The organism is Achromobacter sp. Root83, assembly GCF_001428845.1.
GTDB lineage: Bacteria > Pseudomonadota > Gammaproteobacteria > Burkholderiales > Burkholderiaceae_B > Achromobacter.
Window position 1 is genome coordinate 170,718 of the sequence record NZ_LMIU01000026.1, and the last position, 52,051, is coordinate 222,768.

Annotated in this window: 41 protein-coding genes and 2 pseudogenes (1 of these 43 running past the window's edge); 16 read left to right on the top strand and 27 right to left on the bottom strand. The window is 62.7% G+C overall.

What is annotated here, in order from left to right:
- Positions 1-1,827: the 5' portion of a hypothetical protein gene (locus ASE30_RS29695; RefSeq protein ID WP_235515357.1), read on the bottom strand. 54 nt of this gene lie to the left of the window's left edge; the window shows 1,827 of its 1,881 coding nt (coding positions 1-1,827); it begins with the start codon at positions 1,825-1,827; the stop codon falls past the left edge of the window.
- A 309-nt stretch (positions 1,828-2,136) separates the two neighbouring features.
- Here ASE30_RS29695 and ASE30_RS29700 point away from each other — a divergent pair.
- A pseudogene (locus ASE30_RS29700) lies at positions 2,137-2,375 on the top strand (integrase core domain-containing protein); the annotation flags it as partial.
- A 239-nt stretch (positions 2,376-2,614) separates the two neighbouring features.
- Here ASE30_RS29700 and ASE30_RS26190 read toward each other — a convergent pair.
- Positions 2,615-3,845 (bottom strand): annotated as a pseudogene (locus tag ASE30_RS26190) (transposase).
- Between the two features lie 587 nt (positions 3,846-4,432).
- Between ASE30_RS26190 and ASE30_RS26195 the strand changes: the two are divergent.
- Genes ASE30_RS26195 through ASE30_RS26210 form a run of 4 tightly spaced genes read left to right on the top strand, consistent with a single transcriptional unit; the run spans position 4,433 to position 10,485 of the window.
- Positions 4,433-5,500: a ComEC/Rec2 family competence protein gene (locus ASE30_RS26195; protein WP_057287198.1), complete on the top strand. Its 1,068-nt coding sequence runs from the start codon at positions 4,433-4,435 to the stop codon at positions 5,498-5,500.
- A complete protein-coding gene (locus tag ASE30_RS26200) occupies positions 5,497-6,804 on the top strand; it encodes an ABC-three component system protein (RefSeq protein WP_156407780.1) in 1,308 nt (435 codons plus the stop codon). Before ASE30_RS26195 ends, ASE30_RS26200 begins: the two co-directional genes overlap by 4 nt.
- A complete protein-coding gene (locus tag ASE30_RS26205; protein WP_156407781.1) occupies positions 6,785-7,348 on the top strand; it encodes an ABC-three component system middle component 1 in 564 nt (187 codons plus the stop codon). Before ASE30_RS26200 ends, ASE30_RS26205 begins: the two co-directional genes overlap by 20 nt.
- Positions 7,345-10,485, top strand: a complete 3,141-nt coding sequence (locus ASE30_RS26210; RefSeq protein ID WP_156407782.1) for an AAA family ATPase — start codon at positions 7,345-7,347, stop codon at positions 10,483-10,485. Before ASE30_RS26205 ends, ASE30_RS26210 begins: the two co-directional genes overlap by 4 nt.
- Before the next feature lie 275 nt (positions 10,486-10,760).
- Here the strand turns inward: ASE30_RS26210 and ASE30_RS26215 are convergent, their stop codons facing one another.
- The 5 genes from ASE30_RS26215 to ASE30_RS26225 all read right to left on the bottom strand — a co-directional run bounded on the left by ASE30_RS26215 (position 10,761) and on the right by ASE30_RS26225 (position 18,355).
- On the bottom strand, positions 10,761-13,982 hold the full coding sequence (locus ASE30_RS26215) for a type I restriction endonuclease subunit R (RefSeq protein WP_057287202.1): 3,222 nt from the start codon (positions 13,980-13,982) through the stop codon (positions 10,761-10,763).
- A complete protein-coding gene (locus tag ASE30_RS28750; RefSeq protein ID WP_082601748.1) occupies positions 13,979-15,298 on the bottom strand; it encodes a restriction endonuclease subunit S in 1,320 nt (439 codons plus the stop codon). The genes ASE30_RS26215 and ASE30_RS28750 overlap by 4 nt, the downstream gene beginning before the upstream one ends.
- Positions 15,288-16,850 carry a class I SAM-dependent DNA methyltransferase gene (locus ASE30_RS26220; RefSeq protein WP_057287203.1) on the bottom strand — a complete coding sequence of 521 codons (1,563 nt, stop codon included), beginning with the start codon at positions 16,848-16,850 and terminating at the stop codon, positions 15,288-15,290. Before ASE30_RS26220 ends, ASE30_RS28750 begins: the two co-directional genes overlap by 11 nt.
- Before the next feature lie 245 nt (positions 16,851-17,095).
- Positions 17,096-17,509 (bottom strand): helix-turn-helix transcriptional regulator, encoded by a 414-nt coding sequence (locus ASE30_RS30010; protein WP_369819381.1) that lies wholly within the window; start codon positions 17,507-17,509, stop codon positions 17,096-17,098.
- A gap of 363 nt (positions 17,510-17,872) precedes the next feature.
- Entirely contained in the window at positions 17,873-18,355 is a 483-nt protein-coding gene (locus tag ASE30_RS26225) for a hypothetical protein (RefSeq protein ID WP_156407783.1), read from the bottom strand.
- On the opposite strand from ASE30_RS26225, the gene ASE30_RS26230 reads away from it, so the two are divergent.
- The gene (locus ASE30_RS26230) at positions 18,354-19,001 is read left to right on the top strand and encodes an OmpA family protein (RefSeq protein ID WP_057287205.1); all 648 of its coding nucleotides are present in this window, start codon (positions 18,354-18,356) and stop codon (positions 18,999-19,001) included. The genes ASE30_RS26225 and ASE30_RS26230 overlap by 2 nt on opposite strands.
- Before the next feature lie 83 nt (positions 19,002-19,084).
- On the top strand, positions 19,085-19,411 hold the full coding sequence (locus tag ASE30_RS26235) for a 4a-hydroxytetrahydrobiopterin dehydratase (RefSeq protein ID WP_057287206.1): 327 nt from the start codon (positions 19,085-19,087) through the stop codon (positions 19,409-19,411).
- 10 nt (positions 19,412-19,421) lie between these two features.
- Here the strand turns inward: ASE30_RS26235 and ASE30_RS26240 are convergent, their stop codons facing one another.
- The 6 genes from ASE30_RS26240 to ASE30_RS26265 all read right to left on the bottom strand — a co-directional run bounded on the left by ASE30_RS26240 (position 19,422) and on the right by ASE30_RS26265 (position 24,414).
- A complete protein-coding gene (locus tag ASE30_RS26240; protein ID WP_057287207.1) occupies positions 19,422-19,877 on the bottom strand; it encodes a MarR family winged helix-turn-helix transcriptional regulator in 456 nt (151 codons plus the stop codon).
- Positions 19,874-20,101, bottom strand: coding sequence for a hypothetical protein (locus ASE30_RS26245; protein ID WP_057287208.1), 228 nt, complete (start codon positions 20,099-20,101; stop codon positions 19,874-19,876). The genes ASE30_RS26240 and ASE30_RS26245 overlap by 4 nt, the downstream gene beginning before the upstream one ends.
- On the bottom strand, positions 20,098-21,723 hold the full coding sequence (locus ASE30_RS26250) for an FAD-dependent monooxygenase (protein WP_057287209.1): 1,626 nt from the start codon (positions 21,721-21,723) through the stop codon (positions 20,098-20,100). The genes ASE30_RS26245 and ASE30_RS26250 overlap by 4 nt, the downstream gene beginning before the upstream one ends.
- 118 nt (positions 21,724-21,841) lie before the next feature.
- Positions 21,842-22,540: a DUF6776 family protein gene (locus tag ASE30_RS26255; RefSeq protein WP_057287210.1), complete on the bottom strand. Its 699-nt coding sequence runs from the start codon at positions 22,538-22,540 to the stop codon at positions 21,842-21,844.
- Between the two features lie 147 nt (positions 22,541-22,687).
- The gene (gene murU, locus ASE30_RS26260; protein ID WP_057287211.1) at positions 22,688-23,374 is read right to left on the bottom strand and encodes an N-acetylmuramate alpha-1-phosphate uridylyltransferase MurU; all 687 of its coding nucleotides are present in this window, start codon (positions 23,372-23,374) and stop codon (positions 22,688-22,690) included.
- On the bottom strand, positions 23,374-24,414 hold the full coding sequence (locus ASE30_RS26265) for an aminoglycoside phosphotransferase family protein (protein ID WP_057287212.1): 1,041 nt from the start codon (positions 24,412-24,414) through the stop codon (positions 23,374-23,376). Before ASE30_RS26265 ends, murU begins: the two co-directional genes overlap by 1 nt.
- Positions 24,415-24,582: 168 nt before the next feature.
- On the opposite strand from ASE30_RS26265, the gene ASE30_RS26270 reads away from it, so the two are divergent.
- From ASE30_RS26270 to rsmA, 3 genes are read left to right on the top strand one after another with little or no spacing between them, the layout of a single operon-like run.
- Positions 24,583-26,964 (top strand): LPS-assembly protein LptD, encoded by a 2,382-nt coding sequence (locus ASE30_RS26270; protein WP_057287213.1) that lies wholly within the window; start codon positions 24,583-24,585, stop codon positions 26,962-26,964.
- Positions 26,961-28,556, top strand: coding sequence for a peptidylprolyl isomerase (locus tag ASE30_RS26275; protein WP_057287214.1), 1,596 nt, complete (start codon positions 26,961-26,963; stop codon positions 28,554-28,556). Before ASE30_RS26270 ends, ASE30_RS26275 begins: the two co-directional genes overlap by 4 nt.
- An 18-nt stretch (positions 28,557-28,574) precedes the next feature.
- Entirely contained in the window at positions 28,575-29,366 is a 792-nt protein-coding gene (gene rsmA / locus ASE30_RS26280; protein WP_057287215.1) for a 16S rRNA (adenine(1518)-N(6)/adenine(1519)-N(6))-dimethyltransferase RsmA, read from the top strand.
- 78 nt (positions 29,367-29,444) lie between these two features.
- Here rsmA and ASE30_RS26285 read toward each other — a convergent pair whose 3' ends face one another.
- Positions 29,445-30,587 carry a glycerate kinase gene (locus ASE30_RS26285; RefSeq protein ID WP_057287216.1) on the bottom strand — a complete coding sequence of 381 codons (1,143 nt, stop codon included), beginning with the start codon at positions 30,585-30,587 and terminating at the stop codon, positions 29,445-29,447.
- 105 nt (positions 30,588-30,692) lie between these two features.
- Here ASE30_RS26285 and pyk point away from each other — a divergent pair, with 105 nt between their 5' ends.
- A complete protein-coding gene (pyk, locus tag ASE30_RS26290; RefSeq protein ID WP_057287217.1) occupies positions 30,693-32,135 on the top strand; it encodes a pyruvate kinase in 1,443 nt (480 codons plus the stop codon).
- Between the two features lie 56 nt (positions 32,136-32,191).
- On the opposite strand, the gene ASE30_RS26295 is transcribed toward pyk, so the two are convergent.
- Positions 32,192-33,421, bottom strand: coding sequence for a nucleoside recognition domain-containing protein (locus ASE30_RS26295; RefSeq protein ID WP_057287245.1), 1,230 nt, complete (start codon positions 33,419-33,421; stop codon positions 32,192-32,194).
- A gap of 142 nt (positions 33,422-33,563) precedes the next feature.
- Between ASE30_RS26295 and ASE30_RS26300 the strand changes: the two genes are divergently transcribed.
- Complete coding sequence (locus ASE30_RS26300) at positions 33,564-35,828, top strand: acyl-CoA dehydrogenase (RefSeq protein WP_057287218.1); 2,265 nt, start codon at positions 33,564-33,566, stop codon at positions 35,826-35,828.
- Here the strand turns inward: ASE30_RS26300 and def are convergent.
- Genes def through glyQ form a run of 8 tightly spaced genes read right to left on the bottom strand, consistent with a single transcriptional unit; the run spans position 35,825 to position 43,287 of the window.
- Positions 35,825-36,358, bottom strand: coding sequence for a peptide deformylase (gene def, locus ASE30_RS26305; protein WP_057287219.1), 534 nt, complete (start codon positions 36,356-36,358; stop codon positions 35,825-35,827). The genes ASE30_RS26300 and def overlap by 4 nt on opposite strands.
- Positions 36,359-36,386: 28 nt before the next feature.
- The gene (gene gloA / locus ASE30_RS26310; protein WP_057287220.1) at positions 36,387-36,782 is read right to left on the bottom strand and encodes a lactoylglutathione lyase; all 396 of its coding nucleotides are present in this window, start codon (positions 36,780-36,782) and stop codon (positions 36,387-36,389) included.
- An 11-nt stretch (positions 36,783-36,793) separates the two neighbouring features.
- Positions 36,794-37,936 (bottom strand): 2-aminoethylphosphonate--pyruvate transaminase, encoded by a 1,143-nt coding sequence (locus ASE30_RS26315; RefSeq protein ID WP_057287221.1) that lies wholly within the window; start codon positions 37,934-37,936, stop codon positions 36,794-36,796.
- Between the two features lie 19 nt (positions 37,937-37,955).
- Entirely contained in the window at positions 37,956-38,981 is a 1,026-nt protein-coding gene (locus ASE30_RS26320; protein WP_235515358.1) for a M48 family metallopeptidase, read from the bottom strand.
- A complete protein-coding gene (locus tag ASE30_RS26325; protein ID WP_057287222.1) occupies positions 38,974-39,696 on the bottom strand; it encodes a 1-acyl-sn-glycerol-3-phosphate acyltransferase in 723 nt (240 codons plus the stop codon). Before ASE30_RS26325 ends, ASE30_RS26320 begins: the two co-directional genes overlap by 8 nt.
- Positions 39,697-39,700: 4 nt before the next feature.
- A complete protein-coding gene (gene gmhB / locus ASE30_RS26330) occupies positions 39,701-40,240 on the bottom strand; it encodes a D-glycero-beta-D-manno-heptose 1,7-bisphosphate 7-phosphatase (protein WP_057287223.1) in 540 nt (179 codons plus the stop codon).
- Positions 40,237-42,375 carry a glycine--tRNA ligase subunit beta gene (gene glyS / locus ASE30_RS26335; RefSeq protein ID WP_057287224.1) on the bottom strand — a complete coding sequence of 713 codons (2,139 nt, stop codon included), beginning with the start codon at positions 42,373-42,375 and terminating at the stop codon, positions 40,237-40,239. The genes gmhB and glyS overlap by 4 nt, the downstream gene beginning before the upstream one ends.
- Positions 42,376-43,287 carry a glycine--tRNA ligase subunit alpha gene (glyQ, locus tag ASE30_RS26340; RefSeq protein ID WP_057287225.1) on the bottom strand — a complete coding sequence of 304 codons (912 nt, stop codon included), beginning with the start codon at positions 43,285-43,287 and terminating at the stop codon, positions 42,376-42,378.
- Between the two features lie 268 nt (positions 43,288-43,555).
- Here glyQ and ASE30_RS26345 point away from each other — a divergent pair, with 268 nt between their 5' ends.
- Positions 43,556-44,323: a crotonase/enoyl-CoA hydratase family protein gene (locus ASE30_RS26345; RefSeq protein WP_057287226.1), complete on the top strand. Its 768-nt coding sequence runs from the start codon at positions 43,556-43,558 to the stop codon at positions 44,321-44,323.
- Positions 44,324-44,480: 157 nt separating this feature from the next.
- On the top strand, positions 44,481-46,004 hold the full coding sequence (locus ASE30_RS26350) for a fumarate hydratase (protein ID WP_057287227.1): 1,524 nt from the start codon (positions 44,481-44,483) through the stop codon (positions 46,002-46,004).
- Between the two features lie 69 nt (positions 46,005-46,073).
- On the opposite strand, the gene ASE30_RS26355 is transcribed toward ASE30_RS26350, so the two are convergent.
- From ASE30_RS26355 to ASE30_RS26365, 3 genes are read right to left on the bottom strand one after another with little or no spacing between them, the layout of a single operon-like run.
- The gene (locus tag ASE30_RS26355; RefSeq protein WP_057287228.1) at positions 46,074-47,309 is read right to left on the bottom strand and encodes a CaiB/BaiF CoA-transferase family protein; all 1,236 of its coding nucleotides are present in this window, start codon (positions 47,307-47,309) and stop codon (positions 46,074-46,076) included.
- On the bottom strand, positions 47,306-48,166 hold the full coding sequence (locus ASE30_RS26360; RefSeq protein WP_057287229.1) for a MaoC/PaaZ C-terminal domain-containing protein: 861 nt from the start codon (positions 48,164-48,166) through the stop codon (positions 47,306-47,308). Before ASE30_RS26360 ends, ASE30_RS26355 begins: the two co-directional genes overlap by 4 nt.
- Before the next feature lie 8 nt (positions 48,167-48,174).
- Entirely contained in the window at positions 48,175-49,089 is a 915-nt protein-coding gene (locus tag ASE30_RS26365; RefSeq protein WP_057287230.1) for an SDR family NAD(P)-dependent oxidoreductase, read from the bottom strand.
- 149 nt (positions 49,090-49,238) lie between these two features.
- Here ASE30_RS26365 and ASE30_RS26370 point away from each other — a divergent pair, with 149 nt between their 5' ends.
- Both ASE30_RS26370 and ASE30_RS26375 read left to right on the top strand, forming a co-directional pair.
- Positions 49,239-50,138 carry a LysR substrate-binding domain-containing protein gene (locus ASE30_RS26370; protein WP_057287231.1) on the top strand — a complete coding sequence of 300 codons (900 nt, stop codon included), beginning with the start codon at positions 49,239-49,241 and terminating at the stop codon, positions 50,136-50,138.
- A 274-nt stretch (positions 50,139-50,412) separates the two neighbouring features.
- Positions 50,413-51,396, top strand: a complete 984-nt coding sequence (locus tag ASE30_RS26375) for a tripartite tricarboxylate transporter substrate binding protein (protein WP_057287232.1) — start codon at positions 50,413-50,415, stop codon at positions 51,394-51,396.
- A gap of 505 nt (positions 51,397-51,901) precedes the next feature.
- Here ASE30_RS26375 and ASE30_RS29125 read toward each other — a convergent pair.
- The coding region (locus tag ASE30_RS29125) for an IS3 family transposase (protein ID WP_156407785.1) at positions 51,902-52,051 on the bottom strand (150 nt) is incomplete at its 5' end.

Consider the following 52,051-nt stretch of genomic DNA (forward strand, 5'->3'; position numbering starts at 1 on the left):
GCCGCTGCGCAAGAAGGCATAGTGCTTCTCGACGGTGCCAACGCGATCGTTGAGTACAAGTGCGGCTGTTTTGAAATCGCCGCCGTCGGCTTTCAAGATGGATGTCGCAGCAAGATGACGAAACGCATGGGCGCCGAAGCCGTGGCAACTAGGCAGATAGTTGGCGGTCAATGTCTTGACTGTTGCGCCCATGTCGACCCAGGGCGTGTGCTTGGCGCCAGGCTTTTTCGATTTGCGCGTCAGAAACACCAGGTCAGTCGGTGCCACCATCAGGATAGGGCGGAGAGTGAACAGGTACTTCTCGATGTCGATCCAGGCTGACGCGTGCACAGGGCTGTCGTAAGGCACATCCTGAGCCGCGCCGTACCAGTTCTTGAACTTGTGCTTCGGGATTCTGATCCACCAGGATTTGTCGCTCTTCTGGTAAAGCTCACCTGTGTTGTCTGCTCGCCAAGTGAGATGAGCGAGGTTTCGGCGACGTAGCGGGTTGGATGCAAGGATCTTGATCAGCACCAAATCGCGAGCCCAGATGGCCTCTTTGCTAGGTGCCGCACCGACAGGCCGAGCTGCACGCATTCGTTGGATCATGTCTGCTATTGAATCCATGGGATTCTTCTGATCGATGAGGTGGCGGAGCGGCTCGAACGAGTCGCGTGAGACCTCGATTTCGTTGTAGTACGACGAGGCAAGCTGTTCGAGCAGATCGAACTGACGATCACACATGGCCTCCCACTTCTCCTTTCGATACCGCTTAGGCAGCGTGGCTTGCCATTCCGGATGCTGCCGCAGAAAGCCGAATCGCGGACGGACCAAGGCCGTCAGGAAGGCTAGCGCCTGGTTAGCCCCTTGATTACGTCGTCCTGAGCGTGCCTTGCGCCAGTCCAGATAGGGCTCGATGTAGTCAGGCACAGCAAGCCATGCCATGGATTGCGTCTCCGACGGATTCAGGCCCGCGCCACCTGCTTCGATGCTCATCTTGAGCCACCCCAGGTACATCGCAGTGTTTCCCCATCCGTAGCGGGCTGATGCCACCTCGCGTCCATCCAGGAACGCCCACCAGTTCGCATCCGTCGTTGCCGTCAGCGGGCACGGCGAGAACCGCCACCTTCCCCGCTTCGTGCGCTGAAGCCCGGCAGGCAATGCTGCCGCCGTCTTGTAGCGCATGAATTCGGTCCATTGGCGACGCAGGAGAGATCCAGGCGCCGGCTTCTCACCGTAGATCTGGCGCGTCAGGTCCCCCAGGATCGTGCGGTAGACGATTGGGGCTGGCGCCTTCCCTACGCGCGCCTGGCGCTGGCCGATCAGCCGCATGCCTGACAGCTGCACCAAGCTGTGCCTCTCAAGGCCGAAGAACGCTTCCAGCCGCAAAAGGTGATTCACGTTGTTCCCGCGGGGAATCTTTCCCTTGATCCAGCCGTACATCATGTCCCGAGGGATGCCGACTCGCTTGGCGACAGTGGCTGCGGCTCGGTTTTCCAGCAGTGTGGCCAGCGTCGACTGAAAGGGCGTGGCCTTGCCTTCATGCGCCGCTTGAATGGTGTCATGGGCGATCACCGCGTCCTTCCAGTGGCGGAATGCCGACTTGGTGTTAGACACGGCTCGGGCAGACTGCCCCAGCTCTTGCAAGCCCAGAAGGAATCGTTCGAGAGCGGCGCTGTGACCGGCTCGCATCTCGTCACCGACCACGTCGTCAATGTGGATGCCGTTCGCCTTGAGGAAGCCGCGCAACGCCGTCGCGCGGTTCGATGCCGTCTGTTCGTTGAGGCTCTCGCCGATCACTTGGCGTTGCTGATTGTCGAGGAGGGTTTGGTAAGTAAGTTGAGCCACGGCTCGTCTCCGAGCCCGCGCCTCCGTTGGTTTGGCCGCCTGCGAGTCAAGTAAAGGCGACGGGACGAAGTACCGGACGGTTCTGTAACCATCTGATAATTTGGAGTTTTTCCTGTTCACTGTTTCCCACCCTTGAAATTGGTGGGCGGTTGCAGAGCAGGTTGGTTCCAGTCCGAGGAAGGGCGGGCAGCAATGCCTCGCCGTGTGTATAGCGCGAGACACGGCAGATAGCAGTGCAAGAAGTGGAATTCGCTACTCTCTCTGCGAACATGACCTCCTGGAGGGCGATACCAACCCACTTCGACCGACATTGAGGTCGACTTTTCGCTGCCCTCCGAGCGCGTGATTCGCACGTTCTTGCAAATCATCGGCGGGCGAGGCAAGCCCTCAGCTATTCGATGCGATAACGGTCCCGAGCATTTAAGCTCGGCAATCTGGCAGTGGGCTGCTGCTTGGGGGGCAAGCTCGATTACATCCAGCTTGGGAAGCCGCAGCAGAACGCCTTTGCCGAGCAGTTCAACAGGACTGCTCGTTACGAATGGCTGTCCCTCCATCACTGGGATGGGGGTTAGAGTGACTTACGAGGGACCGACTCAAGCATATGGGCGCAGTAACTGCTGACGACCGAGCCTGTGTGGAAACGCTTTTCGCCCTGACAGCCACGGCGCAATCGCCTGGACCGCATCAACTCGGGCGGTCTTTACTTCGATTCTTTGAAGTGGGACTCACTCAAGGCCGTTTGGGCGGCCCGGATGTGGCCTGAGGTGCGTTATTGGTTATGAACGGCTCAGTCGCCCATCGCTAGCACCGCTTTTGTCGTCTGCTGGTAGCCCAGGACGTGCGTCAACCGCTTGAGGTTATAAACCAGTACATTCAAGCTCATTTCCGTGTTCACATTTCCCAGGCGACGCGTTAGGAAGTGCGTATAGTCCATCCAACGCTTGAACATGCGGAACACCTGTTCCACCCTGCGGCGCCGCACCTTCATCGCTTCTGGCGTTCAGTCTAGACGGCGCTGCACCGCCTCAAGCACGGCATCATGCTCTCATAGACTGATGCGCCGATACGCTAGGTGTGCATCGTTCGTTCATAGCGCATTGTGGGCGGGCACTAGTCCAGTAGAGCCGCAGTTCAGGACCAATCTCCTCTCGCGTAAACCGGTGGATGGCGCGCTGGCCCAACGGGCACTGGTATTCATCGTCCTTCGCGATGTATGCGAAGTCCGGACGGTCGAAGCGGCCTTCGGCGATGGTGCTTCGTTTCGACAACCATCTGAACCATCCCCGAGCCTCTGCCCACTGGTAGCCATCGAGCGGGCATCTGAGTCAGTAACCGACGGTTGATCGTCTGGACTGTCTTTGAGCCATTCCTTGACGTCATCCAACACGCGCATTTGCTTGCGTAGGCGCTCGATCTCGTCGTTGAGCCGATTGGTCCGGGTCTCGATCTCGACAGGTTGCATTCGGCTCGCGGTGTCGAGCGCCGCCAGATAGCATCGGATGCTCTCCTCAATCTGCTGCTGACGGTTGCCTATCTTGGCGGCTGTGAAGTTCTTGTCGCGCGTGTTGACTGGCTTGAACTTGCTTCCATCAACGGCAACCAGGGCTTGGCTGAATAGCTTGAGATCTCGGCATACGGCAACAAACCGTCGGCAAACGTTGCGAATGCCCGAGCCACTGTCAGGGCGACAATCCGCGATGGTCTTGAAGTCTCGCGCCAGACGGCCGACGAGCCACATCAGTTCGACGTTGCGTTGGCATTCTCGTTCGAGTCGACGACTGGACTGGACCCGATTTAAGGAGCCGTAGAGGTGGATCTTCAGCAGCACGGCCGGGTGATACGACGGGCTGCCGGTAGCTGCTGGGGCCGCCTTCTCAAGTCCCAGCGATTCCAGGTTGAGCTCGTCAACAAATGCGTCGATTATGCGCACCGGGCCGTCGCCGGCGATAAAGTTCATCCAGGCATTCCGGAATCAACGTTACCTGCTGCCGATCCTGACTTTCGATGAGTCGGGGCATGTCGAATCACCGAATCAAGATACCAAACTCTATCTACGTCACAGTAGCGGCGCTAAAGAGTTTTCACACAACCTCGACCCGGAGCCGACGGTGAACTCAGCATCAAATATCGGCAGCTTCCAAACCACCGCCGCCATTTACTCAAGTTATTTGGCCGCCGGGTGATCGTCCATTGCCGACAATGACGGTGCTCGCGATCAAAGTCGACAACGAAGCGCATAGCGATCGTTGTCAGCGTTGATGGTGTCGGATCCAATTGATTGAATCAGAAAATTCGCCGTTGCGACCATCTCGACCATCCAGTTTCCGACGGTGCGGATACCTTGATAAGCTGTAGCGGAAGATACGCCGGCATGTTTGACCTTTGTGCTCTGAACGATGCGTGGATTATCAGCGTACTGGTCCAGCGTGGCGGGTGAAGTACTCTATGGTCGCCTTCAGGCACCCCCAATACGTCGATGGCCTCTCTTGTCGACGGTATCGGAGATTATTTTGTCGCCAGGTAGGTCGGGTAGATCAAGATATAATCGAAAGGCATACGCGATCCTGAGACACAGTCAACGAAGATAACGTTACCTGAGCTGTTGATGACTCTAAAAGTAAGTTTCCTGAAAGCGGCACACGGTGATGCGATTGTCATTGAGACATGCGTGGGCACTGAGACGTTCCGAATCTTGATTGACGGCGGCCCGTCAGAGTGTTACGAGCGTCGCCAAGGTGGGAAGAGAACAGCGGGGCCGTTGCAAGAGGTGTTAGAGGATCTGCGACAGAGAGGCGAGCGATTTGACCTCACGATAGTGACCCATGTCGATGACGATCATATCGGCGGCCTATTGAAGGCTTGTCGGCAAGATAAGTACCGTTCAGTCATTGCGAATGACGTCTGGTTCAACTCCGGAAAAGTAATTGCTCGAGCCTTCAACACGCCGGTACCTGAGGGATCAGACATCTGGATAGACGATCCTGAAGACCGCCTTACGAGCATTGCTCAGGGCGTAGAGTTCGACGCCCTCTTGGACGGGCACTGTACCTCGCGTCGGCAAGTCAGGTTCGTAGATGGCCGGGAGATCTCGTTCAAGCACGGTAAGATATTTATTCTTTCGCCGACGGAGCAGCAACTGACTAAGTTGCTTTCCAAGTGGGAGACGGAGGAAGCTGATTCGCTCACTTCTGGCGTGGCAAAAGACTACCACCTGTCGCTTTCTGAATTGCGGGCCAATGACAAGTTTGTCGAAGACACATCTGTACATAATGCAAGCTCGATAGCAGTTCTCATCGAAACGCAGGGACATCGAATCTTGCTTCTCGGAGACGCGCTCCCATCGACTGTCTGCTCGGCGCTTCGAGAGCACTTAGGCGTATCGCCCGAGAACCCACTAGAAGTCTCTGTGTGCAAGCTATCGCACCATGGCAGCAAAGCGAACACAAGCGAGGACCTGCTGTCGTTAATTCGATGCGAGAAATTCGTTGTTTCGACCAATGGCATGCGGCATGCCCTGCCGAGCAAAATCACGCTCGCCAGAATCAATGAAATGCAACCGAATAGCGAGATACTGTTCAATTACGAGGCAGTCAGAGACGACGTCTTTCCAAATTTGGAAGAGCGTGCTGCCTCCGGGAACATGAAAGTGCTCACAGGAGACTTGACACTGTGAGCGCACTTGGACCAGAAGAGGTATTTCAACGGGCGGTAATGGTCAACGATGGGTCTGGCGTACTGGTGACGGCGCTCAGCGCTGAACACTCTTACGTTCTGACAGCACGCCATAATCTGCTCAAAGAGCGGACTAATGTCGCGTCGCTCATGGAGCCGAACGAGACTGTCGTGAAATTGCGGGATGGCACCGAGATTGAAGTTAGGCAGCTCATCGTTTCCCCAATGCTCGATATTGCAGTGATCGTGGTGGTCAGTCAGACACTTGACCCTACGGCGACATCGACGTCGGTCGAGATGGAGCAATCGATGTGGTTGGTCGGATTTCCAGAAATTCGACGCAATTCGAACGAGCCGCTCCGGCTTTTTCCTGGGCAGATAGAGAGCTTCGACGCAATGTCGATCGATGTCTCGACTAAGAGCTTTGCGACAGTTGATGAAGTGCGAGGGGTCTCAGGTGGTGGCGTGTATATCAAGGTCGCAAATCGCTGGATTCTTGTCGCGGTCGAGTACGAGATGGAAGGTCGGCCTCAAGAGGGGCACAACTGGCTGCGTTGCATCGGAATACCTGCGTTCGACAACTTGATCAGAGATCATGGGTTCCCTCCGATCTTGCCGCCGTTCTTGCTGTCGTTTGCTGGGCTTGCGAATGCAGTATTTCCGCTACCTGGCTTCGAATGTCCGGCAACGCTGCAACGTCTGCGAACGGCCCTTCTTAGCGTTATTCGAACAAACCTCGCTACTGACTCTCCAACACCCAATGGAATCTTGAACACCTTTGGGAAGAGGCTGTTAGTTCAAGAGGATCCCGAATGTAGCCTGCTTGACAGGAAGCTTTGGATTTCGTGGCTAGAGTACCTGACCTTGTCTGTATTGCTCGACAGGCCACAAATTGTCGATGCGGACTATATCGAGAAATTACGTTCACGACGTCGATTTCTATACAGTGGCTCCGAGGGCGAGTGGACAGCGTTCGTTGAACGAATCATCCAATCTGACCTTGGTGGTCTTGCTGATGACGGCCTGGTGCTCGTTAGCAATCGGATCGAAGGGTCGCCTGCTAAAACCAGGTCAATCAAAGACCTATCAAGAGTGGTGCCAGATATCGGTCTTCCCCTGAGTGGGGCGTTTGACATCGGAATTCCGCGTAAACCTATCGGCAAAGTGAAACTTTTTCATCTTGATGGCCTCCACATGGACTGTATTGTTCGGCAAGAAGAACTTTACGACAATAAACTTGGACTTGATGAACATACCGTCTTGCAGTTGCTAGCGGAGGCCTATCGTGCAGCTATTGCCCAATAATCTGGATGTCGGTTTTCTGAAAAGTATCGCGCCGGCTGTCGATTTTGCATTCTTTCAGTCAGATGACGAGAGGCATTTAATCAGTTGCTTTGTAGCTCGCTTTTCAGACAATGAAACCTGCGAAAAATATTGGCGATTGATCAATAACGAAATCGCCGTTGAATACCAATCTTCGTTGCCAGACGAATTTTTGTCTTGGAACATCTACCTCGCGTTGGTGACACCGTCGGCGATGGACAAGCACCTCAAGTACCGCATTGAGAACGATCGGTTCGCGCTCAGAAAGCTGGTATTAGCAGGACCGATGTTCGCCTCGGAATCCGACACTGTCGTGCGAGAGGCGCTGGAGAATTCCATTCTAGGGCGAGACCTTAAGCTTTCGGATGTAGTGGACGGGCTGTGTGATCAGCTTGAGAACTCTAATCAATTTCGAGACTTCCTCTCGGCTTCCTCGAAACTTCCTCTCGATGGAAAAGAGCGTTCTTCCGAAATTCGGCGCGGTCGCATCAACGAACTTCTCGAGCGTCTAGGATCCTTCTCATGAAGATCAAAAAAGTCATCATTGAAGGTTTTCGCGCATATGAAACGAAAAGCGATGGAACCTTTGACTTCACAACGCCGTCGGGCGACCCTGCACAATTCATTTCCATCTATGCCCCAAACGGCTTTGGTAAAACATCTTTTTACGATGCCGTAGAGTGGGCGCTTACGAACAATATCGAACGATTCGTTCGCGATTACACTCGCGTTGAAAACGATAATATCTCTCGAGCTCAGAATCAGGAGAGTCGTCGTCAACACATTTTGCGGAATCGTGTAATCCCAGATTCTGCGCCTTCACGAGTGACCGTAACGGGAATCGGATTCGGCGATGTCATTAAAGATGTGCCGAAGGCGCGCGCTGGTAGCCGAGACTATCTCTTCAAACGCGAAGCACCGGTGCACGGAATGGAGGAGGTCGCTGGAATTTTCCTGTCTCAAGAGGCCATCGACGGATTCCTTCGAGAGGAGAAACCTGACGCGCGCTATGACCGGTTTATGCAAAACTTCGGAGATAGCGATGATACCTATCGCGCCAATCTCGTTGCCCTTAGGCGCGAATTGACGATCCTGTTAAAGGGCATGTCCGAGGAGCAGCGAAGATACGAAGAAGTTCTCGCAAAACAGACTGACACCGGGATCTTCGAAAGTGTTAATCGGACTATCCAAAGTCTGGTCGATCGTGGTGAGCGCATTGAATCGATCTCACAGAGCTTTGACGCGGACAGCGAGCGCGATCTTCGCAATCTGATTACGCAGCGGCTGCACGAACTGAACAATAGTAGCGCGGACTTTGAGCGGTTTCTGATCGACTTGCAGGCAGCGCTCGTCGAGTTGCCTGTAATAGCGGAATCCATGGCGACGAGAGCCACTGCAATCAAGGCATTGTCCGAACTCGAGAAACGGCGTCACGCTCTGAATCGCTACACCAAGCTCAAAGAGAAAGTCGCGCATTCGACTGAGTTCGTTGAACGAGCACACGCGGACACGATAAGGCATCAGACCTTGTTGAGCAAAGTACCTTTGTTCGAAGAGACGCTTGGTCAAATTGCTCAGATCACTGCACGAGAGCAAGAGTCGGAAGCGCAGCTTCAAGTCAAGAAGGCGGAGCTTGAAAGCTGGGAAGAACGCATCGCAACATGCAAGACATCGTTGCAAGATTTGGATGTTAATGCGAACGCACTAGTGGCTCTACGAGAGCAGGCCCCCGAAATATTTCGTGATCTCAACGAAGGGCGCGCTGTTATCGCCGAAAGACAGGCTCAAAGGGACGACCGCCAACAACGTCTTAATGTGCTAACCGCGAAGCGTGATTTGGAAAGGAGTAATCTCGAAAGTCTGATTGGCCTAGAAATTACCGAAGAATCAATCAACGCAGTTGAATTGACCATGATTTTGGAAGAGGGCATATCCGTACTTCCTCTTCAGCAAGCTGTTCTTGAGAAAGCCCGACGAGCTGAGCTTCTTGTGGCCGCGAGAAAGGCTTTAGCAGCCTTCGATGAGCAAAAAGGCCAATTTGCGACCTTGGTGTCACTCGGCTGCGAGATACTAGCAAAAACGCCTTCGAATCAATGCCCGCTATGCACGAAAGAACACGCGAGCCCCGACGAGCTGTTGCAGAACATTCTGGGCAATCAATTACTCAATCAACTGGAAGCAGCCGCGCTCCACAAGCAGAATGATGCGCAGGCCGCGTTCGACGAATCATGTCTGCATGTCACTGCCTTAATCGAGGAGTGGAATCAGAGAAAGGATAAGGCAGTACTTGACTTCCGAGCTGGAGTCTCACAGAGCGAACGGGAGTTGCAAGCGCTCACATTAGAAATAAAGTCGCTCGATCGCGACATTCAGGCTGCGGCCTCTCGCGCACAGACTTCGGCTCAGCTCGTGCTGAATCTAAGTGCAGAGCAACTAGGCCAAAAGTTAGCAAAAGATATTCGTGACGTTTCCGAGCGTCGCTCGACGGAACAGTCGGACCTCTCTCGTTCGGAGGATGAGGCTCAACTCCGCAGAGACGCGGTGAAACTGCTGATTCAAGCGATTGGCGAGGCAAGGGCAAAGGCCGAGCAGGCTAAAGGTGGCGAGGTGTACAAAGAATTGATGGCCGTTTGTTTGTCAAATGCCGTCGATCCTGCACAACTAAGGCAGCACGTGGCTCAGATGCTGGGAGACAGCCAGGCTAAAGCAGCAGCTGCTTTGCAGCAGTTGAAGGACGCACGAGATCAGTTGGAGAAGGAGGAGGCCACAGCGCCTAACCCGAGCACAGATGACCTGGCCTTCTTAGAGCGCGAGGAACAATCGAACCAACGCTCACGGCTTGAATCGGAGGCGGAAATTTCTACGTTCGTATCGAAGATCGGCTCGCATCTGCCAAAGTACGATTTGTCGTGGCTGCCTGAAAGGATCGTGGATGGCATTAATTCCGCAAATGCGATGTATGCGCAACAGAAAGAGACAACAACAGCGTTGGCTAGGCAATATGCGCTGCTAGGCGAACAATTGGAGCTCGTGCTTCCCTATGTCGAATCGATTGAGGCGCGGAAACAACTCGATAAGCTTCTAACTGAGAAGGCTAGGCATGAGGCCCTCAGCGCTAAAGTTAATGGCGAATACACGCACGTCATTCAAAGGTTGGATTCGAGAATCAGTAGCTTCTTTTTTACTGATTTAATCAATTCGATTTACAGGAAGATCGATCCACACCCGGACTTCAAAGAGGTTCGCTTTACGTGCGAGTTCCCAGAAGGGGAAAAACCGCGTCTCCACGTCCTCGTTTCGGACGAGGCCGGCGATTGCATCGCACCTAACCTTTACTTCAGTGCAGCTCAGGTAAACATACTTAGTCTAAGCATTTTTCTGGCACGCGCACTTCATGTAAAGGCGCATGGAGAGCCAGTTGGATGCATCTTCATTGACGATCCAATTCACTCTATGGATTCAATCAACGTACTGGCTACGATAGACCTGTTGCGTACTATTTCTAGAAAATTTGACCGACAGATCATATTGTCGACGCACGATAGGAACTTTTTCGAACTGCTCAAGCGAAAGATTCCTGAATATCACTATGAGTCCAAATTCCTTGAATTGGAGACGTTTGGTCGGATAAAGGCGCGAACGGGTGAAGCGCAGTCTTCATAGCAGCTCGTCGGGCGAACAAGATGAGACGTCGACTACTTGTCGCCCCTATGTGAAGAGTGCCCGTCGCTTGAGCTCTCGCCCGATGTGCACGTAGCTTGTCCGTCCGGGTCCGGAGTGAAGCAGCCAGCCGAATGGCGCGTCGGCCAATTTCCTGGAAGGCCGGTTATGGCCGGCATCGGCCTCTCACGTACGACCGCTGTCGACCTCTTACTGCCTCTCGGTTGCCCACCTTGGCGGTGCGGAACGGCTCCCTCCAGTGCGAACCGCTCGACAACTCAAGAAACCCATTCCTCTCCCAACCTTTCAGCCTGCATCAGAATCAGTTCCACGGCAGAATCCGCCATGTCGGGCGGGTACTTGTACTTGCGCAATATGCGCTTGACCATGAGCCTCAGACTAGCCCGCACGCTTTCGCGTTTGGACCAGTCAACCGTGATGTTCTTGCGCAGGTTCTCTGTCAGTTCGTGCGCGATTTTCTTTAACGTCTCGTCGGTCAACTCGCGCACAGCAGATTCGTTGTTGGCCAGAGCGTCATAGAAGCGGATCTCGTCGTCAGTTAGCCCCAGCTCTTCCCCGCGCTTTGTCGCTTCACGGAATTTCTTGGCCATGTCGACCAGTTCTTCCATGACTTGGGCCGTTTCGATGCTGCGATTCTGGTAGCGCTTGATGACATTGCCGAGCATGTCGGAGAACTTGTTTTGCTGCACCAAGTTGCTGGCGAACTTGCTTTTGATTTCTCCTTCCAGCAGGCGCTCCAGCAGCTCGACGGCCAGGTTGCGCTCTGGCAGGTTGCGAACCTGGGCAAGAAACTCGTCATCCAAGAGGCCGATGTTGGGCTTCTCCAGACCCACGGCGTCGAAGATGTCGACCACGCTTTCACTGACCACGGCCTGATTGATGATCTGACGGATAGCGGCTTCTCGCTGCTCGTCGGTTTTCTTCTGCGTACTGATGTCACGCTTGGTCAGGATGACCTTGACTGCCTGCATGAATGCCACTTCGTCGCGCAGCGCCTTGGCCTCATCCAGGGTGCAGCACAGGGAGAACGCTTTGCTCAGGGCGAGTGTGTTGTCGGCGAATCGCTTCTTGCCGTCCAACTTGGCGTCCTTGTCGCCCGCGGGCGGGCGTAGCGACAAGATGTGGTTCGCGGCGCCCGCCAGGATCTTGTGACCGCCGGTCTTGAAGCCCGAATAGTCGAAGCCGTGCATCATGCCGCGCAGGACGTCGAGCTTCTCCAGTAACACGGCGAAAGCTTCGTGAGCATCTACCGTGGGCTTGCCACGGCCCTTGCTGGCGGTGTACTCCTTCATCGCGGCCTTGAGCTCATTGCCAATGCCGATGTAGTCGACCACCAGGCCGCCCTGTTTGTCCCGGAAGACACGGTTCACGCGGGCAATGGCCTGCATGAGGTTGTGACCCTTCATGGGTTTGTCGATGTACATGGTGTGCACGCACGGCGCGTCAAAGCCTGTCAGCCACATGTCGCGCACGATGACCAGCCGCAGTGGGTCCTTGGGGTCTTTAAAGCGCTTCTCTAACCGCTTCTTGATCTGACCGCTGTAGATGTGCGGGCGCAGCAAGGCTTTGTCGCTCGCGCTGCCCGTCATGATGACCTTGATAGCGGCTTTTTCGGGGTCTTCGTCGTGCCAGTCGGGACGCAGTTTGATGATTTCGTTATAGAGGTGCACGCAGATGTCGCGGCTCATAGCGACCACCATGGCTTTGCCATCCTGCGCTTTGTTGCGCTCTTCAAAGTGCTCGACGAGGTCGGCTGCCACACTGGCAATGCGCGGCTCGGCGCCCACGACTTTTTCCAGGGCTGCCCATCTCGATTTCAGGCGAGCCTGAGTCTGCTCTTCTTCGTCTTCGGCGAGTTCGTCGACCTCTTCATCCAGAGACGCCAGATCGGTTTCCTTGAGCTTGAGCTTGGCCAGGCGCGACTCGTAGTAGATGGCCACGGTGGCGCCATCCTCTTTGGCCTGCTGCATGTCGTAGACATGGATGTAATCGCCGAACACGGCGCGCGTATCGCGATCGGTGCTGCTGACGGGTGTGCCCGTGAAGGCCACAAAGGTGGCGTTGGGCAGGGCATCCCGCAGGTGTTGGGCGTAACCCGCCTGATAGGTGACCGTGGGTTCTGCGACCGCCAGCGCGGTGGTCACATCAACACCCAGATCATCGTTCGCAGCCAACTGCCCGTATTCGCTGGTGCTGAAGGATTTGCTTTTGCGAGTCTTGAGCTTGGCTTCGAAACCGTACTGCGTGCGGTGGGCTTCGTCCGCAATTACAACGATATTTCCGCGGTCCGACAGGACCGGGAAGGTGTCCTCATCTTCTCCAGGCATGAACTTCTGGATGGTAGCGAAGACGATGCCACCTGAAGGACGATTGGTCAGCAACCTACGCAGGTCCTGACGGGTATCGGCCTTCACGGGTTGTTCGCGCAGGAGGTCTTGCGACAGGCTGAATACCCCAAACAATTGCCCGTCCAAGTCATTGCGATCGGTGATGACCACAATCGTGGGGTTTTGCATGGCCGGCTCTTGCATCACGCGGGCGGCAAAGCAGGTCATGGTGATGCTTTTGCCGCTTCCCTGCGTGTGCCAAACCACGCCGCCTTTGCCGCGTTGGCTGGCGCCGGTCTGTAGCTGTGATGCCTCAACCACGTGCTGGATGGCCAGTCGCACGGCGTGGTACTGGTGGTAGCCGGCAATCTTCTTGATGAGGGAGCCGTCGTCTTCAAACAGCACGAAGTAGCGCAGATAGTCGAGCAAGTAAGCGGGCGCGAGCAGACCGCGCACGAGCGTCTCGAGCTCGTTGAACTGCCCCAAGGGGTCAAGCTCTACGCCATCAATCGTGCGCCATTGCATGAAGCGCTCGGCATTGGCTGACAGCGACCCATATCGGGCTTCGCTACCGTCGGAGACGACCAGAATTTCGTTGTACTCAAAGACGTCAGGAATCTGTGCCTTGTACGTCTGAATCTGGTCGTAAGCCTTCCAGATGTCGGCATTCTCATTGACACTGTTCTTCAGCTCAATCAGCACCAGCGGCAAGCCGTTGATGAACAGAATGATGTCCGGTCGTCGCGTGTGGTGCGGACCTTTGATAGTGAACTGGCTGACCGCCCAGAATTCGTTGTTTTGTGGATTCCTCCAGTCCACCAAGCGCACGAAATCCCCGCGGGTTTCGCCATCCTTTTGGTATTGGACGTTCACGCCGTTGGTCAGCAGTTTGTGGAAAACGCGGTTGGCGGCCAGCTGAACAGGAGTGTCTAGGTTTTCGACTTGCTTGAACGCATCATCACGCGCGGACGAGGGGATGTGGGGATTCAGGTGGTCGATGGCGGCGCGCAGGCGCTGGGGCAGAAAGACTTGCGCGTAGCTGGTGCGCTGTGGGTCCGGGCCGTCATGGGCGATATCTGGACCGCTGCGAACCGTATAGCCGACTTCTGTGAGCCAGCCCAAGGTTTCCTGTTCGAGTTGGTCTTCGGTCATGACAACGCGTTCTCTACTTGTTCTTGGGCTTCGGGGAGGCGGATCTGGCCGGAGATAAGGCGGGGCAGCAGGGTGTCTCTAAGCTGCGCTAACGATGTCAGGGTCTTAAGATTCACGAGCACCCGTTCCATAAGAACCTCCACGTTCGTTTCAAATCTGGCGATTATGCTCGGCGGTGGACTGACCACTCTCACGCCTTTAAATGTTGCTGTGGTAATAGTGTCAAAAACTGAGCCATGGGCTTGTTGTTTTAGATACTCCACCAAGCGTTGCGTAGAGAAATAGGTAAAGTAAATATCGTTATTGTTCCCTCTCAGTCCATAGCAAGACTGATTCATTGCCATTTCACATCCAGTAAGGGCCAACTTGCCAACCGTTCCCCGAGCGGAAATGATCGTTGTGCCGAATGGAAGCAGTTTTGTCGAAGATCCGGCCAAGCCTGCCTGAGTAATCTTCTTTTCCGTATTTAGTACAAAGGTGTCAGCACCGCTCGGCACGTCAACGACGGAGTACCAGGGTATGTGACCTCCCCAGTAGTCAGGGTTAGAGGTCTTCGGCGTTCCCCCGCCGATGACTCGGATCATTTCGTGGAAAGAGCGTGCACTCCAATGCGTTGGAATTAATCCAAGTCCTGACTCTTCAAACGAATCAGGAAACAGCGCCGCTGTCTCTTCATCCATCCCTTCAGGCCGACGGTCTTCCATTTTGGCGCGCACGGGTTCAAAGTCTACGAACCAAGCCTTGAACATGGCCTGGGCGATGGAATGGATGGTTTTGTTGGTATCGCCAAGGAGGGTGATGCGATCGTCGAGCGCGCCAAGGATCGAAGATATTTCTTTTTGTCTTTGCAGGGAAGGTAGGGGGATTTTGAACTTGTAGCAGTCGCCAACTCGAATGTGGCTTACTACTGACCCGGAACCCTCGTGGCTGCCGAACTGATGCTGGAGTCCAGGCGACAAGAACGCGTATAGCAGGAATCTAGAGTCGAGTAGAACAGGATTAGCTCTATATTGCATCAATCTTTGGCCAAGAAAAATCCCAGCCGCCTCCACTACGAGACCCACCTCTCCGATTGGAGCCTCTCTAGTCAGAATAACATCGCCAATATTTAACTTTGCTCTACGCGTCCACTTTTCAAAGGTCTCTTCGGTGACATACTTGCAATCACTAAGGTCAATAGTGCCATTTCGCACATTAGTCGTGCGAATCATTCTGAAGGGAGTTTTTTCAGAGGCAACTGGTGCGGTTTTGTTCACGCAATCCACAATTAGGTCGCACACACTATCGACAGTCACTACCGGCCATTCAGAACTCATATCCCAATCCTCGCAGCTTCTGCCGAATCAGAGCGTCGAGCTCCGCGCCCTTGGCCAATTGCTCGCCTAGCTTCTCGGTCAGCTTCTGCATCTTTTCCGCAAAAGCCTCGTCATCGTCCTCAACGGCTTCAGCGCCGACATATCGTCCGGGTGTCAGCACATGCCCGTGCTGAGCGATCTCAGTCTGCGGCACGCTGCGGCAGAACCCCGCCACGTCTTCATACTCCATAATGCTGGCGCCATCCTCGACCTCTCCACGCCATGCAGCCACGGTTTCTGAGATCCGAGCAATGGCTACATCATCCAGCTCGGCCTGCACGCGGGAAATCATTTTCCCCAGCTTGCGCGCGTCGATGAAAAGCACTTCACCCTTGCGTTTTTTCTGCCTGGCCAAGAACCACAGGCAGGCCGGTATCTGTGTATTGAAGAATAGCTGTCCAGGCAGCGCCACCATCACCTCCACCACGTCAGCATCGACCATGGCGGCGCGAATGACTCCCTCATTGTTCTGGCTAGAGCTCATCGACCCGTTGGCCAGCACAATGCCTGCGCGGCCGGTGGGCTTCAGGTGGTACAGCATGTGCTGTAGCCAGGCGTAGTTGGCGTTACCGTGGGGAGGGTCGCCATACTCCCAGCGAGCGTCTCCCTCCAAGCTGCCATGCCACCAGTCGCTGATGTTGAACGGCGGGTTGGCCAAGACGAAGTCGGCGCGCAGGTCCGGATGCTGATTGCGCGTGAACGTGTCAGCCGGCTCCTTGCCCAGATTGAAGTCAATGCCCCGAATCGCCAGGTTCATGGCCGCCAAGCGCCAAGTGGTGGGGTTGGACTCTTGCCCATAAATAGACACATCACCAATCTTGCCGCCATGCGCCTCAATGAATTTCTCTGACTGCACGAACATGCCGCCCGAACCGCAGCAAGGGTCATACACCTGGCCCTTGTGCGGGGCCAGAACCGCCACCAAGGTCTTCACGATGCTGGCAGGGGTGTAGAACTGACCGCCTTTCTTGCCTTCCGCGCTGGCGAACTGGCCCAGGAAGTATTCGTACACCTGGCCCAAGATGTCTCGGGCTGCGTTGGCGTCGCTGCCGAAGCCAATGGTCGACACCAGGTCTACGAGTTCGCCCAGCTTGCCGTCGGGTAGCTGGGCACGGCCATAGCGTTTGTCCAGAATGCCTTTGAGCTTGGGATTCTCGGCCTCGATGGCAGTCAGGGCATCATCAATGCGCTTGCCGATGTCGGGCTGCTTGGCGGCGGCCCGCAGGCTTTCCCAACGAGCCGCTTCGGGCACCCAGAATGTATTGGCCGCAGTGTAGTAGTCGCGGTCTTCCAGCTCGGCGGTCAGATCTTCTTCGCTAGCACCGGGAAAGTGGAAATCATCGTTCTTGTCGGCGAAACGTGCACGCAGTTCAGCCTGCCGTGCCGCGAAGGCATCCGAGATGTACTTCAGAAAGATTAGCCCGAGCACCAAGTGCTTGTACTCGGCCGCATCCATATTGGCGCGCAACTTGTCTGCTGCGGACCATAACGTCCGCTTGATGTCGTCGATCATTGGTATGTAACTAATTTTGTAGTACTGGCAACGAGGGAAAGTAGCACACTGTGGCATTACCTACGCTTCGTCATTCAGTAAGGTGGAGCCGAGGTCTTCCCAGGCTTGTTGTGCCATGATCGACTGACAATACAGCCCGCCCTTGACGTGTTTTTTGAAATCGGGTGCGGAACGGCGTATGTGGTGGGCTCGCTGAAAGAGATCACCGCAAGGAGCGGGCCTTCTTGGCCGATATACGCTTTGGCCTAATCTGGCTTTGCCAGCAGCCGTCGTTGAAGCTGCTCAGCCTTAGTTGGCCGCCCACGCCGGCGCGAAACTTGCAGCGCAGCTGTTCGCTCAGTTGGTGCAAGAGCTACTTGGGGTACATGCTGCGCTTCACGCTTTGATGCCAACCACGCATGAACCTCCGCCTGCTCATAGCGCAGCAGTCTGCCCACTTTCACACAAGGAGGGAGCGGCTCCCCGCGAGTGCGTCGGTTGTACAAGGTCTGCACAGACAAGCCCAGGATAGCGGCCAGTTGATCGGAGGTAAGAAGTTTGTCCATCTTTACTTTCGCGAAGGCACTGGCACATGCCAGCAAAAAGTATAGACAGGGAAGGGTAGCCATGGCCGCCTGGCAGTACCTTCCGGTAGGCCGTACAATCCGCGTCGGCGCCATCGAGATTGACCGCACTTTTAACGCACTGACCGCAGTAAAGTGCGTTATGTTGCGGTAAGTCCCGGTAAGCTAAGCTCATGATTTTTCTAGATATTCATGTTGGTCTGCCCCCGGCAAAACACCCCTAAAACGGACTCTTAATCCGTAGGTCGAGTGTTCGAGCCACTCACAGCCCACCAGAATTTCCAAGGCCGTTAGCGATGTAGTCGCTAGCGGCCTTTTCGCATTCTGAGCGCAACGTGAGCGGGTGTCGGAGGATGCAAGCGTGGACTGAATGCGCGGAAGGGATGCGCGCGTGGCGGAAGAACCTGCCCCACGGGGTGGCAGACGTGCTTTCGTGAAATTTTTAACGATGGGCCAGCCCTAAAAAACCACGCTCACCGACGTGCTTGAGGTCAGGCGTAATGTGACGTCGTGCCGCGGGCTGGCGAGGGAAGCGAGGCCTCGAAAAAAAGCCCAAGCCAAGCCAAGAACAGGGACAGTCGACGAGAACAGGTCATTGAATCGGGGCGGCGGATTGGTCGGAACAAGTTCCACCACGCTGCTCATGCCTTCGTTGCCCAGCGTGGCGCGGATACGGGCAATGGCTAAATCCAATGCTTCAACGTTCTCGAGAAAGAAGTTCTCCCGCCGCCTAAACAGCATGACGAGATCCTCTTCGCCCATCTGGTTGAAAATGTAGGTGCGCGGTAGGGCCATGGAACCTCCGTTGTCACAGGCATGATAGCTTTTCGCGTAGAGGCCACGCCGCCAATACAAAATGTTGCCCGTCGGCGGGTTCGCGCTTGCTAGCATGATTCTCGCCGGAATCATCCGGCACATCGGTGCGACAGTGGAGGTTGCCATGAATTCAAGAAGAATGATCAACCGGATCGCCGTGGTTGCGGCGGCGGGCGCGTTGCTGGCCGGGTGCGCCACGCAACAGCAAACGAACACCGCTGTGGGAACAGGCGCGGGCGCGGCGTTGGGCGCGGGCCTTGGCGCCTTGATCGGGCACGGCAAGGGCGCGGCGATCGGCGCTGGCATCGGCGCGGTGGCGGGCGGCTTGGTGGGCTACAACTGGAAGGTGGTCAAGGATGATGTGCAGAAGTCCGGCGCCTCGTCGCTGGGCATCGACGTGGTGGAAATGCCGGATGGCAGCTTGAAGGTCAATATTCCCAGCGGCGTGTCGTTCGACACGGACAAGGCGGTGCTCAAGCCGGCATTGCTGCCGGTTCTGGACAGCGTGGCGCGTTCGCTCAACCAGCATCCCGAACTGCGGGCCAAGGTGGTGGGGCATACCGACAGCACCGGCGCGCTGGCTCACAATCAGACCTTGTCTGTGAACCGCGCCAAGAGCGTCACGGACTACCTGGCCAGGCAAGGCGTCGCGTCGGGCCGTCTGACGGTGGAAGGCCGCGGGCCCAATGATCCGATCGGCGACAATGCGACCGCCGAAGGGCGCGCGCTGAACCGGCGCGTCGAAATCTACCTGTACGCGGTCCGGCAGTAAGCCAGGGGAGGCAAGCACGGGCGCGTCCCTGTTCCAAGGCGGCCGGCGCAACGCGCCGCCGCCTTTCATTCCCGGAGTCTGTCATGAGCATGTTTCCTCCCGCCCGTATCGGCACCGACATCGCTGTCGCCGCGCTCACCGGCTGGCAGGCAGTGGCGATGCGCGACGCCATCGAAAAGCGTTTCCGCTTTCCCAGCTTCAACGCGGCTTTTGGCTTCATGTCGCGTGTGGCCATGTTCGCGGAAAAGCTGAACCACCATCCCGAATGGACCAACGTCTACAACCGCGTGGACGTGACGTTGACTACCCATGACGCGGGCGGCGTGACCGAGCTTGATGTGCGCATGGCGCAGTTCATGGATGAAGCCGCCGCGCAGGCGGGGGCGACCGCGCCGAAAGCGGGCGCTTGAGCGGTCGCAGCTAGTCGGCCGCGCTGTCCGCGTCGGCGTGCAGATGTCCGATCACGCGGTCCAGCATGTCGCCCAGCAGGCGTTGTTCTTCGGCGCTCAGGCAAGCGAAGATTTCGTCGTTGCGGCGGCCGATCAGGTCGATGATGCGCCGGTAGCTGGCGAGACCCTCCGGAGTCGGCGCCAGCACCACGCCGCGTCCGTCGGACGCCGATACCGTCTTTTCAACCAGGCCGCGATCCACCAGCGCCTGCGCCGAGCGGCTGGCCTGGCCTTTGTTCAGGTTGGCCGAGCGCGCCAGGTCGTTGACCGATAGCGGCGCGTAGCGGCCGATGGCCGCGAGGCAACGCGCTTCGCCCAAGGGAATGCCGCAGTCCGTCAGGTAGGCGCGATTCGTGTCCAGGTCCGTGATCTTGTTGAGCACGTGCAGGCGGTAGGTCAGGAATCGTTCCAGGGCGGGCGGTTTCACGTCGGGCGGGCGGAAGTGGAGGCCGGATAGTTTGCCACAGCGGGGTCGGACAGGCTGGCTGCTTCGGCCTGCGCCAGCAGCGCCATGGCATCTCGCGCATCCGGTAGCCGTTGCAGCAGCGAGAGTCCGAGTATCGAAAGAAAAAGCGGCGCCCGGGATTCTCCGACGCGCGTCAGCGCCTGCGCCATGCCCGTGTAGACCTGGTCCAGTTCATCGTTGTTCATGCTTGGCCTTTTTGGGTGGGGGCGGGGGAAACGCACGGATAGTAGGGCGCCAGCGCGGCGCGCAACACGGCGGCGGCGGGCGCCGTCCAGCGGCCCAGCACGTAGCCGTCCGGGCGCAGCAGATAGACGGTCTCGGCAGCGCTGCCGTAACGCAGGCGCAGTTGGCCGTGCGTATCCTGCAAACCGTCAGCGCCGGCCCGCAGCACGCGCAGGGGGTGAGGCGCGCTTTGCGTGGCGGCCGCCAGGGCGTCCAGTTCCGCCGACAAGGCGGCGCCGGGCGATAGCGCCAGCGCCACGAAGCCCGCGCCGAAACTGGCGCTGAGATAGCGCGGCGCGCCTCCGTCCAGGAAGAGGACGTCGGGCGCGGGTTGTCCGGGCGCGGCAGCATCGCCGGCCTGCTGTGCGCCGTCGCCCAGGTTGAGCGGCGAGCCGTCATACGAAATGGGCGCGGATTGCCGCGGATTGATCAATGGCCGGACGCCGCTGTCCACCAGCGCCAGGCGCAGGGCGGCCTCGCGCATGAGCCTGAAGCCGAAGTCGGGCGGCGCCATGAACTCGGTGCTCTTGGCGCCGTAGGCGAGGTTCTGGCGGGTGGCGTGAACCCGTTCGACGCTGTAGCTGTCCAGCAGGCTGTCTGGTCCTTGTCCCTTCAGCACCCAGGCGAGCTTCCAGGCGAGGTTGCCCGCGTCGTCCAGCCCCGAGTTCAGGCCCCGCACGCCGAAGATCGGCACGAGGTGGGCGGCGTCGCCGGCGAACAGCACGCGGCCGTGGCGGTAGCGGTCCAGCGTCAGGCATTTGGCGTTGTAGATGGAAATCCAGAGCGGCTTCCAGGGCGCGGTTTCGCCGATCATGTCCAGGTGGCTTTGCACGCGCGGCAGCACATTTTCCGGCTTGACTGCTTCGTCGGGGTCTTCGTCATCGCGGATCTGGTAGTCGACGCGCCAGACGTTGCCTGGCTGCCGGTGCATCAGCAATGTGGAACCGGGGTTGGACGGGGGGTCGAACCACGCCAGGCGCTCGACCGGCCGCTGCGATTCTTGCTCGATGTCGACAATGACGTAACGCCCCTCGTACTGCATGCCTTCCAGCTTCAGCCCCATCGCCTCGCGCACGCTGCTGCGTCCGCCGTCGCAGGCGATCAGCCAGTCGGCGCGCACGGTCTGGCGTTTGCCTTCGGACTCGATTTCCACCGAGACGCCATCCGGCTCGGTCCGCAGGCCGACGGCACGGGCCGTCCATTGCAGCGCGGCCAGTCCTGGGTGGCGCTGCATGGCCTGGTGGGCGTATTCCTCGACGCGGTATTGCTGGATGTTGACCATCGGCGCGTAGCGCTGCGAGGGGTCGTGCGGCATTTCAAAATGCAGCACTTCGTGGTCGCGGAAGTAGCTGCGCCCGCCGGTCCAGGCCAGGCCGGTGGCCATCAGGGGCCGATCCGCGCCGACCCATCCCAGGATTTCCTGCGAACGCCGCGACATGCAGATGGCGCGGCTGCCGGTGCAATAGCCGTCGTCTGCCTCCACGGTCAGCGAGGCGATGCCGTATTCGGCCAATAGCGCGGCCAAGGTCAGGCCGACCGGGCCGCCGCCAGCGATCAGGACGGGCACATGGGGTGGAAGCGGCATGCTGTCTCCGTAATTTGGTTGTTTGCGCAACTATATTCTTGATATGTTGCGTGCGCAACTACTTATGGGGGGCAAAAAAAACCCGCCGGATCAGGCGGGTTTTTTGGGCTGGCCGGGATCAGTTGCGTATGTTGTAGATGCGCATGGCCTGCTGCTTCTGGGCGCTGTCCAACACGCGCAGCACCACGACCTTCGGGTTGAAACCGTCGGGCAGATTCAGCTGGCCCAGCGTGTAGTCGTACCGGTCTACATTCAGGACCGGTCCCTCGGGGGTGATCGTTGCCGACCGGCCGTTCGGATAGGAGCCTTCGATGGCGAACGTCAGCGTGCCTTTGAAGGGGGCGCCCTGGCGGTCTTCGCGCATGACCAGGACCTGATAGCCCAGTTGGCCGGGCGCGCGCTTGAAGGTGGCCGAGCGGATGCCCAGGTTGCCGCCGCGCGGGTCGGGCGGCATGGCGTCCTGGAACAGCACCAGTTCCTTGTTCAGCGTGTCGATCTTCGCGCGCGCTTCGGTGAGGTCGGTGGTCAGTTTTTCGTGGCCGGACTTGTTGGCGTCGCGTTGCTGCGTGGCTTCTTCAAGCTGGGTCTGCAGGCGCTGGCGCTCCAGGTTGGAGGCGCTCAGTTCGCTGTGCAGCTGTTCGGATTGCTCCACGGACAGCCGCTGCGGGCCATAGTTGGTTTGCAGGAAGAGCACGCCGCCCGCGCCAAGGGCAATGCCAACCAGCAGCAAGACGAGCCAGCGCGGCATGCGGCGCGTGCGTTGGCCCGGCTGGTATACGGAGGGCTTGAACACGGCCCGTTGCGATCTTCCAAACATCCCCATTCCTAGAAAACTTCCTGTGTGTTTGCCTGTGGGCACGCAGCGTGCGCATGCCAAAGCGTCAGAGAATACCCCGTTAGCCGGGGGCGTTGGGTGCGCGGACAATCCTGGTTGCGCACCTTGATATTGTGAAATATGTGGGCGTCAGCGGACCCAGCCGCCTAGCTGCGAGTCCAGGTCGGCCAGCCTTTGCGGTGTTCCGACATCCGTCCACCGTCCGGGGTGGCGGGCGCCGCGGGCCATGTCCCGGGCCATGGCCTGCCTGAGCAAGGGCGCCAGGGGCGCTGCCGCGCCGCGCGGGACATCCGCGAATAACGACGGATGGTAGACGCCGACGCCGGCAAAGGTCAAACGGGGCTCGCCCTCTGCGTGGACACGGCCGTCCGGGGTCAGGTGGAAATCGCCGGCGGGATGCTGGACCGGATTGTCCACCAGCAGCAGCCAGGCGCCCGCCGGGGGCAGGCCCGGCGCCACGTCTCTGGCCGTGGCGGGATTCCAGTCGCACCAGATGTCGCCATTGATGACCAGGAACGGGTCATCGCCCAGCAGCGGAAGTGCCTGGGCGATGCCGCCGGCGGTTTCCAGGGCGGTCTGCTCGGGTGAGTAGCGGATCCGGACGCCGTGCGCGCGCCCATCCCCCAGCGCGCGTTCGATTTCGTGGCCCAGCCATGCGTGATTGATGACCACGTCGTGGATCCCGGCGGCGGCCAGCCGTTCCAGATGCCAGACGATCAGGGGCTTGCCGCCCGCCGGCAGCATGGGCTTGGGCAGGCGGTCGGTCAGCGGGCGCATGCGTTCGCCGCGGCCCGCGGCAAGAATCATGGCCCGCATCAGAACGTGTATCCGACGCTGACCTGGCGGTCGTCCAGGCGGTCCAGCAATCGGAGCAGCGGCGTAAAGACGCCGTAGCGCTGGGCCACCTGACGCACATAGCCGTTCACGCGCGGCATGTGGGCCAGGTAGTGCGCCTTGCCGTCGCGGTGGTTGAGCCGGGCGAACACGCCCAGGATGCGCAGGTTGCGTTGCAGGCCCATCCATTCGTAGGCGCGGTGGAAGTCCGCGAAATCGGATTCGACCGGCAGCCCGGCGGCGCGCGCCATTTCCCAGTAGCGGATGGCCCAGTCCAGTTGCTGGGGTTCTTCCCAGGTGGTGCGGGCGTCGGTGACCAGCGACGCCAGATCGTAGGTGATGGGACCTGCCAGCGCATCCTGGAAATCGATGACGCCGGGGTTGGGGCCGTATTGCGGCTGGTCGCAGACCATCAGGTTGGGCGAGTGGAAGTCGCGGTGCACCAGCACCTGGGGCTGTCCGCCATTGCTGGCCGACAGCAGGGCGAAGATCTTTTCCAGCGCGTTGGCGGTCTTGTCGTCCAGCGCGGCGCCGTGGTGCTTCTGCACGTACCACTCGGGGAACAGTTTGAGCTCGTCCGCCAGGCGGGCGCTGTCGTAGGAGGCCAGGCCGGCGGTGGACGCGTGCTGCAGCTTGACCAGCGCGGCCAGCGCTTCGCGGTACAGCGTCTGGAGCTGCTGGTCATCCAGTCCGGCCTGGATGCGCTGGTAGTAGGTCTGCTCGCCCAGGTCGGACAGAAGCAGCAGGCCCAGTCCCAGATCCTGCGCCAGCACGTCGGGCACGTTGAGCCCGGCGTCCGCCAGCGACCGGCCCACATGCAGGAAGGGCCGGCAGTCTTCGTGTTCGGGCGGCGCGTCCATGACAATCAGGGTGCGCTGGCCGGCGTCCAGTCGGAAATAGCGGCGGAAGCTGGCGTCGGCGGAGGCGGGGCGCAGGGTGTCCACGGCCAGGTTCAGGCCGGCCGGCAGGCCTTCCAGCCAGTTGCGGATCTGCGCCAGGCGGGGGTCGTGATCGTTTTTCAAGGAAGATCCGTGTCAGAAGGGCAATATTGCTGAAATTTGTGTTCTGCGAACTTAAGGCTGGGCGTTGTTCGCGGCTTCTCTATAATACCGGCTCGTTTCCGTCAGCATTGGCCCCGCCTGGGCGCCTTTGGCTCGCTCTCCCATGGTCAAAAAGGGCTGTTTTCATTCGTGCGCAAGGTTCGGTGGTTGATCCTCTCTGCTGTCAGCATCGCCGCGGGAGCCGTTCAGGCTCAAGGTAGCCAGGGGGCCGCTGCCTCCGCGCCGTCGGCCATACCCACCCCGGAGCTGCGCACCTCCCCCGGCTTGCGGATACACCGGCTGCCGGACGACAGCATCCCCGCCTATATGGAAGCGGACAGCATCGAGGGCGACCCCACCTCCGAACTGACGCTGACCGGCAGCGCGCAGGTGCGCCGTATCGACAGCGTGATCAAGGGCGACCTGATCAACTACCGCAAGGATACCGGCGAGGTCGACGTCCAGGGCAATGCGCGCATGATGCGCGACGGCACACTGGTGGCCGGCCCGAACGCCAAGTTCAATGTGGACAAGTACTCGGGCGAGATCGAAAAGCCAAATTTCTGGATGGGCGCCACCGGCGGCTTCGCCGTCGCCGATCACGCGGACATCTTCAGCAAGTCGCAGATGCGGCTGCATACGGTCACGTACAGCGGATGTTCCTGCGAGACGCCGTCCTGGTACATCAAGGCCAAGACGGTCGACATCGATTTCGACGAAAACGAAGGTGTGGCGCGCAATGGCGTGCTGTATTTCAAGGATGTGCCGATCCTGGCATCGCCCTACATGACCTTTCCGGTCAAGCGGGAGCGCAAGTCCGGGTTCCTGATCCCGACGTACGGCACGACCAGCCAGGGCGGCTTCGATGTATCGATTCCGTACTACCTGAACCTGGCGCCCAATTACGACATGACGGTGCAGCCCCGCTACTTCTCGAAGCGCGGCACGCAGCTGGGCGGAGAGTTCCGTTATCTCGGGTCCACCTATGGGGGCACCCTGAATGGCACCTACCTGCCCGATGACGATGTCACCGGCGAAGACCGCTGGATGTACTGGTGGCGCCACCAGCAGATATTGGGCCATGGCTTCTACACCGACTGGGACATTGCCAAGGTCTCGGACGACAATTACTTCCGCGACATTACCCAGCTGGGACTGAACCAGGCATCCACCACCTACCTGCCGCAGCGCGGCCGTGTGGGCTGGGCCTCAAGGTATTGGAGCGCTTACGCCCAGGTATATAAGTACCAGACCCTGCAGGATCCCGATGCGCCGCTGGTGCCGCCGTACAACAAGGTGCCCGAGCTGTACCTGCGCGGCGCGCGCTACGATTGGGGCGGCTTCGACGTGGATTGGACCTCGACCGCCGTGCGCTTCAAAAGGCCCGACTTCGGTTCATCGGTGCAGTATCCGGATGGCGATCGCCTTCAATCCTATCCCACGGTGTCCTATCCGATCGTCCGGCCGGGCTGGTTCATCATTCCCAAGGCGGGCGTCAACTACACCCAGTACCAGACCAAATGGTATGGCGTGGATACGCTGGGCCTGAACGGCGGTTCGGCGGATGGTTTGCCGCGGACGCAGTCGCGCACGGTGCCGATCATGTCGCTGGACTCGGGACTGATCTTCGAGCGCGATACCACGCTGTTCGGCAAGTCGTCCCTGCAGACGCTGGAACCGCGGCTGTATTACCTGAACGTGCCGTACCGCGACCAGTCCACGCTGCCGGTGTTCGACACCTCGCTGGCCGATTTCAGTTTTTCTCAGGCCTTCGAGGAAAACATCTACACCGGCGGCTGGGACCGCATCGCCAACGCCAACCAGCTTACCGCGGCGCTGACCACGCGCTGGCTGGACGCCAACACGGGCTTCGAGCGCCTGTCGCTGGGCGTGGCGCAGCGCTTCTACTTCGAGGACCAGAAGGTCACTCTGCCGAACGAGACGCCGCGGGACAACGTGCGTTCCGATTTCCTGGTGGGCGCCAGCGCGGCCCTGACCGATTCGCTCAGCACCGATATCGCGGCGCAGTACAACCCCTATGACAACAATTGGGCGCGGGGGCTCGTCAGCGCGCGCTGGTCGCCGCAGCGCCTGACCACCATCGCCGTGGCCTATCGCTATCAGCGCGATCCCCAGCCGGGCGTGTCCTACCAGCCGCAAGGCCAGAACCAGGTCAGCCTGGCGGTGCAGTGGCCGTTCACCGAGCGCTGGTACGGCGTGGGCCGGGTGGACTATTCTTTGCGTTCCGGCCCGTCCAGTACAGTCGCCAATACGACGGATTCCCCCCGCGTGACGCAGGCCATCGCCGGCCTGGAATACAAGGGCGATTGCTGCTGGGTTGGCCGCGTGGTCTACCAGCGTTACGCCGTATCGGCGGCGGACACCAATTCCGCACTGTTCTTCCAGCTTGAGCTGACCGGTCTGGGTTCCCTGGGAACCGACCCGATGAGCCTGCTGAACAGAAGTATCCCCGGTTACACGAGCATCACGCCGCCCGTGCCTGCCGGGACCACATTTGAAAGGTATGAATGATGCGTAGGTTGCACTCTTTGCGCCGCCTCTCCGGCAATGCGCTGCTGCTGGCCCTGTGCGCCGGCTTGCCCGCCGCGCATGCGGCGGAGCAAACCGCCCGTGGCGCCAAGGCCGCTCCCGCCGCACAGAACAGTGCCGCGCCCGCACCCAAGGGCGAGCAGTTCGTGGACGGCATTGCCGCCGTCGTCGACAAGGACGTCATCACGTTGCGCGAGCTGCGCGATGCGTCCTTGCGTATTTCCGCCGAGCTGAAGTCCCGCGGCATCCAGGTGCCGGACGACCAGACCTTGCAGCACCAGGTGCTGCAGCGCCTCATCATGGAGCGCGTGCAACGCCACGAAGCGGACCGCCTGGGCATCCGCGTGGACGATGCGCAGATCGATCAGGCCATCCAGACGATCGCGAGCCGCAACAAGATCACCGTGGCCCAGCTTCGCCAAGAGCTTGAAAAGGCCGGCACGCCCTGGGATGCCTACCGCAAGTCGCTGCGCGACGAGATCCGCACCGATCGCCTGCGCCAGCGCGCGGTGGACTCCACGATTGTCATCTCCGATACGGAAGTCGACGCGTTCCTGAAAGACCAGCGGCGCAATCCGGCGTTCGGCGCGGCCCCTCAGGCCCAACCTCAACCCCAACCCCAGGCGCAGCCGCAGCCCGCGCCGGAACAGGCCGCCGCACCAACCGGCCCGATGCTGTATGCGCTGGCCCAGATCCTGGTGCGCGTGCCGGAAGGCTCGTCGCCCGAACAACTGGCCGTGCTGCGCAAGAAAGCCGAAGGCCTGCTGGCGCAAGCCAAGCGCGGCGATGATTTCGCCAGCCTGGCGGCGGCGTCCTCCGATGGCCCCGAGGCCTTGCAGGGCGGCATGATGGGCGTGCGTCCGCTGGACGGCTGGCCCGATCTGTTCGTCAAGTCGATCAGCAATCTGCAGAAGGGCCAGGTCAGCCCGCTTATCCAGAGCGGCAACGGCTTCCACATCGTCAAGGTGATGGACCGCGGCACGGCCCAGCCCGCGCCGGGGCGCACCGCCCGCGCGCCGGCTCCGCAACAGGCTCCTCAGCCGGCTCCGCAGCCAGCCGCGCGCCCGCAAGCCCAGGCGCAGGCGCCGCAAGGCCCCACGCAGGTGACGCAGACGCGCGCGCGCCACATCCTGATCAAGACCTCCACCGTGATGAGCGATGAGCTGGCGCGGCAGCGCCTGGATCAGGTCCGCCAGCGGCTGTTGGGCGGCGGCGCCAAGTTCGAGGACATGGCGCGCCAGTACTCGCAGGATGCGACGGCGCCGCAGGGCGGCGAGTTGGGGTGGCTGAACCCGGGTGAAACCGTGCCGCCTTTCGAGGCCGCCATGAACGCCTTGCAGCCGGGCGAGCTCAGCCAGCCCGTGCAGACCCCCTTCGGCTGGCACCTGATCCAGGTCGAAGAGCGCCGCGAGCATGACGCGACCGACGATCTGGCACGCATGCGCGCCCGCCAGACGCTGTTCGAACGCCGTGCGCAGCCTGCTTTTGAAGACTGGCTCGATCAGTTGCGCGCTCAGGCGTACGTCGACAACCGTCTTGAGAAGCAGCAGAAGATCCAGCAGAACAACCGCTAAACGCATTACGGGCTTTTCATGTCTCAACACCAGGCGCGCAAGCGCTTTGGCCAGAACTTCCTGACCGACGAGAGTGTCGTCGAGTCCATCGTCCGGGCGGTTGCGCCCGCCCGCGACGATGCCGTGGTCGAGATCGGCCCAGGTTTGTCTGCGCTTACCCGGCCGCTGCTCGAGCGCCTGGATCACCTGACCGCGGTTGAAATCGACCGCGATCTGGCCGCCCGCCTGCGCAAGCAGTTCGAGGAAACCCGCCTGACCGTGGTCGAAGCCGACGCGCTGACGGTGGATTTTTCCCAGTTCGGCAGCGCGTTGCGCGTCGTGGGCAACCTGCCCTACAACATCTCCAGCCCGCTGCTGTTTCACCTGATGACGTGGGCCGACCATATCCGCGACCAGCATTTCATGCTGCAACGCGAAGTGATCGACCGCATGGTGGCGCAAGCCGGCACCGGTGATTTCAGCCGCTTGTCCGTGATGCTGCAATCGCGCTACCGGATGCACAAGCTGTTCGACGTGCCGCCGGAAGCCTTCGATCCGCCGCCCAAGGTGGTGTCGGCGATCGTGCGCATGGTGCCGTTGCCGGCTGACCGCCTGCGGCCGGTCAGTGCGCGGGCCTTCGAAACCGTGGTGGCGCGCGCCTTTTCGCAGCGCCGCAAGATGCTGCGCCGCGTGCTGGCCGATTGGGCGCCGCAGGTGCCCTGGGAAGCGCTGGATATCGCGCCGACCGCCCGCGCCGAGGATATCTCGGTGGACCGGTACATCCGCCTGTCGGATGCGCTTGTCGAAGCCGGCGTGCTGCAACGGGACTGAAAAGCGCCCCTGGATGCAAAAAGGCCCCCCCGCGGGGCCTTTTTGCATTTCCGCATGGCGCGGCGCGCTGGCGGCGGACTACAGCATGCGCTTTTGCGCGGCCATCCACAGCTGCATGACATCGCGCGCGCGTTCGGACAACAGGCGTTCGGCGTCCGCGAGCGCCTGCTGCAGCGTGATGGGGCCGGGGGCCAGGCTGAATGCGGCGCTGATGCCGCAGGCGTGCAGGGCTTCGTAGCCTTCGCCCAGCGAACCCGCCAGCGCCACGACGGGCACGCCCGCGCGCTGCGCGATCCGGCCGACGCCGGCAGGCGTCTTGCCCCGCAGCGTCTGCGCATCCATGCGGCCTTCGCCGGTGAACACCAGCGTGGCGCCCTCGACCGCCTGGGCCAGGCCGCCCAGCTCGGCAACGATGTCCACGCCCGGCCGGAAGTGGGCGTTCAGGAAGGCCTTGGCGGCAAATCCCAGTCCGCCCGCCGCGCCGGCGCCGGGCTCGTTGCGGTGGTCGGCTTTCAGGTGGCGTTCGCAGACATCGGCAAAATTCGTGAGCATGCGGTCCAGTGTCAGCACCTGGTCCGGCGTCGCGCCTTTTTGCGGGCCGAACACATGGGAGGCGCCTTGGGGGCCGCACAAGGGGTTGTCGACATCCGAGGCGATATCGATGTGGATCTTGGACAGGCGCGGATCGAGTCCGCGCGTGTCGATGCTGGCCAGTTGGCCCAGCGCGCCGCCGCCGGGCGGCAGGCTGTGGCCTTCGGCGTCCAGCAGGCGCACCCCCAGAGCCGTCAGCATGCCGGCGCCCGCGTCGTTGGTGGCGGATCCGCCGAGTCCGAGAATGATGCGCGTGGCGCCCGCGTTCACGGCGGCCAGCATCAGTTCGCCCACGCCGTGGCTGCTGGCGCGCATGGGGTCGCGCTTGGACGGCGAGATCAGTTCAAGGCCCGCCGCGGCGGCCATTTCGATCACGGCGGTGCCGTCTTCCAGCAGCCCCCAAATGGCATCGACCTTATGGCCCAGCGCGTCATTCACGGTGAGCTGCCGCTCGGCGCCGGCGGTTGCCGCCAGCACGGCTTCGACCGTGCCCTCGCCGCCGTCGGCCATCGGTATGCACACGGTATGTGCGCCGGGGAAAGCGGCCTTGACGCCGCGCGCGATGGCGGCCGCCGCATCCGGCGCGGAAACGCTTTCTTTGAAAGAGTCGGGTGCAATGACGATTTTCACGGGTTTCGATGGGCTCGGTGAAGGTCGGTGTGATCCTCATGATACCCGTGCGAACGCAGCCGGCGTACCATAGCGCTTTCGTTGTTTTTGCGAGAGTGGACCGCCATGCCTGTATTGCGCCGCACAAAAATTGTCGCCACCTTGGGACCCTCGACGTCATCGCCCGAACGCATCGAAGCGCTCATCCGCGCAGGCCTGGATGTGGCCCGCCTGAACTTCTCGCATGGCAGCGCGGACGATCACCGCGAACGCGCCCGGCTGGTGCGCGAGATCGCCGCCAAGCAGGGCCGCTTCGTCGCCATCATGGGCGATCTGCAAGGCCCCAAGATCCGCATCGCGCGCTTCACCGACAAGCTGGTGCAACTGCAGGTGGGCCAGCCGTTCACGCTGTCGCGTGTACACCCCAAGGACGCCGGCACCGCCAGCATCGTGGGCATCGACTACCCCGAACTCGTGACCGATTGCCGCGTGGGCGACGAGCTGCTGCTCGATGACGGCCGCGTGGTGCTGGTGGTGGACCGCGTCGAAGGCGACGAAGTCCACACCACCGTCACGGTGGGCGGCCCGCTGTCGAACAACAAGGGCATCAACCGCCGTGGCGGCGGTCTGTCCGCGCCCAGCCTGACCGACAAGGACCGCGTCGACATCAAGCTGGCCGCCGAAATGGAACTGGACTACGTGGCGGTGTCGTTTCCGCGCTATGGCAGCGACATCGACGAGGCGCGCACCTTGCTTGCGGCGGCGGGTAGCCAGGCCTGGATCATCGCCAAGATCGAACGCGCCGAAGCGGTGGCCGACGACGAAGCGCTGGACTCGCTGATCCGCGCGAGCGATGGCGTGATGGTGGCGCGCGGCGACCTGGGCGTGGAAGTGGGCGACGCCGAACTGGTGGGCATCCAGAAGCGCATCATCCAGCACGCGCGCACCTTGAACAAGGTGGTCATCACCGCGACGCAGATGATGGAGTCGATGATCTCCAGTCCGATGCCGACGCGCGCCGAAGTGTCCGATGTGGCCAACGCGGTGCTGGATTACACCGACGCCGTCATGCTGTCGGCCGAAAGCGCGTCCGGGCAGTATCCGGTGGAAACCGTGCAGGCCATGGCGCGCGTGTGCCTGGGCGCGGAAAAGCACCCGACCTCGACGGTGTCCCATCACCGCATGGGCGAGACCTTCACGCGCTGCGACGAAACCATCGCATTGGCGGCCATGTACGCGGCCAATCATTTTCCGGGCGTGAAGGCCATCATCGCGCTGACCGAAAGCGGGCACACGCCGCTGATCATGTCGCGCATCCGCTCGGGCGTGCCCATCTATTGCTACAGCCCGCACAGTGTTACGCAGAACCGCGTGACGATGTTCCGGGGCGTCTACACGGTGCCGTTCTCGCCGTCGGACTACGAGCCGGCCGACCTGAGCAACGCCGCCATCGACGAACTGCGCAAGCGCAATCTGGTGCAGACGGGCGACTGGGTGATCCTGACCAAGGGTGACTTCTATCGCGACAGCGGCGGCACCAATGGCATGAAGATCCTGCTGGTGGATTGACGCGGGGCGGGCGCCCGGCGCCGGACGGCGCCCGGCGTCCCTGGTCCGCCAGGACCTCAGCCGAAGAACCAGTAGCAGACCCCGATGGCCGCCAGCACGCCGGCCAGGTCGGCGATCAGCGCGCAGCCCACCGCATGGCGGGCCCGCAGGATGCCCACCGATCCGAAATACACCGCCAGCACGTAGAACGTGGTTTCGGTGCTGCCTTGCACCACCGCGGACAGCAACGCGGGAAAGCTGTCCACGCCGAAATGCGTCATGGTCTCCAGCATCATCGCGCGCGCGGCGCTGCCCGAGAACGGCTTGACCAGGGCGGTGGGCAGCGCGTCGACGAAACGCGTGTCCCAGCCCGCGTGCTGCGCCATCCAGCGGATGCCGTCCAGCAGGAAATCCAGCGCGCCCGACGCGCGCAGCACGCCCACGGCGCACAGCATTGCCACCAGGTAGGGCAGCAGGCTTTTGGCGATGTCGAAGCCTTCCTTGGCGCCTTCGATGAAGGCCTCGTAGACGGGCACCTTCTTCCACGCGCCCACGATCAGGAAAGCCAGCAGGATGCCGAAGAGGCTCAGGTTGCCCATCAGCGAAGACAGCGACGCGATGGCGGCGGCCGACATGCTGGCCAGCAGCGCCATGAATCCGCCCATGACCAGCGCCGCGCCGCCCAGCCACAGCATGATGACGGGATCGGCAAGGCGCAGGCGCTGGCACGCCGCCACCGCCAGGAAACCCGCCAGCGTCGACGCGCTGGTGGCCAGCAGGATGGGCAGGAACACCAGGGTGGGATCGGGCGCGCCCTGCTGCGCGCGGAACATGAACAGGGTGACGGGCAGCAGGGTCAGCGACGACGCATTGAGCACCAGGAACAGGATCTGCGCGTTGCTGGCGGTGTCGGGCGTGGGGTTCAGGGATTGCAGCTCGCGCATGGCGCGCAGGCCGATGGGCGTGGCGGCATTGTCCAGGCCCAGGCCGTTGGCCGCGAAGTTCAGGGTGATCAGGCCGATGGCCGGATGGTTGCGCGGCACCTCGGGCATCAGGCGGGCAAAAAGCGGCCCCAGCACGTGCGCCAGCTTTTCGACCAGCCCGGCGCTTTCGGCGATGCGCAGGAATCCCAGCCACAGGGTCAGCGTGCCAAACAGCAGCACCATCACTTCCACGGACACGCGCGCCATGTCGAACAGGCTGGCCACCATCAGGCGGAAGACTTCGGGGTCTCCGAGGGCCAGCCAGCGGTACAGCGCGGCTGCGGCGGCGGTAAGAAAGAAGCCCAGCCAGAGTTTGTTAAGCATGCGGACGTGCCCGGACAGCGATTGATTGCGCACCAGCGCGGCGACGCCCATTGTCGCAGAGTCGGCACCCCCCGGCTTGGCCGGCGGCCGTCAATTCTGGTACTTTGCCCCGATACGTCTTGTAGCCATAACAGGGGGATTCATGGATTTCAACGCCTGGCGCCGGCGCCGCATTTCGGAACCCGCGTACCGCTGGGCGCGCGAAGCGTTGCCGGCCATGTCGGCCACCGAGCGCGAGGCCATCGAAGCCGGCGACACCTGGTGGGATGCGGATCTGTTCACCGGCAACCCCGATTGGCGCAAGCTGCTCAGCGTGCCGGCCGCCACGCTGACTCCTGACGAGCAGCGCTTCATCGATGGCCCGGTGGCGCAGCTGTGCGGCATGCTGGACGAATGGGACATCGCCTGGAACCGGCGGGACCTGCCGCCGGACGTCTGGGCCTTTCTCAAGGCGCAGCGCTTTTTCGGCATGATCATCCCGCGCCGCTATGGCGGGCTGGGATTTTCCCCCTATGCCCATTCCGAGGTGGTGCGCCGCATTTCCGCGTATTCGATCACGGCGGGCGTCACCGTCATGGTCCCGAACTCGTTGGGGCCGGGAGAACTGCTGATGCAGTTCGGCACGCCCGCCCAGCGCGATTACTGGCTGCCCCGGCTGGCGGACGGCCGCGAGGTGCCGTGTTTCGGACTGACCAGCCCCGAGGCCGGGTCGGATGCGGCATCCATGGTGGACACCGGCGTCGTGTGCCGGCAGGTGGTCGATGGCCGTGAGCTGATCGGCATCCGGCTGAACTGGCACAAGCGCTACATCACGCTGGGGCCCGTGGCCACCGTGCTGGGCCTGGCGTTCAAGATGTCGGATCCGGAAGGCATTCTGGGCGAGCCCCGGGATATCGGCATCTCCGTAGCGCTGGTGCCCACCGAGGCGCCCGGCGTGGAGATCGGCCGGCGCCATCTGCCGGCCATGCAGGTCTTTCAGAACGGGCCCAACAAGGGGCGCGACGTGTTCGTGCCGCTGGACGCCCTGATCGGAGGTGCCGAGCGCGCCGGGCAGGGCTGGCAGATGCTGATGAGCGCGCTGGCGGCGGGGCGCGGCATTTCGCTGCCCTCGCTATCGGCCGCCGCCGCGGTGATGTGCGCGCACACGACCGGCATGTATGCCCGCGTGCGGGACCAGTTCGGCATTCCCATCGGCAAATTCGAGGGCGTGCAGGAAAAATTGGCCAGCCTGGCGGGCAACGCCTATCTGGTGGAGGCCGCCCGGCGCTTGACGTGCGCCGCGCTGAACCAGGACGTGAAGCCAGCCGTCGTGTCGGGCATCATGAAGTATCACGCAACCGAGCGCATGCGCGGCTCGGTCAACGACGCCATGGACGTGCATGCCGGCCGCGGCGTCATGGACGGCCCCAGCAATTATCTGGGGGCGCTGTACCGCGCGGTGCCCATCGCCATCACGGTCGAGGGCGCCAACATCCTGACGCGCAACCTCATCATCTTCGGACAGGGCGCCATCCGCGCCCATCCCTATCTGATGCCGGAAATCCTGGCTCTGGGCAATCCCGACGAAGAGCGTGGCATCGAAGTCTTTCACGACGTCTTCTGGCGCCACCTGCGGCACGCCGGCATCAACGCCTTGCGCGCCATCGGCCGGGCCTGGACCGGCGGAGCGATGGCGCCCGCGCCGTCCTCGGGGCCGACAGCCGGGCATTACCGCCGGCTGGGCCGCTATTCCTCGGGGTTCGCGCTGCTGGCCGACGCGGCGTTGGCGCAGTTGGGCGGTGGCCTGAAGCGCCGCGAAATGATCTCCGCGCGCCTGGGGGACATCCTGTCCGAACTCTATCTGCTTTCCGCCGTGCTCAAGCGCTGGGAGGACGAAGGCCGCAAGCACGATGACCTGCCGCTGGTGCGGTGGTGCATGGAGCAGGGCTACGCGAGCATCGAGAAATGCATGGATCAGGTGTTGCGCAATCTGCCTGGCCGGGTGCTGTCCTGGGGCTTGCGCGCGGCCATCCTGCCGTTGCGCCTGGCCAAGGGCCCGGGCGATGCGCTGACGCGGGAATGCGCCGAGCTGCTGCTCAAGCCATCGCCCACGCACGTGCGGCTGGCGGCCGACCTGCATCGGGCGCCGGCCGGCGGTGCTGCTGGCGGCGACCCGCTGGGCCTCCTGACCCGCGCCTTCGCGCTGGTGGATGCCGTTCAGCCCATCCGCGACCGCCTGCGCCAGTCGGGCGTGCGCGATTGGCGCGAGGCGCATCGGCGCGGCGCGATCACGGATGCGCAGGCCGCGCAGCTCGAAGCCGCCGAGGCCATCGTGGCGCAGGTCCTGCAGGTGGATGATTTCGCGCCGGAAGACCTGTCGCCGCAGGCCGCGAAAACGGCCGCGGCGGGCGCCGGTCAGGACGCCTAGTCGTCCTGGTTGGGGTCCATGCCCGGGAACAGGATTTCAGTGAAGCCGAACTTCGAGAAATCCTGGATGCGCGACGGATAGAGGCGGCCGATCAGGTGGTCGCATTCGTGCTGCACCACGCGCGCATGGAAACCCTCGGCTTCGCGTTCGATAAGCTGGCCGTACGGGTCGCGGCCGCTATAGCGGATATGGCGGTAGCGCGGCACCTGGCCGCGCAGGCCCGGCACGGACAGGCAGCCTTCCCAGCCATCTTCCATTTCGTCGGACAGCGGCGTGATGACGGGATTGCACAGGATGGTCTGCGGCACGGGGGGCGCATCGGGATAGCGCTCGTTGCGATCGAAGCCGAAGATCACCAGTTGCAGGTCCACGCCGATCTGCGGCGCGGCCAAGCCCACGCCCTGCGCGGCCGCCATGGTTTCGAACATGTCGTCGATCAGCGCGTGCAGCTCGGGCGTGTCGAAGCGTTCGACCGGCGCGGCCACGCGCAGGAGCCGGGGGTCGCCCATTTTCAGGATGGGATGAATCATGGCGAATATCCGTTTGAGGCTGGAAGGGTCAGTCCTGACGGCCCTTTTTCTGAATGAACTCGATCTTGTAGCCGTCGGGATCTTCGACAAACGCGATGACGGTCTTGCCGTGTTTCATGGGGCCCGCTTCGCGCGTGACCTTGCCGCCACGCTCCTTGACCTTGTCACAGGCTTCATAGGCGTTGTCGACCTCCAGCGCGATGTGGCCGTAGCCGTTGCCCAGGTCGTAGTTGTCGGTGTCCCAGTTGTGGGTCAGTTCGATCACGGCGCCCTCGGACTCGTCCTGGTAACCCACGAAGGCCAGCGTGAACTTGCCGTCGGGGTAGTCGTTGCGGCGCAGGACGCGCATGCCGAGCACGTTGGTGTAGAAGTCGATGGACTTGTCGAGGTTGCCGACTCGCAGCATGGTGTGGAGCATACGCATGGATGTTTTCCTTAAGCGGTGAGGGGAAGCGGAAAGTGCAGCGGGGTTCCGGCGCTTTCCCGATGGATTCCGATGTCGCGCAGCGCGCCGCCCATGGCGTCGACTGCCTGCCGCATCTGGTCGGCGCCAAAGGCGCCGATGCAGCCGACCCGGAAAGTGGGTTGTTCGGTGTTGTAGAAGTTGCTGAGCACATAGCCGCGCTGCTTGAGCGCATCCACGAATAGCTGCAGATGCCAGGTCGGCGCATCCGGGGCGTGGACGTTGACGACGATGGGGCCTTGCAGTGCCGGCGGCAGGTACGGGGTCAGGCCAAGTCCGATCACGCCATCATAGAGCGCGCGCATGTTGGCCGTGTAGCGCGCCAGGCGGGCCTCGCGGCCTTCTTCCCGATAGAGCTCCAGCGCCACCGCCAGCGCGGCCAGCGTGGGCGCGGGGGGCGTGAAGCGCGGGCCGGCATTGGGCGCCAGGGTGTGCTGGTAGATGTCAGCCAGGTCCAGGGACCAGCTTCCGGCGTTGCCCCGGGCGGCCTCGAGGCTGTCGCGCCGGGCCACCACGAAGGCGGCGCCGGGCAGGCCTTCCAGGCATTTGTTGGCGGTCAGCACCACGGCATCGACGGCGGGCAAGGCCCGCAAGTCGAGCGGCAGCGCGCCGAAGGCGGACACGGCGTCCACGATGACGCGGCGGCCCAGCGCCTGGGCGATGCGCGCCAGCTCGGGTACGTCGTGGCAGATGCCGCTGCCCGTTTCGCTGTAGACCAGCGCCAGATGCGTCAGCGTGGGGTCGCGTTCCAGCGCGGCGGCGACCGCCTGCGGATCCACGCGTTCGGCCGCGCCCACGAACAGCGGCACGGCGACCCGGCCCGCGTCGCCGGCCAGTTTCTGCAGACGGGCGGCGTAGGCGCCGGTGGACGGCGCCAGCAGGCGCCCGCCCGCGGGCACGAAGCTGCGGATCGCGGCCTCGACCGCGAAATGGCCGCAGCCAGGCAGCGCCAGCGCGGCGTGCTCGCCGGGATCCGCTTGCGCGATCGCCAGCACGCCATCGCAGACCTGCCGGTAGGTCTGGCGGAAATCGTTGTCCCAGGGCGCGTAGTCCTGCGCCATGGCGGCCTTCACCCGTGCATCGGTCGTGACCGGGCCGGGAATCAGCAGCAACATTTCGAGTCTCCTTGGGGCCTCAGAACTGAGGCAGGGAAGCTGGGTCGTGACGCCGCAGGATGTTCTTGGCGTCTTCGAAGTCGGGCAGGATCTGGCCCACTTCGCGCCAGAAATCCTGACTGTGGTTCATCTCGCGCAAGTGGGCAAGCTCATGCGCGATGACGTAATCGATGATGGCCGGCGCGAAATGGATCAGGCGCCAGTTCAGCATGATGTTGCCGTCGCTGGTGCATGAACCCCAGCGCGTCGCGGCCGACGACAGGCGCCAGCGGCGGATCTTCAGCCCGCTGATCTGCAGGAAGTGCGCCAGCCGGGCGCCAAACCAGGCGCCGGCGCGCTGCTGCAGCCAGGCCTGCGCGGAATCGCGGATGCGGCCCTGGTCAGCGGTGGATGGCAACGCCAGCCACAGGGTGTCGCCGTCTTGCGGCGCTTCGGCATCGCCGGATAAAGAGGCCTGGCGGCTATCCCCGCCCACGCCGATGATGATGCGGCGGCCCAGGTAGGGCAGTTCGCCGCCCGCCTGCCAGCGCGTGTGCGCCATGGCCAGTTGTCGCTTGCGGGCGTGCCACTCGCGCAGCTTGGCGAGGATCCAGCGCGATTTCTCGCGCACGGCGTCGTCGACCTGCGAGAGCGTCACCCAGTTGGGCGCGGTGACGCGCAAGCCGTCGTCGGTGATCACGAAGCCGATGCTGCGGCGGCGCGAACGCAGCAGCACGAAACCGATGGGCTGCTGTTCGGTCGGCACCTCGCGCCAGCGCGCGCCGGGGGGCAGCGGGTCGGGGCAGGGCGTGGGCACGCGGGAGGCGGCATTGGGCGAAAGGGTCAGCAGCGGTTCGCCCTGCGGGGAGGCGGGCGGAGCGGCATCGGGAAAGATATTGGCCGGTGGGGCCGGCCGAGCGGCGTCCGGCCCGGCAGCCGGCGCGTGGGGCGTGGCCGGCCGAGGCGCCGCGGGGGGCTTCGGCACGGCGATCAGCGGCGGCGCGCCCGCGGGCGCGTCGTCTTCCTGCATGCCGAACAGGAGTTCGAGCTGATCGGTGCTAGACATACCTTTCTGGGTTGAGACGCCGCATTTCCCCTTCGATCCAGTCCTGAACCTTCTTGTTCAGTTCCTCGGGGGAGAGTCCCTTGGATTCTATCGCGGGACCGATCGACAGGGTGATCAGGCCGGGATATTTCACGAAAGCGTTGCGCCGCCAGCACTCGCCGGCGTTGTGCGCCACGGGGATGACGGCGGCGCCGGTGCGCGACGCCAGCAGCGCGCCGCCCATCTTGAACCGTCCCGTCTTGCCCGGCGGCACGCGGGTGCCTTCGGGAAACAGCAGGGGCCAGCGGCCTTCGTCCAGACGCGTCTGGCCTTGCTTGACCACCTGCTCGAACGCGTCGCGGCCCTTGGACCGGTCAATGGCGATCATGCGCAACAGCGCCAGGCCCCAGCCGAAAAACGGCACCATGTGCAGTTCTTTCTTGTAGACGAAGCAGACCTCGCGGGGCATGTAGGCCGGGAAGAACAGGGTCTCCCAGGCCGACTGGTGCTTGGATAGCAGGACCGCCGGACCATCGGGCAGGTTCTCCCAGCCCTTGACCTGCCAGCGGATGCCGCAGAAGACCTTGGCGCCCCAGATGGCCAGGCGCGGCCAGCCCACCGTCAGCTTGTAGCGCCAGTGCAGCGGCAACGGCGCCCAAAGGACACAGGCGAAGGCATAGGGGATGACCGTGACGGCCAGGAACAGAAAGTACAGCAGCGAGCGTAGCCGGGCCATCGAATCAAGCGTCCTGGAGCAGGGCGTCGGCCACGGCCGACAGGTCTGCGCATACGCGCGTATTGTCGGGCAGGCCGCCCTTGGCCTGCGTCTTCCTGCCGTTGCCGGTCAGCACCAGCCAGGGCGCGCATCCCACGGACGAAGACGCCTGCAGATCGCGCAGCGAATCGCCCACCGCCGGCACGCCGGCCAGGCCGATGTCGTAGCGGTGGCCGATCTGCTCGAACATGCCCGGTCGCGGCTTGCGGCAGGTGCAGTTGTCGTCGGGGCCGTGGGGGCACATGAATACGGCGTCGATGCTGCCGCCCGCGGCGGCCAGCTCGCGGCGCATCTTGGTGTGGATGGCAGTCAGCGTGTCCATGTCGAACAGGCCGCGCGCCAGGCCCGATTGGTTGGTGGCAACCACCACCTTCCAGCCCGCCTGCGTCAGGCGCGCGATGGCTTGCAGGCTGCCCGGCAAGGCGATCCATTCGTCGGGATTCTTGACGAACGAATCGCTGTCCTGGTTGATGACGCCGTCGCGGTCGAGGATGATCAGTTTCACTGTGCAAGCCTGGAAATGTCGGCCACCTGGTTCATCAGGCCATGCAACTGGCTCAGCAGAGCCAGCCGGTTGGCGCGCACGGCCGGGTCTTCGGCCATGACCATGACGTCGGCAAAGAAGGCATCCACGGGTTCGCGGGCCTGGGCCAGCGTGGTGAGGCTGCCGGCGAAATCGCCCGCGGCGAGCTGCGCCTCGGCCTTCGGACGCAGCGTGGATACGGCGGCGGCCAGGGCCTTTTCAGCGGGTTCCACCAGCGCGCCGTCGTTCACCGCGCCGATCTCGCCTTCGGCCTTCTTCAGCAGATTGCCGATGCGCTTGTTGGCGGCGGCCAGGCTGGCGGCTTCGGGCAACTGCGCGAACGCCGCGGCGGCGCGCACGCGTTCGGCCACCTGGTGCAGGGGCGGCGTCAGTGCGATCACGGCTTCCACCGCGTTGCGGTCGAAATCGTTGATCAACTGGTTGCGATAGCGCTCGTAGATGAACGTGCGGACCTCGGGCAGCGTGTCGGCGGGGACCTTGCCCGCCGGGAACGTGCCGACGGCCTGCGCAAGCAGGCCGTTCAGCGACAAGGGGCCGTCCTGGCTGACCTTCAGCCAGCCGCCGGCGGCCAGTTGCTCGAACGCGCTGATGAGGCCCAGCGCGGCGCGGCGCAGGCCGAAGGGGTCGCGCTCGCCGGTGGGGGCCAGGCCAATGGCCCAGATGCCGACCAGCGTTTCCACGCGTTCGGCGATGAACAGCGTGGCGGCGGTCAGGGTGTCCTGCGTGACAGGCGCGTCGTAACGGTTGCGGTACTGGTTGCGCAGGGCCTGCACGACGCTGTCGGGCTCGCCATCGCCAGCGGCGTAATAGGCGCCCATGATGCCCTGCAGCTCGGGGAATTCGCCCACCATGTTCGAGCCCAGGTCGGCCTTGGCCAGCATGGCGGCGCGGTCGGCGGCGGACACATCGCCGCCCAGCAGCTCGGCCACGGCGCGGGCGATCGCGCGCACGCGTTCCACGCGTTCGAGCTGGGTGCCGAGCTTGTTGTGATAAACGATGGAGCCCAGTTGTTCGACGCGCGCGGCGAGCGGCGTCTTGCGGTCGGTTTCGAAGAAGAACTGCGCGTCGGCCAGGCGCGGGCGGACCACGCGCTGGTTGCCTTCGACGATGTTCACCGGATTGTCCGTGTGCATGTTGCTCACGATCAGGAAGCGGTGCGTCAGGCGGCCGGTGGCCGGGTCGAACAGCGGAAAGTACTTCTGGTTCAGCCGCATGGTCAGGATCAGGCATTCCTGCGGCACTTGCAGGAACTGCTCTTCGAACTGGCCTACATAGACAGTGGGGTGTTCGACCAGCGCGGTGACTTCGTCCAGCAGGGCGGCCACTTCGGGGTCGTCGCCCAGCGTGGCGGACAGGCGGCCGGCGTGGTCCAGCAGCTGGCGCTGGATCTCGTCGCGGCGGCCTTCGAACGAGGCCACGACGCGGCCCTTTTCAGCCAGCGTGGCGGCATAGGCGTCGGCATCGGCGAACGAGACCGGGCCTTCGCTCATGAAGCGGTGGCCCAGCGTGTCGCGGCCGGCCGACAGGCCCAGCGCCGACACCGGCACCACGTCCGCGCCGAACAGCGCGACCAGGCCGTGCGCCGGGCGCACGAACTTGACGGTGGTGAAGCCGTCGGCCAGCTGGTAGCGCATGACTTTCGGGATCGGCAGGCCGTCGATGGCGGCATCGATGCCTTCCTGCAGGCCGGCGGCCAACAGGGAGCCGGCGGCGGTGCCTCGCGCGACCAGGTAGTCCTGCTTGCCGTCGGACTCGCGGTCCAGCGTGGACAGGTCGATGTTTTCCAGGCCCTTGGCGGCCAGCTTCTTCTGCAGCGCGGGCGTGGCCTTGCCGTCTTCGGTCAGGCCGATCTTCACGGGCATCAGCTTTTCGGCGTAGGGCTGGTCGGGCGCCTGCGCCAGCACGGCGGACAGATGCACGGCCAGGCGGCGCGGCGTCGAATAGGCGGTGACGGCGCAGCCTTCGGCCAGCAGGCCGTGGCGGGCCAGCGTGGCGCGCACGCCTTCGGCATAGGCCTGGCCCAGCTTTTGCAGGGCCTTGGGCGGGAGTTCTTCGGTCAGCAGTTCGACCAGCAGCGGGCGGATGTTCGTCGTCATTTATGCAGCCTCCCCGGCGGCCTTGTCGCGGCCCAGCATGGGAAAGCCCAGTCGTTCGCGGGAATCGAAATAAGCCTGGGCGACAGCGCGCGACAGGTTGCGGATGCGGCCGATGTAGGCGGCGCGCTCGGTGACGCTGATCGCGCCGCGCGCGTCCAGCATGTTGAACGTGTGCGCGGCCTTCAGCGCGGCCTCGTAGGCGGGCAGCGCCAGCGGCACGTCCATCAGGCGCTTGGCCTCGGCTTCGTAGTCATTGAAGTGCGAGAACAGCATCTCGGCGGACGAGTGCTCGAAGTTGTAGGTGGACTGTTCCACTTCGTTCTGGTGGAACACGTCGCGGTACAGCACGCGATTGCCGTTGGCGCCTTCCGTCCAGACCAGGTCATAGACGCTTTCCACGTCCTGCAGGTACATGGCCAGGCGTTCCAGGCCGTAGGTGATTTCGCCGGTGGTGGGCGTGCAATCCAGGCCGCCGACCTGCTGGAAGTACGTGAACTGCGTGACTTCCATGCCGTTCAGCCAGACCTCCCAGCCCAGGCCCCAGGCGCCGAGCGTGGGATTTTCCCAGTCGTCTTCCACGAAGCGGATGTCGTGCTGCGTGGGGTCGATGCCCAGCGCCTTGAGCGAACCGATGTAGAGATCCAGGATTTCCGGGGGCGCGGGCTTGAGCACGACCTGATACTGGTAATAGTGCTGCAGGCGGTTGGGGTTTTCGCCGTAGCGGCCATCCTTGGGACGGCGCGAGGGCTGCACGTAGGCGGCGCGCCACGGCTCCGGGCCGATCGCGCGCAGGAATGTGGCCGTATGCGAGGTGCCGGCGCCGACTTCCATGTCGTAGGGCTGCAGCAGGGCGCAACCCTGCTTGTCCCAGTATTCCTGGAGCGTAAGGATGATTTGCTGAAAGGTGAGCATAGGATTCTTGGAATTCGGCCGCCGGGCAAGGGCTGCCCTGGGCGTGGGAAACCGGGCATTTTAACTGCCCCGGGGCCGAAGCGGTCGTGGGGGACGGGGCGGCGGTTACATCTGTCCGCGCAAGCCGGGCCGGGTGTGCCTCTGGTGGACACGCCGCGGCGGCCCCGCTGCGCCCTGAAACCAATGATCGTATGATTCCGGGTTGAGTCCCGAGTCTTATATAAAACCCGGAACAAGATTCCGAGAATTCCCGAAAAGGAGCAGTCCCATGTCTGACCTGATCACGGTGGAAGTCACCGACGGCATCCAGATCATCACGATCAACCGTCCCGAGGCCAAGAACGCCATCAATCTGGAAACCGCCGTGGCCATGGCCGCCGCGCTGGATCAGATGGACAGCCGCGACGACGTCCGCATCGGCATCCTGACGGGCGGGGGCGGGACGTTTTCGTCGGGCATGGACCTGAAGGCCTTCGCCAAATCGGGCCAGCGTCCTTATGTGGAAGGCCGCGGCTTCGCCGGCCTGAACGAAAGGCCCCCCAAGAAACCGCTGATCGCCGCGGTCGAGGGCTACGCCCTGGCCGGCGGTTGCGAAATGGCGCTGGCCTCCGACTTGATCGTGGCCGCCAGCAATGCCAAGTTCGGCCTGCCCGAAGTCAAGCGCGGCCTGGTGGCTGGCGCGGGCGGCCTCTTGCGCCTGCCGCGCCGCCTGCCGTACCACATCGCCATGGAGGTCATTCTGACGGGCGAGATGCTGTCCGCCGAGCGCGCCCACGCCTTCGGCCTGGTCAACCGCCTGACCGAGCCGGGCGGCGCGCTGGCCGGCGCGCTGGAACTGGCGCGCGCCATCGTCGAAAATGGCCCCATGGCCGTGCAGACCGCCAAGAGCATCGTGGCGCAAGCCGGCGACTGGGAGCAGGAAGGCATGTTCGACCGCCAGCGCCCGCTGATCGCGCACATCTTCACGTCGGCCGACGCCAAGGAAGGCGCCACGGCCTTTGCCGAAAAGCGCAAGCCCGTCTGGCAAGGCAAGTAGACGATGTCCGCGCGCCGCGCCGATTTCCAGGCTTGTCGTTCCCGGAAGGGCGTCATTTGCCTTAAGACGGCCGCACGGCAAAAATAGTGCATTCTCCGTCGCGGCGGGTCAGTACCCGCCGCGTTTTCACGCATTTCATCCAGACCCGCAAATCGCCATGTCCGTCATCATTAAAGAAGAAGACCTGATCCAGTCGATAGCCGATGGCATCCAGTTCATCAGCTACTACCATCCCGTCGATTACATCCGCCACCTGGCGCGCGCCTACGAGCGCGAGGAAAGCCCCGCCGCGCGCGATGCGATGGCGCAGATCCTGACGAATTCGCGCATGTGCGCCGAAGGCAAGCGCCCGCTGTGCCAGGACACCGGCATCGTCAACGTCTTCCTGAAGATCGGCATGAGCGTGCGCTTCGACACCAAGCGCACCCTGCAGGAGCTCTGTGACGAAGGCGTGCGCCGCGGCTACCTGAACCCCGACAACCCCCTGCGCGCCTCCGTGCTGGACGATCCGCTGTTCGCGCGCAAGAACACGCGCGACAACACGCCCTGTATCCTGCACGTCGAGCTTGTCCAGGGCGACAAGGTCGACGTGCAGATCGCCTCCAAGGGCGGCGGCTCCGAAAACAAGACCAAGTTCGCCATGCTGAATCCCAGCGATTCGCTGGTGGACTGGGTGCTGAAGACCGTGCCCACGATGGGCGCCGGCTGGTGCCCGCCGGGCATGCTGGGCATCGGTGTCGGCGGCACCGCCGAAAAGGCCATGCTGATGGCCAAGCAGTCGTTGATGGAAGACATCGACATGTACGAACTGCTGGCCCGCGGCCCGCAGAACAAGCTGGAAGAGCTGCGCATCGAACTGTACGAAAAGGTCAACGCGCTGGGCATCGGCGCACAGGGCCTGGGCGGCCTGACCACCGTGCTGGACGTGAAGATCAGCACTTTCCCGACGCACGCGGCCTCCAAGCCCGTCGCCATGATCCCGAACTGCGCGGCCACCCGCCATGCGCACTTCGAGCTGGACGGTTCCGGCCCAGCGCGCCTGGACCCGCCGTCGCTGTCCGAATGGCCGGAAGTGCACTGGGCGCCCGACTACAACAAGTCCAGGCAGGTGGACCTGAATACGCTGACCAAGGAAGAAGTCGCGAGCTGGAAGCCGGGCCAGACCCTGCTGCTGTCGGGCAAGATGCTGACCGGCCGCGACGCGGCGCACAAGCGCATCCAGGACATGCTGGCCAAGGGCGAACCGCTGCCCGTGGACTTCACCAACCGCGTGATCTATTACGTGGGTCCGGTGGATCCGGTGGGCGATGAAGTGGTCGGCCCGGCCGGCCCCACCACCGCCACGCGCATGGACAAGTTCACCGACATGATGCTCGAGAAGACCGGCCTGATCTCCATGATCGGCAAGTCCGAACGCGGCCCCGTCGCCATCGAAGCCATCAAGAAACACGGCTCGGCCTACCTGATGGCCGTCGGCGGCGCGGCCTACCTGGTGTCCAAGGCAATCCGCGGCGCCAAGGTGCTGGGTTTCGCGGACCTGGGCATGGAAGCCATCTATGAGTTCGACGTGAAGGACATGCCGGTGACCGTGGCGGTGGATGCCCAGGGCACGTCGGTGCACACGACGGGCCCCAAGGAATGGCAAGCCAGGATCGGGAAGATCCCGGTTGCCGTCGCCTAAGCAGGTATGAAGGGAAATCGGCCGCTGAATTCAGCGGCCGATTTTTTTTGGGGCGGATGCGTCACCGCGCTATACGCCGGATTCCGTCCTGGACCGGAACGCCGCGATGGCATCCGCCGGCTTGCCCAGCACCTCGCGCAGCACTTCCTCCGTGTGCTCGCCCAGCAGCGGCGGCGCGCGCCGGTACACCACCGGCGAGTCCGAGAAGCGCAGCGGGCTGGCCGTGACCGGCGCCACGCCGCCCGCGGGGTGGGGCATGTCGCGCCGCAACTGGCGCGCGTGCGCCTGCGGATGCGCGAACGCCTGGGCGATGTTGTTGATGGGCCCGCAGGGCACGCCCACGGCTTCCAGCTTCGCGATCCAGTCGTCGCGCCGCCCCTCCAGCATGATGGCCGTCAGGAGGCTGATCAGCTCCTCGCGGTTCGTGACACGCAGCCGGTTGGTGGCAAAGCGCGGATCGTCGCCCAGTTCCGGCACGCCAATCGCGCGGCAATAGGCGCGGTACTGCGATTCATTGCCCGTGGCCACGATCAGGTGGCCGTCGCTGGCGGCGAACACCTGGTAGGGCACCACGTTCTGGTGCGCATTGCCGGCCCGCGTGGGCGCGACCCCCGAGTTGAAATAGTTGGAGTTCTGGTTGGCCAGCAGCGCCACGTGGCTGTCCAGCAGGGCGATGTCCAGATGCTGGCCCAGGCCGCTGCGGTGGCGCTCCTGCAAGGCCGCCAGCACCGCGACGGTGGCATACATGCCGGTGACGATATCGGTGACCGCCACGCCCGCCTTTTGCGGCCCGCCGCCGGGCAGGTCATCGCGTTCGCCGGTGATGCTCATCAGGCCGCCCATGCCCTGGATCATGAAGTCGTAGCCGGGGCGCTGCGCGAACGGGCCGTCCTGGCCGAAGCCGGTGACCGAGCAATAGATCAGGCGCGGGTTGATGTCCTTCAGGCTCTGGTAATCCAGCCCGTACTTGGCCAGCCCGCCCACCTTGAAGTTCTCGACCAGGATGTCGCTGACCGCGGCCAGTTCGCGGATCAGCGCCGCGCCTTCCGGCGTGGCCATGTCCGCTTCGACCGAACGCTTGTTGCGGTTGGCGCTAAGGTAATAGGCGGATTCGTTGGTGTCCTGGCCGTCGCCGTCCTTCAGGAAGGGCGGGCCCCAGGCGCGCGTGTCGTCGCCCACCCGCGGGCGTTCGATCTTGATGACATCGGCGCCCAGGTCGGCCAGGTTCTGCGTGCACCACGGGCCGGCCAGGATGCGCGACAGGTCCAGTACACGGATGCCATCCAGCGGAGGCGGGCGCGTCATGATTGCACCGTCGCGGTGCCGTGGCTCATGACGACGATGCCGCGCTCCTTGGCGCGGGCGATGAAGCGGATCTGGCCGTCGGGCGTGCGCCACATGTCGCATTGCAGGGTCTCGCCGGGATACACCGGCGCGGAAAAGCGGGTGTTCAAGCTGGTGAGACGGCTGGCGTCGTAATCGCAGAACGTCTTGACGATGGCGTGCGCGGCGACGCCATACGAGCAAAGCCCGTGCAGGATCGGCCTGGGGTAACCCGCCTGGCGCGCGACCTCGGGATCGGCATGCAGCGGGTTGCGGTCCGCGTTAAGGCGGTACAGCAGCGCCGCGCTGGGCGGTATGCGCAGCTCGCAGCGCAGGTCGGGATCGCCGTCGGGCGCGGCGGGCAGGGGCTCGGGGCTGGCGTCGCCTTGCCCGAAGCCGCCGTCGCCCCGGCAGAACGTGCTTTGGCGCAAGGTCGCCAGGCAGGCGCCGTCCTCGCCGTGCAGCGTGCGTTCGCTGACGATGATGGCGCCCTTGTCCGCGCCCTTGTCGATCACATGCGTGTTGCGGGTCTTGCCGGTGATGACGCCCGAGACGGGCAGCGGCGCGTGCAGCGTCAGCCGCTGTTCGCCGTGCACCACCTTCACCCAGTCGATGCCGGCGCGCGGATCGCTGACCCAGAAGCCGGGATAGCCCAGGATCACGCTCATCGTCGGAAACGCCTGCAGGTCCTTTTCGTACACGTAGCGCAACTGGCCCGCGTCTTCGGGATCCTGCCCCAGCCCGATGCCCAGCGCATACAGCATGGTGTCTTTCTGATCGTAGCGCTGACGCACATCGTCAAAGCGCCATTCCTTCACGGTTGCATAGTCCAACGGCATTGGCGGCCTCAGATGGGATCCCAGTCGATCACGTCGGGCGAGCGCTCCAACGCGTAGAAATGCTTGCGCATGGCGGGCACCGCGATCTCGGCGATGCGCTCCGGCGTCCAGCCCTCGCTGTGATGCACGGTGCGCAAGGGCCGGGGCTGGCTCATCAGCATGATCTCGTTGGCGCGAACCGCGAAGATCTGCGCCGTGATCTCGCTGGCCGCATCACTGGCCAGGTAGACCGCCATGGGGGCGACCTTGCCGGCTTCCATCTTCTTGAGCTTTTCGACGCGAGCCTTCTCTTCGTCTGTTTCCGCAGGGATCGAACTGGTCATGCGGCTCCATGCGAAGGGTGCGATGCAATTGGACCGCACGTTGTAGCGCGCCATGTCCAGGGCGATGGATTTGGACAGGGCCACGATGCCCAGCTTGGCGGCCGCATAGTTGGCCTGCCCGAAGTTACCGATCAGCCCGGACGTGGACGTCATGTGCACGAACGCGCCGGATTCCTGTTCACGGAAATAGGGCGCCGCCGCGCGGCTCATGAAGAACGATCCGTTCAGGTGCACGTCGATCACCTGACGCCATTCCTCTTCGCTCATCTTGTGGAAAACCCGATCGCGCAGATTTCCCGCGTTGTTGATGACGGCGTCGATCCGCCCGAACGCGTCGATCGCGGTCTGCACGACGCGGCTGGCGCTGTCGTACGCGGACACGCTGTCGGTGTTGGCCACCGCCAGCCCGCCGGCCGCCGTGATTTCCTTGGCCACGGCCTGCGCCGGGCCTTCCGCGCCGCCTTCGCCCGTGAGCGATACGCCGATGTCGTTGACCACGACCTTGGCGCCCGCCTGCGCCATGGCCAGCGCAATGCTGCGGCCAATCCCGCCGCCCGCGCCTGTCACGATCACTACCTTTCCGGAAACGATGCCGCTCATTGAAGCTCACTCCTGTGCTGCGGCGCGCACGCCGTGTGGAAAACAGTTCCGCATCAACCCGTCTGGTTTACGGGAATGCACCATGGTAGATTCGACCCGGCATTCGAAGAATTCAAAATTAGAAATGCCCCCCTTCTGCGTGGTGGAACATGAGACACGATCTGACCGACCTGCGTTTGTTTCTGAACGTAGGTGACACACTCAATCTGACCCGGGCCGCGGAACGCACCTTCCTGTCCCTGCCGGCGGCAAGCGCCCGGGTAAAACACATGGAAGAGGCCTTCAAGGCCCGGCTGCTGGTGCGCATGGCCACCGGTGTCGCGCTGACGCCCGCGGGCGAGGTGCTGCTCAAGCATGCCAATGCGGTTTTCCGCCAGCTCGAATGCCTGAACGCCGACCTGCAGCCCTACGCCAGCGGCCTGAAGGGGCGCCTGAGACTGCTGGCCAACACCACCGCCACCAACTCCTTCCTGGCCGACGCGCTCTCCACGTTTCTGGCGGAAAACCCTGACGTGGACGTGGAACTCGAAGAAAAGATCTCCGGCGATATCGTCATCGCGATCCGCGCGGGCGCCGGGGATCTCGGCCTGGTGGCCGGCAACATCGACGTCGAAGGGCTCGACGTCACCCCGTTGTTCCGCGATGAGCTCACCGTCGTCACATCGCTGAATCACCCGCTGGCCGCCCAGGACTCCGCGCATTTCGTCGACCTGGTGGACGCCTACCAATTCGTCGGCATCCACCCCGACAGCGCGATCCAGACCTTCCTTGAAGACATCGCCAGCGGACTCGGCAAGCGCATCTGCCAGCGCGTCCACGTCGGCAGCTTCGAAGCCGTATGCCGCATGGTGGAGGCGGGGGCGGGCATTGCGGTCGTCCCGCGCGCCTGCGCCGCCCGCTACAGCCGCCCCGACGCCCTGCACGTCCTGAAGCTGGCGGACTCCTGGGCGCTGCGCGACCGCTTGCTCTGCCGCCAGCGCGGCCGCGACCTGCCCAGCTTCGCGGAATGCTTCATCGAACACGTGCAGCGCGCCGCGCGCGGGCAATAGCGCAACCACCGCCGGCCCTGGCATGGATGCCGCATCGAACGGCGTAGGACAAGCGCCGTATCCCCGCCGCGCCAGGTATCGCGTCATGGAGCGAGCCGCGTCCCCTGACGGCTGCGCAAATACTGTCCGGTGAGCGAACTTGGCGCCCGCGCGAAAGAGGGGCTTTTGAAAATGTGTAGCGGCGAATCCCGACAATCGGAAAATAATAAAAAACAGCGGCGGGCATGAATGCTTGAAGCCTGACCGTGAATAGAACAAGACTCAGGAGACTGCCGTGATCGATCTTCAACGCCGCCGCGTCGCCGCGGGGCTGGGCGCCGCATGCGCCGCTGCCATGCTTCCGTCGTGGGCCCGTGCCGCCACCTGGCCCGGCCATGCCGTGACCTTCATCGTGCCCTTTCCCGCGGGCGGACCGGTGGACACCACCGCCCGCTTCACCACGCAGCCGCTGGGCCAGATCTGGTCCGTGCCCACCGTGGTCGACAACAAATCCGGCGCGGGCGGCATCGTCGGCGCCCAGTTCGCCGCCAAGGCCGAGCCCGACGGCTACAGCTTCTTCTTCGCATCCATCCACCACGCCGTGCTGCCCAGCCTGCGCAACAACCTCAGCTACGACATCACCCGCGATTTCGTACCGGTAGGATTGGCCGCCGTCTTCCCCATCGTACTGGTCGTCAACGCCTCCCTGCCCGTGAACACCGTAGGCGAATTGATCGCCTACGCCAAGGCGAATCCCGGCAAGCTGTCGTTCGGCTCATCGGGCACCGGCGGCGGAACGCACCTGGCGGGCGAACTCTTCAACGCCATGGCCGGCGTGCGCATCCAGCACGTCCCCTACCGAGGCAGCGCACCCGCCATGCAGGACCTGCTGGGCGGCCAAGTGCAGGTAATGTTCGCCGACGGCCCGTCGGCGGTGCCCCACCTGAAGGGCGGCAAGGTCCGCGCCCTGGGCGTCGGCAACCCCACCCGTTCCGACATGCTGCCCGAGGTACCCACCATCGCCGAATCCGGCCTGCCTGGCTACGAGGCCTATTCCTGGAGCGGCGTGATGGCCCCGAAGGGCACGCCGCCCGACATCGTCAAGCGCCTGAACGCCGACATGGTGAAGGTGCTGTCCGACCCCGCCACCGCCAAGGGAATGATCGCCGCAGGCGCCGAACCGAAGCCCGGCACCCCCGAGCAGTTCGGAGAGTTCGTGCAGGCCGAGATCAAAAAATGGAAAGAAGTAATCAAGACAGCCGACATCAAGCTCGACTGATTCTTCCCCAAGCCGCATCGCAAGCAGCAGGCAGGCGGCGCCGCAAGAGCAACGCGGCAGCCGCTGCCAAGAGCATTACGGCAGCCGCTGCCAGGAGCATCACGGGAGCCGCCGCCAAGAGCACCACGACAGCGCCCAAAGAGCACCACGAGCAGCGCCGCGACAACATCCCGCGCAACCCCCAAGCATCACACCCCATCCCAAACGCGAAGCGTCCACCCCCCGACGCAACCCACCGCGTAAGCCCCCCAAGGCCGCCCGCGCGGCCGGCCGGGGGCGGGCCCCGCGAGACATTCCATCCCCAAACCCCCGTCGGCAAGAACCTAAAGAACCCGACTCGTCCCAGCGTCCGTGAAGCCAAAATCACCAAAGCCTGGTGTGGCGGGGGCCTGGGGGGTGTGGGGCGTCAGATAAGCCCGAGGGAATCTGAAGGAACGGCCGTAGGCCGTGACGAAGATGACGAAGGGGCAGTCCGGAGCGAAGGCTCCGGACCGCAATGTGGTGGTCAAGTTTTAGTGGACACCTGCATAGGTAGTTTTGGCGCTTGGCTGCGTTCATACGCAGCCGGTGCCCGATAGCCCAGCTTGGAGTGCAGCCGCTGGGGGTTGTAGAAGTTCTCGATGTAGTCCTGGATGTCGCGCTGTGCTTCAGTTCG

What these genes read in the sequence shown, in the direction of transcription:
- ASE30_RS26195 (WP_057287198.1), top strand. Translation starts at nt 4,433, where the DNA reads ATGACTCTAAAAGTAAGTTTCCTGAAAGCGGCACACGGTGATGCGATT.
- ASE30_RS26210 (WP_156407782.1), top strand. Translation starts at nt 7,345, where the DNA reads ATGAAGATCAAAAAAGTCATCATTGAAGGTTTTCGCGCATATGAAACG.
- ASE30_RS26215 (WP_057287202.1), bottom strand. Translation starts at nt 13,982, where the DNA reads ATGACCGAAGACCAACTCGAACAGGAAACCTTGGGCTGGCTCACAGAA.
- ASE30_RS28750 (WP_082601748.1), bottom strand. Translation starts at nt 15,298, where the DNA reads ATGAGTTCTGAATGGCCGGTAGTGACTGTCGATAGTGTGTGCGACCTA.
- ASE30_RS26220 (WP_057287203.1), bottom strand. Translation starts at nt 16,850, where the DNA reads ATGATCGACGACATCAAGCGGACGTTATGGTCCGCAGCAGACAAGTTG.
- ASE30_RS30010 (WP_369819381.1), bottom strand. Translation starts at nt 17,509, where the DNA reads ATGGCGCCGACGCGGATTGTACGGCCTACCGGAAGGTACTGCCAGGCG.
- ASE30_RS26230 (WP_057287205.1), top strand. Translation starts at nt 18,354, where the DNA reads ATGAATTCAAGAAGAATGATCAACCGGATCGCCGTGGTTGCGGCGGCG.
- ASE30_RS26225 (WP_156407783.1), bottom strand. Translation starts at nt 18,355, where the DNA reads ATGGCAACCTCCACTGTCGCACCGATGTGCCGGATGATTCCGGCGAGA.
- ASE30_RS26235 (WP_057287206.1), top strand. Translation starts at nt 19,085, where the DNA reads ATGAGCATGTTTCCTCCCGCCCGTATCGGCACCGACATCGCTGTCGCC.
- ASE30_RS26245 (WP_057287208.1), bottom strand. Translation starts at nt 20,101, where the DNA reads ATGAACAACGATGAACTGGACCAGGTCTACACGGGCATGGCGCAGGCG.
- ASE30_RS26250 (WP_057287209.1), bottom strand. Translation starts at nt 21,723, where the DNA reads ATGCCGCTTCCACCCCATGTGCCCGTCCTGATCGCTGGCGGCGGCCCG.
- ASE30_RS26255 (WP_057287210.1), bottom strand. Translation starts at nt 22,540, where the DNA reads ATGTTTGGAAGATCGCAACGGGCCGTGTTCAAGCCCTCCGTATACCAG.
- murU (WP_057287211.1), bottom strand. Translation starts at nt 23,374, where the DNA reads ATGCGGGCCATGATTCTTGCCGCGGGCCGCGGCGAACGCATGCGCCCG.
- ASE30_RS26275 (WP_057287214.1), top strand. Translation starts at nt 26,961, where the DNA reads ATGATGCGTAGGTTGCACTCTTTGCGCCGCCTCTCCGGCAATGCGCTG.
- rsmA (WP_057287215.1), top strand. Translation starts at nt 28,575, where the DNA reads ATGTCTCAACACCAGGCGCGCAAGCGCTTTGGCCAGAACTTCCTGACC.
- pyk (WP_057287217.1), top strand. Translation starts at nt 30,693, where the DNA reads ATGCCTGTATTGCGCCGCACAAAAATTGTCGCCACCTTGGGACCCTCG.
- ASE30_RS26295 (WP_057287245.1), bottom strand. Translation starts at nt 33,421, where the DNA reads ATGCTTAACAAACTCTGGCTGGGCTTCTTTCTTACCGCCGCCGCAGCC.
- ASE30_RS26300 (WP_057287218.1), top strand. Translation starts at nt 33,564, where the DNA reads ATGGATTTCAACGCCTGGCGCCGGCGCCGCATTTCGGAACCCGCGTAC.
- def (WP_057287219.1), bottom strand. Translation starts at nt 36,358, where the DNA reads ATGATTCATCCCATCCTGAAAATGGGCGACCCCCGGCTCCTGCGCGTG.
- gloA (WP_057287220.1), bottom strand. Translation starts at nt 36,782, where the DNA reads ATGCGTATGCTCCACACCATGCTGCGAGTCGGCAACCTCGACAAGTCC.
- ASE30_RS26315 (WP_057287221.1), bottom strand. Translation starts at nt 37,936, where the DNA reads ATGTTGCTGCTGATTCCCGGCCCGGTCACGACCGATGCACGGGTGAAG.
- ASE30_RS26320 (WP_235515358.1), bottom strand. Translation starts at nt 38,981, where the DNA reads ATGTCTAGCACCGATCAGCTCGAACTCCTGTTCGGCATGCAGGAAGAC.
- ASE30_RS26325 (WP_057287222.1), bottom strand. Translation starts at nt 39,696, where the DNA reads ATGGCCCGGCTACGCTCGCTGCTGTACTTTCTGTTCCTGGCCGTCACG.
- glyS (WP_057287224.1), bottom strand. Translation starts at nt 42,375, where the DNA reads ATGACGACGAACATCCGCCCGCTGCTGGTCGAACTGCTGACCGAAGAA.
- glyQ (WP_057287225.1), bottom strand. Translation starts at nt 43,287, where the DNA reads ATGCTCACCTTTCAGCAAATCATCCTTACGCTCCAGGAATACTGGGAC.
- ASE30_RS26345 (WP_057287226.1), top strand. Translation starts at nt 43,556, where the DNA reads ATGTCTGACCTGATCACGGTGGAAGTCACCGACGGCATCCAGATCATC.
- ASE30_RS26350 (WP_057287227.1), top strand. Translation starts at nt 44,481, where the DNA reads ATGTCCGTCATCATTAAAGAAGAAGACCTGATCCAGTCGATAGCCGAT.
- ASE30_RS26355 (WP_057287228.1), bottom strand. Translation starts at nt 47,309, where the DNA reads ATGACGCGCCCGCCTCCGCTGGATGGCATCCGTGTACTGGACCTGTCG.
- ASE30_RS26360 (WP_057287229.1), bottom strand. Translation starts at nt 48,166, where the DNA reads ATGCCGTTGGACTATGCAACCGTGAAGGAATGGCGCTTTGACGATGTG.
- ASE30_RS26365 (WP_057287230.1), bottom strand. Translation starts at nt 49,089, where the DNA reads ATGAGCGGCATCGTTTCCGGAAAGGTAGTGATCGTGACAGGCGCGGGC.
- ASE30_RS26370 (WP_057287231.1), top strand. Translation starts at nt 49,239, where the DNA reads ATGAGACACGATCTGACCGACCTGCGTTTGTTTCTGAACGTAGGTGAC.